Annotated in this window: 48 protein-coding genes (1 of these 48 cut by a window edge); 36 read left to right on the forward strand and 12 right to left on the reverse strand. The window is 67.1% G+C overall.

What is annotated here, in order from left to right; translation table 11 throughout:
* The 8 genes in view from fabG to pntB are tightly spaced (at most 28 nt apart) and all read left to right on the forward strand, a layout consistent with a single transcriptional unit that may run on beyond the window.
* Nucleotides 1-664, forward strand: the 3' portion of a protein-coding gene (gene fabG / locus ACWF9G_RS09490) for a 3-oxoacyl-ACP reductase FabG (RefSeq protein WP_452514716.1). 95 nt of this gene lie to the left of the window's left edge; the window shows 664 of its 759 coding nt (coding positions 96-759); its start codon lies off the left edge, out of view; it ends in the stop codon at nucleotides 662-664.
* The gene (locus ACWF9G_RS09495) at nucleotides 661-1113 is read left to right on the forward strand and encodes a MaoC family dehydratase (protein ID WP_452514717.1); all 453 of its coding nucleotides are present in this window, start codon (nucleotides 661-663) and stop codon (nucleotides 1111-1113) included. The genes fabG and ACWF9G_RS09495 overlap by 4 nt, the downstream gene beginning before the upstream one ends.
* A complete protein-coding gene (locus ACWF9G_RS09500) occupies nucleotides 1113-2141 on the forward strand; it encodes a phosphotransferase family protein (protein WP_452514718.1) in 1029 nt (342 codons plus the stop codon). Before ACWF9G_RS09495 ends, ACWF9G_RS09500 begins: the two co-directional genes overlap by 1 nt.
* Entirely contained in the window at nucleotides 2141-3367 is a 1227-nt protein-coding gene (locus tag ACWF9G_RS09505; protein WP_452514719.1) for an acyl-CoA dehydrogenase family protein, read from the forward strand. The genes ACWF9G_RS09500 and ACWF9G_RS09505 overlap by 1 nt, the downstream gene beginning before the upstream one ends.
* A complete protein-coding gene (locus tag ACWF9G_RS09510) occupies nucleotides 3364-4542 on the forward strand; it encodes an acyl-CoA dehydrogenase family protein (protein WP_452514720.1) in 1179 nt (392 codons plus the stop codon). The genes ACWF9G_RS09505 and ACWF9G_RS09510 overlap by 4 nt, the downstream gene beginning before the upstream one ends.
* Nucleotides 4539-5633, forward strand: coding sequence for an acyl-CoA dehydrogenase family protein (locus ACWF9G_RS09515; protein ID WP_452514721.1), 1095 nt, complete (start codon nucleotides 4539-4541; stop codon nucleotides 5631-5633). Before ACWF9G_RS09510 ends, ACWF9G_RS09515 begins: the two co-directional genes overlap by 4 nt.
* A complete protein-coding gene (locus ACWF9G_RS09520; RefSeq protein ID WP_452514722.1) occupies nucleotides 5630-7153 on the forward strand; it encodes a Re/Si-specific NAD(P)(+) transhydrogenase subunit alpha in 1524 nt (507 codons plus the stop codon). The genes ACWF9G_RS09515 and ACWF9G_RS09520 overlap by 4 nt, the downstream gene beginning before the upstream one ends.
* 28 nt (nucleotides 7154-7181) lie before the next feature.
* Nucleotides 7182-8603 carry a Re/Si-specific NAD(P)(+) transhydrogenase subunit beta gene (gene pntB, locus ACWF9G_RS09525; RefSeq protein ID WP_452514723.1) on the forward strand — a complete coding sequence of 474 codons (1422 nt, stop codon included), beginning with the start codon at nucleotides 7182-7184 and terminating at the stop codon, nucleotides 8601-8603.
* 18 nt (nucleotides 8604-8621) lie between these two features.
* Here pntB and ACWF9G_RS09530 read toward each other — a convergent pair whose 3' ends face one another.
* A complete protein-coding gene (locus tag ACWF9G_RS09530; RefSeq protein ID WP_452514724.1) occupies nucleotides 8622-9782 on the reverse strand; it encodes a zinc-binding dehydrogenase in 1161 nt (386 codons plus the stop codon).
* Nucleotides 9783-9824: 42 nt separating this feature from the next.
* On the opposite strand from ACWF9G_RS09530, the gene ACWF9G_RS09535 reads away from it, so the two are divergent.
* Nucleotides 9825-9989, forward strand: a complete 165-nt coding sequence (locus ACWF9G_RS09535; RefSeq protein WP_452514725.1) for a hypothetical protein — start codon at nucleotides 9825-9827, stop codon at nucleotides 9987-9989.
* A gap of 344 nt (nucleotides 9990-10333) precedes the next feature.
* On the opposite strand, the gene ACWF9G_RS09540 is transcribed toward ACWF9G_RS09535, so the two are convergent.
* Nucleotides 10334-11401 (reverse strand): AraC family transcriptional regulator, encoded by a 1068-nt coding sequence (locus ACWF9G_RS09540; protein WP_452514726.1) that lies wholly within the window; start codon nucleotides 11399-11401, stop codon nucleotides 10334-10336.
* Between the two features lie 108 nt (nucleotides 11402-11509).
* On the opposite strand from ACWF9G_RS09540, the gene ACWF9G_RS09545 reads away from it, so the two are divergent.
* The 3 genes from ACWF9G_RS09545 to ACWF9G_RS09555 all read left to right on the forward strand — a co-directional run bounded on the left by ACWF9G_RS09545 (nucleotide 11510) and on the right by ACWF9G_RS09555 (nucleotide 16408).
* The gene (locus ACWF9G_RS09545; RefSeq protein WP_452514727.1) at nucleotides 11510-12994 is read left to right on the forward strand and encodes a flavin-containing monooxygenase; all 1485 of its coding nucleotides are present in this window, start codon (nucleotides 11510-11512) and stop codon (nucleotides 12992-12994) included.
* Between the two features lie 56 nt (nucleotides 12995-13050).
* On the forward strand, nucleotides 13051-14832 hold the full coding sequence (locus ACWF9G_RS09550) for an AMP-dependent synthetase/ligase (RefSeq protein ID WP_452514752.1): 1782 nt from the start codon (nucleotides 13051-13053) through the stop codon (nucleotides 14830-14832).
* 70 nt (nucleotides 14833-14902) lie between these two features.
* Complete coding sequence (locus ACWF9G_RS09555) at nucleotides 14903-16408, forward strand: aldehyde dehydrogenase family protein (protein ID WP_452514728.1); 1506 nt, start codon at nucleotides 14903-14905, stop codon at nucleotides 16406-16408.
* A 3-nt stretch (nucleotides 16409-16411) separates the two neighbouring features.
* On the opposite strand, the gene ACWF9G_RS09560 is transcribed toward ACWF9G_RS09555, so the two are convergent.
* Nucleotides 16412-17188: a hypothetical protein gene (locus ACWF9G_RS09560; RefSeq protein ID WP_452514729.1), complete on the reverse strand. Its 777-nt coding sequence runs from the start codon at nucleotides 17186-17188 to the stop codon at nucleotides 16412-16414.
* A 130-nt stretch (nucleotides 17189-17318) separates the two neighbouring features.
* Between ACWF9G_RS09560 and ACWF9G_RS09565 the strand changes: the two genes are divergently transcribed.
* Together ACWF9G_RS09565 and ACWF9G_RS09570 are read left to right on the forward strand one after the other, a co-directional pair.
* Complete coding sequence (locus ACWF9G_RS09565; RefSeq protein ID WP_452514730.1) at nucleotides 17319-17774, forward strand: Zn-ribbon domain-containing OB-fold protein; 456 nt, start codon at nucleotides 17319-17321, stop codon at nucleotides 17772-17774.
* On the forward strand, nucleotides 17758-18960 hold the full coding sequence (locus ACWF9G_RS09570) for a lipid-transfer protein (protein WP_379311184.1): 1203 nt from the start codon (nucleotides 17758-17760) through the stop codon (nucleotides 18958-18960). Before ACWF9G_RS09565 ends, ACWF9G_RS09570 begins: the two co-directional genes overlap by 17 nt.
* A gap of 43 nt (nucleotides 18961-19003) precedes the next feature.
* Here ACWF9G_RS09570 and ACWF9G_RS09575 read toward each other — a convergent pair whose 3' ends face one another.
* Nucleotides 19004-20512, reverse strand: a complete 1509-nt coding sequence (locus tag ACWF9G_RS09575) for an aldehyde dehydrogenase family protein (RefSeq protein ID WP_452514731.1) — start codon at nucleotides 20510-20512, stop codon at nucleotides 19004-19006.
* A 16-nt stretch (nucleotides 20513-20528) separates the two neighbouring features.
* Nucleotides 20529-21644 (reverse strand): NDMA-dependent alcohol dehydrogenase, encoded by a 1116-nt coding sequence (locus ACWF9G_RS09580; RefSeq protein WP_379311182.1) that lies wholly within the window; start codon nucleotides 21642-21644, stop codon nucleotides 20529-20531.
* A gap of 131 nt (nucleotides 21645-21775) precedes the next feature.
* Between ACWF9G_RS09580 and ACWF9G_RS09585 the strand changes: the two genes are divergently transcribed.
* From ACWF9G_RS09585 to ACWF9G_RS09595, 3 genes are all read left to right on the forward strand, one after another.
* Nucleotides 21776-23392 (forward strand): sigma-54-dependent Fis family transcriptional regulator, encoded by a 1617-nt coding sequence (locus ACWF9G_RS09585; RefSeq protein ID WP_452514732.1) that lies wholly within the window; start codon nucleotides 21776-21778, stop codon nucleotides 23390-23392.
* 215 nt (nucleotides 23393-23607) lie between these two features.
* A complete protein-coding gene (locus ACWF9G_RS09590) occupies nucleotides 23608-24954 on the forward strand; it encodes an MFS transporter (RefSeq protein ID WP_452514753.1) in 1347 nt (448 codons plus the stop codon).
* Between the two features lie 142 nt (nucleotides 24955-25096).
* On the forward strand, nucleotides 25097-26038 hold the full coding sequence (locus ACWF9G_RS09595; protein ID WP_379311180.1) for an acyl-ACP desaturase: 942 nt from the start codon (nucleotides 25097-25099) through the stop codon (nucleotides 26036-26038).
* 79 nt (nucleotides 26039-26117) lie between these two features.
* Here the strand turns inward: ACWF9G_RS09595 and ACWF9G_RS09600 are convergent, their stop codons facing one another.
* Entirely contained in the window at nucleotides 26118-27023 is a 906-nt protein-coding gene (locus ACWF9G_RS09600; RefSeq protein WP_452514754.1) for a hypothetical protein, read from the reverse strand.
* Nucleotides 27024-27331: 308 nt separating this feature from the next.
* Complete coding sequence (locus tag ACWF9G_RS09605) at nucleotides 27332-28111, reverse strand: tyrosine-protein phosphatase (protein WP_379311468.1); 780 nt, start codon at nucleotides 28109-28111, stop codon at nucleotides 27332-27334.
* A 255-nt stretch (nucleotides 28112-28366) separates the two neighbouring features.
* On the opposite strand from ACWF9G_RS09605, the gene ACWF9G_RS09610 reads away from it, so the two are divergent.
* A complete protein-coding gene (locus ACWF9G_RS09610; protein ID WP_379311467.1) occupies nucleotides 28367-29164 on the forward strand; it encodes an MBL fold metallo-hydrolase in 798 nt (265 codons plus the stop codon).
* Here the strand turns inward: ACWF9G_RS09610 and ACWF9G_RS09615 are convergent, their stop codons facing one another.
* Complete coding sequence (locus tag ACWF9G_RS09615; protein ID WP_379311466.1) at nucleotides 29165-30094, reverse strand: LysR family transcriptional regulator; 930 nt, start codon at nucleotides 30092-30094, stop codon at nucleotides 29165-29167.
* A 320-nt stretch (nucleotides 30095-30414) separates the two neighbouring features.
* Here ACWF9G_RS09615 and ACWF9G_RS09620 point away from each other — a divergent pair, with 320 nt between their 5' ends.
* From ACWF9G_RS09620 to ACWF9G_RS09655, 8 genes are all read left to right on the forward strand, one after another.
* Nucleotides 30415-31710 carry an ABC transporter substrate-binding protein gene (locus tag ACWF9G_RS09620; protein WP_379308991.1) on the forward strand — a complete coding sequence of 432 codons (1296 nt, stop codon included), beginning with the start codon at nucleotides 30415-30417 and terminating at the stop codon, nucleotides 31708-31710.
* Between the two features lie 44 nt (nucleotides 31711-31754).
* Entirely contained in the window at nucleotides 31755-32738 is a 984-nt protein-coding gene (locus ACWF9G_RS09625) for a sugar phosphate isomerase/epimerase family protein (protein WP_379308992.1), read from the forward strand.
* Nucleotides 32735-33646, forward strand: a complete 912-nt coding sequence (locus ACWF9G_RS09630; RefSeq protein ID WP_379308993.1) for a carbohydrate ABC transporter permease — start codon at nucleotides 32735-32737, stop codon at nucleotides 33644-33646. Before ACWF9G_RS09625 ends, ACWF9G_RS09630 begins: the two co-directional genes overlap by 4 nt.
* A complete protein-coding gene (locus ACWF9G_RS09635; protein WP_452514733.1) occupies nucleotides 33633-34448 on the forward strand; it encodes a carbohydrate ABC transporter permease in 816 nt (271 codons plus the stop codon). The genes ACWF9G_RS09630 and ACWF9G_RS09635 overlap by 14 nt, the downstream gene beginning before the upstream one ends.
* A 5-nt stretch (nucleotides 34449-34453) precedes the next feature.
* A complete protein-coding gene (locus ACWF9G_RS09640; protein ID WP_452514734.1) occupies nucleotides 34454-35644 on the forward strand; it encodes an ABC transporter ATP-binding protein in 1191 nt (396 codons plus the stop codon).
* Nucleotides 35619-36413: a 5'/3'-nucleotidase SurE gene (locus ACWF9G_RS09645; protein WP_379308996.1), complete on the forward strand. Its 795-nt coding sequence runs from the start codon at nucleotides 35619-35621 to the stop codon at nucleotides 36411-36413. The genes ACWF9G_RS09640 and ACWF9G_RS09645 overlap by 26 nt, the downstream gene beginning before the upstream one ends.
* A gap of 209 nt (nucleotides 36414-36622) precedes the next feature.
* Nucleotides 36623-36790, forward strand: a complete 168-nt coding sequence (locus ACWF9G_RS09650) for a hypothetical protein (protein ID WP_379308997.1) — start codon at nucleotides 36623-36625, stop codon at nucleotides 36788-36790.
* Nucleotides 36791-36792: 2 nt separating this feature from the next.
* On the forward strand, nucleotides 36793-37416 hold the full coding sequence (locus ACWF9G_RS09655; RefSeq protein ID WP_452514755.1) for a DUF6630 family protein: 624 nt from the start codon (nucleotides 36793-36795) through the stop codon (nucleotides 37414-37416).
* A gap of 435 nt (nucleotides 37417-37851) precedes the next feature.
* Here ACWF9G_RS09655 and ACWF9G_RS09660 read toward each other — a convergent pair whose 3' ends face one another.
* Nucleotides 37852-38715: an SDR family NAD(P)-dependent oxidoreductase gene (locus ACWF9G_RS09660; RefSeq protein WP_452514735.1), complete on the reverse strand. Its 864-nt coding sequence runs from the start codon at nucleotides 38713-38715 to the stop codon at nucleotides 37852-37854.
* 101 nt (nucleotides 38716-38816) lie between these two features.
* Here ACWF9G_RS09660 and ACWF9G_RS09665 point away from each other — a divergent pair, with 101 nt between their 5' ends.
* Entirely contained in the window at nucleotides 38817-39398 is a 582-nt protein-coding gene (locus ACWF9G_RS09665; RefSeq protein ID WP_452514736.1) for a CGNR zinc finger domain-containing protein, read from the forward strand.
* A gap of 43 nt (nucleotides 39399-39441) precedes the next feature.
* On the opposite strand, the gene ACWF9G_RS09670 is transcribed toward ACWF9G_RS09665, so the two are convergent.
* Entirely contained in the window at nucleotides 39442-40683 is a 1242-nt protein-coding gene (locus ACWF9G_RS09670) for a GGDEF domain-containing protein (RefSeq protein WP_452514737.1), read from the reverse strand.
* A 481-nt stretch (nucleotides 40684-41164) separates the two neighbouring features.
* Between ACWF9G_RS09670 and ACWF9G_RS09675 the strand changes: the two genes are divergently transcribed.
* The 3 genes from ACWF9G_RS09675 (at nucleotide 41165) to ACWF9G_RS09685 (ending at nucleotide 44084) form a co-directional block, all read left to right on the forward strand.
* Nucleotides 41165-41977, forward strand: a complete 813-nt coding sequence (locus ACWF9G_RS09675) for an SDR family oxidoreductase (protein WP_452514738.1) — start codon at nucleotides 41165-41167, stop codon at nucleotides 41975-41977.
* Nucleotides 41978-42066: 89 nt separating this feature from the next.
* Nucleotides 42067-43209 carry an acyl-CoA dehydrogenase family protein gene (locus tag ACWF9G_RS09680; RefSeq protein ID WP_452514739.1) on the forward strand — a complete coding sequence of 381 codons (1143 nt, stop codon included), beginning with the start codon at nucleotides 42067-42069 and terminating at the stop codon, nucleotides 43207-43209.
* A 203-nt stretch (nucleotides 43210-43412) separates the two neighbouring features.
* Nucleotides 43413-44084 carry a TetR/AcrR family transcriptional regulator gene (locus ACWF9G_RS09685; protein ID WP_452514740.1) on the forward strand — a complete coding sequence of 224 codons (672 nt, stop codon included), beginning with the start codon at nucleotides 43413-43415 and terminating at the stop codon, nucleotides 44082-44084.
* Here ACWF9G_RS09685 and ACWF9G_RS09690 read toward each other — a convergent pair.
* The gene (locus ACWF9G_RS09690) at nucleotides 44041-44604 is read right to left on the reverse strand and encodes a PadR family transcriptional regulator (protein ID WP_379309005.1); all 564 of its coding nucleotides are present in this window, start codon (nucleotides 44602-44604) and stop codon (nucleotides 44041-44043) included. The genes ACWF9G_RS09685 and ACWF9G_RS09690 overlap by 44 nt on opposite strands.
* Nucleotides 44605-45142: 538 nt before the next feature.
* Here ACWF9G_RS09690 and ACWF9G_RS09695 point away from each other — a divergent pair.
* From ACWF9G_RS09695 to ACWF9G_RS09720, 6 genes are all read left to right on the forward strand, one after another.
* Nucleotides 45143-45934: an enoyl-CoA hydratase/isomerase family protein gene (locus tag ACWF9G_RS09695; RefSeq protein ID WP_452514741.1), complete on the forward strand. Its 792-nt coding sequence runs from the start codon at nucleotides 45143-45145 to the stop codon at nucleotides 45932-45934.
* A gap of 610 nt (nucleotides 45935-46544) precedes the next feature.
* Nucleotides 46545-47039 (forward strand): hypothetical protein, encoded by a 495-nt coding sequence (locus ACWF9G_RS09700; protein ID WP_452514742.1) that lies wholly within the window; start codon nucleotides 46545-46547, stop codon nucleotides 47037-47039.
* 10 nt (nucleotides 47040-47049) lie between these two features.
* Entirely contained in the window at nucleotides 47050-50082 is a 3033-nt protein-coding gene (locus ACWF9G_RS09705) for a CHAT domain-containing protein (protein WP_452514743.1), read from the forward strand.
* Nucleotides 50079-50987, forward strand: a complete 909-nt coding sequence (locus tag ACWF9G_RS09710; RefSeq protein WP_379309009.1) for an aminoglycoside phosphotransferase family protein — start codon at nucleotides 50079-50081, stop codon at nucleotides 50985-50987. The genes ACWF9G_RS09705 and ACWF9G_RS09710 overlap by 4 nt, the downstream gene beginning before the upstream one ends.
* Nucleotides 50988-51338: 351 nt before the next feature.
* Entirely contained in the window at nucleotides 51339-55469 is a 4131-nt protein-coding gene (locus tag ACWF9G_RS09715; RefSeq protein WP_452514744.1) for an SMI1/KNR4 family protein, read from the forward strand.
* 185 nt (nucleotides 55470-55654) lie between these two features.
* Complete coding sequence (locus ACWF9G_RS09720; protein ID WP_452514745.1) at nucleotides 55655-56488, forward strand: LLM class F420-dependent oxidoreductase; 834 nt, start codon at nucleotides 55655-55657, stop codon at nucleotides 56486-56488.
* A gap of 258 nt (nucleotides 56489-56746) precedes the next feature.
* Here ACWF9G_RS09720 and ACWF9G_RS09725 read toward each other — a convergent pair whose 3' ends face one another.
* Complete coding sequence (locus ACWF9G_RS09725; protein ID WP_452514746.1) at nucleotides 56747-57181, reverse strand: hypothetical protein; 435 nt, start codon at nucleotides 57179-57181, stop codon at nucleotides 56747-56749.
* Nucleotides 57182-57188 lie beyond the last annotated feature (7 nt).

The following is a 57188-nucleotide window of genomic DNA, read 5'->3' on the forward strand; positions in this document are numbered from 1 at the left end:
GGCCGTGGTCGACCTCGACGAGGTCGCCTGTAAGCCGGTCGTCGAGCAGATCCAGGCCGCGGGTGGCCGGGCGATCGCCGTCGGCGCCGACGTGGCCGACGTGGCCGCCGTCACCGCGGCCGTCGAGCGGGTCGTCGCCGAGCTCGGCGCCCCGACCGTACTGGTCAACAACGCCGGCGTCCTCCGCGACAACCTGCTGTTCAAGATGTCGGTCGACGACTGGGACACCGTCATGAACGTGCACCTGCGTGGTGCCTTCCTCATGACCCGCGCGGTGCAGAAGTACATGACCGAGGCCAAGTTCGGCCGCATCGTCAACCTGTCGAGCACCTCGGCGCTCGGCAACCGCGGTCAGGCCAACTACGCCGCGGCCAAGGCGGGCGTGCAGGGCTTCACCAAGACCTTGGCCTTCGAGCTCGGCAAGTTCGGCGTCACCGCGAATGCGATCGCACCCGGCTTCATCGAGACCGAGATGACCGCGGCCACCGCGGCGCGTGTCGGCATTCCGTTCGAGGATTTCAAAGCCGGTGCGGCCAAGGAGATCCCGGTCGCGCGCACCGGTGTGCCCGACGACATCGCGCACGCCGTGTCGTTCTTCGCCAGCGAAGGCGCCGGTTTCGTGTCCGGTCAGGTGCTCTACGTCGCGGGAGGGCCGAGGGCATGAGGACTTTCCAGGGCGTCGCCGAGCTCGAGGCCGCGGTCGGGTCCCATCTCGGCTACTCCGAGTGGCACACCATCACCCAGTCGCAGATCAACGCCTTCGCCGACGCGACCGGTGATCACCAGTGGATCCACATCGATACCGAGAAGGCGGCAGGCGGCCCGTTCGGTATGACCATCGCGCACGGCTACCTGACCCTGTCGCTGGTCCCGCTGCTGGTCGCGCAGGTGTACCGGGTCGAGGGCGTGCAGATGGCGGTCAACTACGGCTCCAACAAGCTGCGTTTCCCGGCGCCGGTGCCGGTGGACTCGACGGTGCGCGCCGGTGTCGAGCTGGTCTCCGTCGCGGCGGGTTCCGCGGGCCACCTGGTGACCGCCAAGGTCGTGATCGAGTGCCAGGGCGGCGACAAGCCGGTCTGCGTGGTCGAATCGCTCAGCCTCGTGGTGGCCTGATGGAAACCCGGACCGACCTTCCGGGCCTGGATCTCGACCGGTTGTCTACCTGGCTGCGTGGCCAGGTCGATGTGGCGGGCGCGCTGAGCGGCAAGCTGATCGCCGGCGGCAAGTCGAATTTGACCTACGAGGTCAGCGACGGCACCACCCGCTGGATCGTGCGGCGGCCGCCGCTGGGGCATGTGCTGGCCACCGCCCACGACATGGCCCGCGAATACCGGGTGACGGCGGCCTTGCGGGACACCGATGTCCCGGTGCCTGCGATGTACGCGCTGTGCCAGGACGACACCGTGCTCGGTGCGCCCTTCTACGTGATGGAACACGTCGAGGGGACGCCGTATCGGACCGCCGCGGAGCTGGGTGCGTTGGGACCCGAACGCACACGGGCGATTTCGACCGACCTGATCGACACCCTCGCTGTGCTGCACGCGGTCGATCCGGCGGCGATCGGGCTGGCCGACTTCGGTCGTCCCGAGGGTTTCCTGGAGCGTCAGGTGCGCCGCTGGAAGAAGCAGCTGGACGCGTCGCACTCGCGCGACCTGCCGCTGGCGGACGAGCTGCACGCGCGGCTCGCCGCCGACGTGCCCACCGAGTCGGCGGTGGGCATCGTGCACGGTGACTACCGGCTCGACAACGTGCTGACCGACAGCAGCGACCGGCTCGCTGCGGTCATCGACTGGGAGATGGCCACTCTCGGTGACCCGCTCACCGATCTGGCGTTGATGATCGTCTACGGCCGCCTCGCCGCGGACCGGTCGAGCGGCGCGACGGTGGCCGACGCGTCGGTCGCCCCTGGCTTCCTGTCCGAAAGCGAGATCATCGCCCGCTACACCGCACGCAGCGATCGCGACATGTCCCGGTTCGGTTTCTACCTCGGGCTCGCCGCGTTCAAACTGGCCGCGATCCTCGAGGGCATCCACTACCGATTTCTGCACGGGCAGACGGTCGGCGAAGGTTTCGACACCGTCGGCGCGGTGATCGACCCCCTCCTCGAAACCGGCCTCACCGCAGTGAAGGAGTACCGCTGATGGATTTCGCCTACGACGCCCGCACCGAGGAATTGCGGGCCTCGCTGCTGGACTTCATGGACAACCATGTCTACCCGGCCGAACCGGTGTTCCGCGAGCAGCTGTCCCAGCTCGACAACCGCTGGACATGGGATTCGGTGCCGGTCATGGCCGAGCTGCGGGCCGAGGCCCGCCGCCGCGGCCTGTGGAATCTGTTCCTGCCCGGCGCCGAGGGCGCCGGACTGACCAACCTGCAGTACGCGCCGCTGGCCGAAATCACCGGCCGCAGCGGACATCTGGCCCCGGCCACACTCAACTGCGCCGCACCCGACACCGGCAACATGGAGGTGCTGGCGCAGTTCGGCACCGAGGCCCAGCGCAAGGAATGGCTGGAGCCGTTGCTGGAGGGGCGGATCCGGTCCGCCTTCGCGATGACCGAGCCCGACGTGGCCTCCTCCGACGCCACCAACATCGCGACCCGCATCGAGCGCGACGGCGACGACTACGTGCTCAACGGCCGTAAGTGGTGGATCACCGGCGCGATGAACCCGAACGCCCAGATCTTCATCGTGATGGGCAAGACGGATCCGTCCGCGAGCAGGCACCGTCAGCAGTCGATGATCATGGTCCCGCGCGACACCCCCGGCGTGGAGATCATCCGCGGCATGGAGGTCTTCGGCTACGACGACCACGAGCACGGTGGTCACGCCGAGCTGTCGTTCACCGACGCGCGCGTGCCCGCCGCCAACCTGATCGGTGGCGAGGGCGAGGGCTTCGCCATCGCGCAGGCCCGGCTCGGCCCCGGCCGCATCCACCACTGCATGCGGGCCATCGGCGTGGCCGAGCGCGCGATCGAGGCGATGTGCGCCCGCGCCGACGAGCGCGTCGCCTTCGGCAAGCCGCTCAGCGAGCAGGGCGTGATCCGGGACTGGATTGCCGAGTCGCGGGTCAAGCTCGAACAGCTGCGGCTGCTGGTGCTCAAGACCGCCTGGCTGATGGACACCGTCGGAAACAAGGGCGCCCACACCGAGATCCAGGCGATCAAGATCGCCACCCCGGCCACGGTGCAGTGGATTCTCGACAAGGCCATCCAGGTGCACGGCGCCGCGGGTCTGTCCCAGGACTTTTCGCTGGCCGCGTCCTACGCGGGCAACCGCACGCTGCGCTTCGCCGACGGCCCGGACGAAGTCCACAAGAACGCGCTGGCCAAGAACGAGCTGCGCAGACAACGGGAGGCCCGAGGATGACCATCGACGAACTCCATACCAGGATCGGGGAATTCCTCGCCGCCAACGCTCCCGCCACCACCGAGCGCCTCGACTTCCTGCGCGCTCGCTACGACGCGGGCCTGGCGTGGGTGTACTTCCCCGAGGGCCACGGTGGTCTCGGTCTGCCACACGCCTGGCAAGCCGAGGTGGATCAGGCCTTCGAGCAGGCCGGCGCCCCGGACAACAATCCGATGGCCAACGTCATCGGTCTCGGCATGGCGGGCCCGACGATCCTGGCCTGCGGCACCGAGGAGCAGAAGAAGCGGTTCCTGCGTCCGCTGTGGACCGGCGAGGAGATCTGGTGCCAGCTCTTCAGTGAACCCGGCGCCGGCTCCGACCTGGCCAATGTCAGCACCCGCGCGGTGCGTGACGGCGGCGAGTGGGTCGTCAACGGGCAGAAGGTGTGGACCTCGAGCGCGCATCTCGCGCAGTTCGCGATCCTGCTGGCCCGCACCGACGCGGGTATCCCCAAGCACCGCGGCATGACCTATTTCCTGATCGACATGACCCAGCCGGGAGTCGAGGTGCGGCCGCTGCGCCAGATCACCGGTGAGGCCGAGTTCAACGAGGTCTTCATCACCGACGCCCGCGTCCCCGACGCCCAGCGCCTCGGCGCCGAGGGCGACGGGTGGCGCATCGCCAACACGACGCTCAATACCGAGCGGGTCGCGATCGGCGGCAAGGCCAGTGCCCGCGAGTCCGGGATCATCGGCGTGGTCGCCCAGACGTGGCGCGACAATCCGCAGCTGCGTACCCCGGAGCTGCACGACCGGCTGCTGCGGCTGTGGGTCGACGCCGAGGTCGCCCGGCTCACCGGCCTGCGGCTGCGGCAGAAGCTGGCCCAGGGCCAGCCCGGCCCTGAGGGTTCGGCGATGAAGCTGTCCTTCGCCCGGATCGCCCAGCAGCTGTCCGGGCTGGAGCTGGAGCTGCTCGGCGAGGACGGCCTGCGCTACGACGATTGGACCCTGGTCCGTCCGGAGCGTGTCGATATGAACGCACGCGACGCGGGCTACCGCTACCTGCGGGCCAAGGGCAATTCGATCGAGGGCGGCACCTCCGAAATCCTGCGAAACATCGTGTCCGAGCGCATTCTCGGCCTGCCCGCCGAGCCGCGCACCGACAAGGACCGTCCCTGGAAAGAAGTCGCGCGATGACCGACGTTGATCTGCTCTACACCGAAGTCGAGGACGACCTGCGCAACGTAGTGCGCTCGGTGCTGACCTCCCAGTGCGAACCCGGCGCGGTCACCGCGCTCTACGACGGCGACCGCGCGCTGGTCGACGGCTTGTGGAAGAACATCGCGGTCGACCTCGGGCTGGCCGGGCTGCTCGTCCCCGAGGAGGACGGCGGCGCGGGCGCGTCGGCCCGCGAGGCGGCGGTCGTGCTCGAAGAACTCGGGCGCTTCGTCGCCCCGGTGCCCTTCCTGACCAGTGCCGTAGTCGCCACCACCGCACTGCTCGGCTCCGGTTCGGCGCTGCTGGGTCAGCTCGCGGCGGGGGCGCGGACCGCCGCGCTGGTGGTCCCGTTGACCACCGCTGCCCACACCGCGCTGCCCGCCATCTCGGCTGGTGCCGACGGCCGGCTGACCGGCTCTGTCACCAGCGTCGCCGGTGCGCTCGAGGCCGATGTGCTGCTGGTCCCGGCCGCCGGGCCCGATGGCGTCGCGCTGTATGAGGTGTCGTCCACCGAGGCCCAGCTCACCCCGGTCGTCTCCTTCGACATGACCCGTCAGCTCGCCGACATCGAGTTCGATGGTGTCACAGGTGAACTGGTCGTGGCCGACGGCGAAGCCGCGGTGCGCCGCGCCCTCGCCGCGGGCACGGCCCTGCTCGCCTCGGAGCAGTACGGGGTGGCGCGGTGGTGCCTCGACGAGACCGTGTCGTATCTGAAGGAGCGGCGCCAATTCGGTCGCGTGGTCGGCGGATTCCAGGCCGTCAAGCACCGGCTGGCCGATCTGTACACCGCCGTCGAGTCCGGCAATGCCGCCGCCCGCTACGCCGCCGCCACCCTCGCCGCCGATGACGCCGACGCGCCCGTCGCGGCGTCGGTAGCCCAGGCGTTCTGCAGCGACCTCGCGGTCTACGCGGGCGAAGAGGCGGTGCAGCTACACGGTGGCATGGGCATGACGTGGGAGCATCCGGCCCACCTGTATCTCAAGCGCGCCAAGGCCGACCAGCTCGCCTTCGGCACCGCCGGTGCGCACCGGGCGCGACTGGCCGACCTGGTGGAGGTTGCGGGACCATGATCATCGGTGTCCTGCGGGAAGCACGCCCGCGCGAGACCAGGGTGGCCGCCACCCCGGCGACAGTCACCCGGCTCGTCCGGCTCGGCTACGACGTGGTGGTCGACACCGGCGCGGGAAGCCTCGCGTCGTTCTCCGACGACGCCTACGTCGAGGCGGGTGCCACGATCGGCAACGCTCGCGTCGCCGATATCGTGCTCGGTGTCAACGCGCCAGCGACCTACCAGCTCGACGACCTGCACCCCGGTGCCACCGTGATCAGCCTGCTGGGGGTGGTGAACGATCCGGATCTGGTCACCGACCTCGGCAAGCGGCCGATCACCGCCCTGGCCATGGACGCGGTGCCGCGCATCTCAAGGGCCCAGTCGCTGGATGTGCTGTCCTCGATGGCCAATATCGCGGGCTACCGCGCGGTCGTGGAGGCCGCGCACGCGTTCGGCCGGTTCTTCACCGGGCAGGTCACCGCCGCGGGCAAGGTTCCGCCCGCCAAGGTCCTGGTGGTCGGTGCCGGGGTGGCCGGGCTGGCCGCCATCGGTGCCGCAGGCAGCCTCGGTGCTGTGGTGCGCGCGACCGATCCGCGGCCGGAAGTCGCCGACCAGGTGAAATCGCTTGGTGGAGAATATCTCTCGATCGACTCGGCCGAGGCGGAGGTGTCGGCGACCGGCTACGCCAAGGAGATGAGCGGGGACTACAAGGCCCGTGAGGCGCGGCTCTACGCCGAGCAGTGCGCCGAGGTGGACATCGTCATCACGACCGCCCTGATCCCCGGGCGCCCCGCGCCGCGCATCATCACCGCCGAGATGGTGGCCTCGATGAAGCCCGGCAGTGTCATCGTCGATATGGCCGCGCAGAACGGCGGCAACGTCGAGGGCACTGTCGCCGACCGCGCGATCGTCACCGACAACGGCGTCACCATCATCGGCTACACCGATCTGGCCGGTCGGCTGCCCGCCCAGGCCTCGCAGCTGTACGGCACGAACGTGGCGAACCTGCTCGAGCTGATGACCCCGGGCAAGGACGGCAGGCTGGTCCTGGACTTCGACGATGTGGTCCAGCGTTCCATCACTGTCGTGCGCGTCGGCGAGGTCACCTGGCCGCCGCCCCCGGTCGCCGTCTCGGCGAAGCCCGCGGCCGAGCCCACCGCGCCACCCGAACCGGCACCGGTGAAGGAGCCGATGTCTGCTCGGCGCCGCATCGGGCTGGTGTTGATCGCGGCGGCCACGGTATTCGGGCTGATAGCGATCTCACCGCCCGCGTTGCAAGGACATCTGACGGTGTTCGCGCTGGCGATCGTGATCGGTTACTACGTGATCGGCCACGTGCATCACGCGCTGCACACCCCGCTGATGTCGGTGACCAATGCGATCTCCGGGATCATCGTGGTCGGCGCGCTGCTGCAGATCGGACACGGCGATCCGTGGATCACGGGGCTGTCCTTCGCGGCGATCCTGCTGGCGAGCATCAACATCTTCGGTGGCTTCGCGGTGACCCGCCGCATGCTCGCCATGTTCTCCCGCAGCTGAGCTGCGCCCGACCCCGGAGTGAGTTCTCATGATTTCCGTTGAGACCGTGGCCAATTCGGCCTACATCGTCGCGGCGCTGTTGTTCATCCTCGCGCTGGGCGGCCTGGCGAAGCACGACACCGCCAAGAGGGGCAACACCTTCGGCATCACCGGGATGGCGGTGGCCCTCGGCGCCACCGTCGCGCTGGCGATCGGTCGTGACATCGAACCGCTCGGACTATTGCTGTTGGCAGGCGCGACCGCGCTGGGTGCGGCGATCGGCCTCTGGCGGGCTCGCATCGTCGAGATGACCGGGATGCCCGAGCTGATCGCGCTGTTGCATTCGTTCGTGGGTGCGGCGGCGGTGCTGGTCGGCTGGAACGGCTACCTGCACGTCGAACGCTATCCCGGTGGTGCCGATGCCGAGCTGCTGCGCGCCGAGGGTCTGCTCGGTATTCACGGGGCCGAGGTCGCGATCGGCGTGTTCATCGGTGCGGTGACCTTCACCGGCTCGGTCGTGGCCAACCTCAAGCTCTCAGCGCGGATCAAATCGGCCCCGTTGATGTTGCCCGGCAAGAACATCCTCAATGTCGGTGCGCTACTGCTGTTCGCCGCGCTGACCGCGTGGTGCGTCGTCGACCCGCAGCTGTGGATCTTGGTGGCGATCACCGTGGTCGCGCTGCTGCTCGGCTGGCACCTGGTTGCCTCGATCGGCGGCGGTGACATGCCGGTCGTGGTGTCGATGCTCAACAGCTACTCCGGCTGGGCCGCGGCGGCCTCGGGCTTCCTGCTCGGCAACGATCTGCTGATCATCACCGGTGCGCTGGTCGGCTCGTCGGGTGCGTACCTGTCCTACGTGATGTGCAAGGCGATGAACCGGTCGTTCCTGTCGGTCATCGCGGGCGGCTTCGGCATCACCGCGGGCCCGGCCGGTGACACCGACCTGGGCGAGCATCGCGAGATCACCGCCGACGGAGTCGCCGAGTTGCTCACAGCAGCGAACTCGGTGATCATCACCCCCGGTTACGGCATGGCCGTTGCCCAAGCCCAGCACGGCGTCGCCGAACTCACCCGCACACTGCGTGAGCGGGGCGTGAGCGTGCGTTTCGGCGTGCACCCTGTCGCGGGCAGGCTGCCCGGCCACATGAACGTGCTGCTTGCCGAGGCGAAGGTGCCCTACGACATCGTGCTGGAGATGGACGAGATCAACGACGATTTCACCGGAACCGATGTGGTGCTGGTGATCGGCGCCAACGACACGGTCAACCCGGCCGCATCGGAGGACCCGGCCAGCCCCATCGCGGGCATGCCCGTGCTCACGGTGTGGGAGGCCGACAACGTCGTCGTGTTCAAACGATCCATGGCCTCCGGGTACGCCGGTGTGCAGAACCCCCTGTTCTTCCGGGAGAACTCCGCGATGCTGTTCGGCGACGCGAAGGACCGGGTGGAAGACATCGTGAAAGCGCTCTGACCAGTCTCGGTCCCGGTCTCAGGGCGCCACTTTGTCGCTGCGCGGATCGATCAGGATCTTGGCGTGGTGGTCCGGGGATCCCAGGGCGGCGAAGGCTGCTTCGACGCCGTCGAGCCCGACCGTGCCGGTGATCAGCGGGCTGGGATCGACGGTGCCGTCGGCGATCATATGGAGGGTGTCGCGGAATTCGCCGGGGTCGTAGCCGAGGACGAACCGCAGCTCGATCTCCTTGTTGATGGCGTTGGCGGGGTGGAATGCGTCCTGCTGCATGCACACCCCCACGACCACGACGCGGGTCGACGGCGGTGCGGCGGTGAGGATCTGGTCGATGATGCCGGGTACGCCGACACATTCGAAGACGACGGGACCGGCCGGGCCGCGGTCGAGGGTGTGCGCCGCGCGGAACAGATACCACCACGGGACTTTCGGGATGCGGCGCACGCGTTCCATGACGTCGAAGGCCAGGTTCAGCATGTCCGCGGCGCCGGTGATGCGTGGCGGCTTGGGCGTCGCTTCCCAGGCGGATTCGGTGGTCGGGTCGACCACGACATCGGCGCCGCAGGTGCGGGCCAGTTCCCGGCGGCGCGGCGAGAAGTCGCTGGCGACCACGGTGCGCACGCCCGCGGCTTTCAGCATGGTGATGACGGCCAGCCCGATGGGCCCGCACCCGATGACGAACGCCGTCTGTCCCTTGGTGATCCGGCTCTTGCGGACGGCGTGCCAGCCCACCGCCATCGGCTCGGTGAGTGCGGCGTGATCGGGTGAGAGTCCGTTGGGGACCGCGAAAGTCACCGACTCCTGCGTCAGCACCTGTTCGGCGTACCCGCCGGGGGCGTGGGCGGACAGCCCGGTGAGCTCCGGCTCGCGATCTCTGCGCAGGATGGGCATCGCGACCACCGGTGTACCCGGCTTCCAGCGGCGGTGGGTGCGCGGGCCGTACTCGGCGATCTCGCCGGTGAATTCGTGCCCGAGGACGATCCGCTGGTCCGAACGCATGAAGCCGCTGTAGCCGGTGGCTGCGGCCAGGTCGGCGAGTTCGTCGCAGTGCACCCGCGCGTGCAGGTCCGAACCACAGATGCCGCAGCGGGTCACCGAGATGAGCACCTGGCCCGGCCCGGGTTCCGGGGCGGGCAGGTCCTCGACCCGGAATTCGCCCTTGCTGACCACCGTCGCACGCATGAGTGCCTCCTAGGCGAGTGCTGGGTCATCACCGGGGCCGCCGTGCGCATTCCCTCGGCATGTGTCGAGTCGCCGGTCTCGATCATCATCGTAGCGCTGCGAGGTCAGCCAGGGCACGTGATCGCCGCGGCCGTCACCGTCACCGAGCGCGCTGTCGAAAAACACATCGGCAGCGGCGATATCCTGGGGTTGATCGTCGAGAGGTGAGCAATGGTGCCCGTGTCATCGTCGGGGTCGGACGTATCGGTGTAGTTGATGACCGGTAGCGATCCCCACGCGACGCGACACATCCGGTTCGGTCGTGGCAGAGCTGGCAGCGGCCGGGTTCGACGATGCGGTGGAGATCGGTCGAGGCGGATTCGGCACCGTCTTTCGATGCGCACAACCGTCACTTGACCGGGTGCGCTTGGCCTGGTCGTAGGGTGTTCGCATAGACCAGGGAGCCGCCACCGGCGCCGCTCATGATGAAGGTATGTCGTAGTCGAACGCCATCCCTGCCTCTTCCGTCGTCAGCCGGGGACGGGAAACAGCTTCGGCCAGGAAATCGACAGTTACGGCCAAGCTCTACCGGCGCGCTTGCTTCGGTAGGCCGAGGGCGTGGTGCCGGTCCAGCGTTTGAAGGCGTGGATGAACGGTGTCGCTTCGGCATAGCCCAACCGGATAGCGATGTCGTCGACCGGCAACGGGGTACCGGAGAGCATCTCCTCGGCCAGCGTGCAGCGCACCTCGTCCACCAGCGCTCGATAGCCGGTGCCCGCCTCGGCGAGGCGCCGCCGGAGAGTACGCGGGCTCGTCCCCAGTTCGCGCGCGACGACCTCGATGGTCGGCAGGGCTGAGATGCCCGCGGTCTCACCGCCTGGCAGGATCAGCTCGCGTACCTCGGCCGTGATGCCGGTACGGGCGGTGCGCCGTTGCAGGAGATCGGCGCACTGCGCCACACAGAGGCTCCACGTCTGGGCGTTGGCCTGGGGCAGGGTCTCGGTCAGGATCGCCGGGTCGAGGGTGAAGACCGTGTGCGCGCGGCCGAACTCCGGTCGAGAGCCGAAAATCTCGTGCAGGCGGTCGGCGCTGTCGGCGGCGTCGAAGTCGAACTCGATCCGCGAGACGGTGAGTTCGTGACCGAGCAGGTCGCCCATCACCCGATGCATCGCGACGATGTCGCGTTCGACGAGAAAGCGCGCCACGTCCGCGGGAACAAGGTCGTGATGGATCCAGGCCAGCACGCTGCCTTCACCGGATTCGACGACCGGGGTGCAGAATCCGTAGCCCAGCTGGTAGTAGCGCAGCGCCAGCGAAATCGCTTCGCGCAGTGTCGGACTGGTGACACAGGCAAAGCCGAAGATGCCGAAGGTGCTGATCCGGTAGCGGCGCCCCACCTCTGCCCCCAGCGCGGGAACACCGGCGAGTTCGCGAACGAGGTTGCGCACGACGACGAGTTCGGTCGCGGCCGATACCTGCAGGGCGGGATCGGTCAGGGTAGCCGAGGTGAGGCCGGTGCCGGCCAGGACGCGGTCGGCGGCGACGCCATGGTCGGCGGCGAAGCCGGTCATCACCGCGATGCTGGCGATGCCGCGCGGAAAGTCCCAGGTCCGGATCCCCGGCTCTTCGACGGTGCGCATTCCCTCATTATGGCCGAAAGTATGGATTCGCTGGCCGCCGTTGTTTGTGATCGGCGTTTGCACAGGTCGTAGCGTCGTCGATGACATCAGTGACAGAGGAGTCCTGGCATGAGCGCGCGCACCACCCCGTCGATCGTCATTATCGGCTCCGGCTTCGGCGGTCTCGGCATGGCGATGGAACTGCAGAAGGCCGGGTTCGGCGACGTGACCCTCCTCGAGCGCGCCGCCGATGTCGGTGGTGTGTGGCGGGAGAACACCTACCCCGGCGCGGGCTGCGACATCCCCTCGCCGCTGTACTCGTACTCCTACGAACCCAGAACCGATTGGCCTAAACGGTTCTCCGAGCAGCCCGACATCCAGGCCTATCTCCGCGAGGTCGCCGAGAAGCGTGGCCTGATCTCGAAGATCCGGTTCGGCGCCGAGGTCACCGCGGCGGAGTTCGACGATGCCGCGGGCACCTGGACGGTGAGCACGGCCGACGGTGCGACGCTCACCGCCGACATTCTCATCCCGGCCGTGGGCCAGCTGTCGCGTCCGGCCTTGCCGAACATCCCCGGAATCGGCGATTTCCAGGGCGAGTCGTTCCATTCGGCCGAGTGGAACCACGACGTGGATCTCACGGGCAAGCGGGTAGCGGTGATCGGGACCGGCGCCAGCGCGATCCAGTTCGTGCCCGCCATCCAGCCGAAGGTGCAGCAGCTGACGCTGTTCCAGCGTTCGGCCGCGTGGATCCTGCCCAAGCCGGACATCGAGTACCGGTCCTGGCATCACGCTGTGTTCGCGTACGCGCCGCCGGTCCGGCTGGCGGAGCGATTCGCGTTCTGGGCACTGTGCGAGTTCCTGTCGCTGGGCATCGTCGATGTCCCCGCGATCCGGCCGCTGGTGTCGCGGCTCGCCACCTGGCACCTCGAGAACCAGGTGCAGGACCCGCAGTTGCGGGCCGCGCTGCTGCCCGACTATCCAGCCGGATGCAAGCGGGCGCTGTTCTCCAACAACTACTTTCCTGCGCTCACCCAGCCCAACGCACACGTCGAGACGAGCGCGATCAGTGAAATCCTGCCCGAGGGCGTCCGCACGGCCGACGGCGTGGTGCACGGCGCGGACGTGATCATCTACGGCACGGGGTTCAAAGGCACCGAATTCCTGTGGCCCATGCGGATTGCCGGACGTGGTGGCCGCAAGCTGGAGGACGAATGGGACGGCGGCGCCCGCGCCTACCAGGGGATGTCTGTGCCCGGCTTTCCGAACATGTTCCTGATCTACGGCCCGAACACCAATCTCGGCGTCGGTTCGATCGTGTACATGATCGAATCCCAAGCCCGCTACATCCGTCAGGCCGTCCAGCAGATCGCGCAGCAGCCAGGACGCGTGCTCGACGTGCGGGCCGACGTGGCCGAGCAGTACGACGCCCGGGTCCAGCAGCGGCTGGAACGGTCGCCCTGGACCCGGTGTTCCAGTTGGTACCGCACCGCCGCCGGGCGCATCACCAACAACTGGCCGGGCACCGTGACCAGCTATCGCCGGCAAACCCGCACCTTCGCGTTGCCGGACTACCAGGTGGTCCCCGCTGCCGGCGACCGCCCTGGGCTGTGAACAACAGCCGATCGACGCCATTCACCGACGAGACCTGCCGGAGCCGACCGATGACCATGCCGCTGCCACCCACCCTGTGCGAAGCATTCCAGCGCACCGCCGCCCGCATGCCCGACGCCGTCGCCCTGCGCACTCCCGGCGATACGACCCGGATCACCTGGGGCGAGTACGCGCGCCGGGTCGAGAAGATCGCCGCAGGCCTGGCGAATCTGGGAGTCGCTCCCGGTGACGCGGTGGCGCTGATGCTGACCAACCGGCCCGAGTTCCATCTCGTCGACACCGCCGCGATGCACCTGGGCGCGATTCCCTTCTCGATCTACAACACCAACCCGGTCGAGACGATCGCCTATCAGCTGGCGAAGACCGAGAGCCGGGTGATCATCTGTGAGAAGCAGTTCCTGCCGCAGATCGCCGCGGTCCGTGCCGTCGACGGGACCGTCGACACGGTCGTGGTCGTCGACGCCGGACCCGCCGACACCGTGTCGCTGGCCGAGCTCGAGTCGAACCCGCTGCCCGGCTTCGACTTCCGGGCGGCATGGCAGCGGGTGCGGGCCGACGACGTGCTGACGATCATCTTCACCTCCGGCACCACCGGAACGCCCAAAGGGGTCGAGCTCACCCACGCCAACATCCTGAGCAATATCGACGGCGTCCGCGAGATGCTCGATCCGTGGTTCGAGCATCGGACCGTGTCCTACCTGCCGGACGCGCACATCGTGAATCGCTGGACATGCCACTACTTCCCGATGATCGGTGGTGGACCGGTCACCGATCTGGCCGACCCCAAGCAGATCGTGACAGCGTTGACCGACACCCGGCCGACGGCATTCGTCGGCGTGCCCCAGGTCTGGTACAAGATCAAGGGTGCGCTGGAGGCGCAGCTCGCCGCCGAAACCAGCTCGGTCAAGCGGAATCTCGCGCACTGGGCCATCGACATCGGACGGCAGAAGGTGCGCGCCGAGCTGAGCGTGCCCGGCGGCCGGGTTTCGCCGTGGCTGGCCGCCCGCCATCGCGTGGCGGATCGGCTGGTACTGGCCAAGATTCGTCACCGGCTCGGGCTCGATGCCATGCTCGTCGGCGCAACGGGCGCGGCGCCCATCGCACCGGAAGCGCTCGAGTTCGTCCTTGGTCTCGGTCTGGCGGTCGGCGAGGTGTACGGCATGTCGGAACTGTCGGCCATCGCCACCCTGAACCGGCCCGGACGGATGCGGCTCGGCACGGTCGGTGTCGCCGCGCGCGGCGTCGAGGTGTCGGTCGCCGAGGACGGCGAGATCCTGGTCCGCGGTCCGATCGTGATGAGGGGCTACCTCGGCGACCCGGCACAGACCGCCGAGGCGGTCGACGCCGACGGCTGGGTGCACACTGGTGACATCGGCACCATCGATGCCGACGGGTTCGTCTCGATCGTCGACCGCAAGAAGGAACTGATCGTCAACTCCGGCGGAAAGAACATGTCGCCCAGCAAGATCGAGGGCTACGTCAAGGTGGCGTGTCCGCTCGCCGGGTCCGTCGTGGCCATTGGCGACGCGAGGCCCTACGTCACCGCGCTGATCGCCTTGGACGCCGATGCCGCCGCCGCGTACGTGGCCGCGCACGGGGTGACACCGAACCCGGCGGTGCTGGCGGAGGATCCGGGGATCCGGGAAGTCCTCGACGCCGGGATCCGCGATGCCAACTCGAAGCTGGCGCGGGTGGAACAGATCAAGAAGTTCGTTGTCGCGCCGGTCTTCTGGCAGCCGGGCGGCGACGAACTGACGCCGACCGGAAAGCTGAAGCGCAAGCCGATCACGGCCAAGTACGCCGCCGAGATCGACGCGATGTACGCATCCGCGCGCTGACCCCCGAATCGACAGCGATGAATCAGCAGACCGCACGGATCGTTCCGTGCGCAGGCGAGTGGAGTGGACTATGAGTACAACCGAGCAGGTGCCGGTCGCGGCGGAGGTTCTGGTGTCGTTCGATCCGGCGACCGGATCGCCGATCGGCGAGTACCCGATCGACACCCCGGAGCAGGTCCAGCGGGTGGTCGGGAAGGCGCGCGTCGCCGCGGAATTCTGGGCGGGGCAACCGTTCTCGGTGCGGCGCAAGGCGCTGCTGCGCTGGGCGTCGTATCTGACCGGCCATGCCGACGAGTTCACGGCGCTGATCCAGCAGGAGAACGGCAAGCCGGTCGATGACGCCTTCCTCGAACTCACCCTGGCGCTGGGCCACATCGACTGGGCCGCACGGCACGGCGAGCGGGTTCTCGCGCCCCGACGGGAACTTCCTGGCCTGCTGATGGCGAACTTCGCGGCCACGGTCGAATGGCGGCCGCTGGGCGTCGTCGGGGTGATCGGGCCGTGGAACTATCCGGTGTACACCCCGACCGGGTCGATCGCCTACGCCCTCATCGCCGGAAACACCGTGGTGTTCAAGCCGAGTGAATACACGACCGGCGTCGGCAACTACTTCGCCGCCGCGTTCGCCCGGGCGAATCCGGATCTGCCGCAAGGGATTCTGCAAACCGTCAACGGGTACGGCGCCACCGGAGCGGCCCTGGTGACCGCCGGGGTCGACAAGGTGGCCTTCACCGGGTCGACCGCCACGGGGAAGAAGATCATGGCCGCGGCCGCCGATACGCTGACGCCGGTGCTGCTGGAATGCGGCGGCAAAGACGCCGCGATCGTCGCCGGCGACGCCGACGTCAAGACCGCCGCCCGCGACATCGCCTGGGGCGCGTTCGCCAACAGCGGCCAGACCTGTGTCGGCGTCGAACGGGTGTATGTCGTGAAATCCGTTCGCGACCTGTTTGTTTCGGAGTTGCGGAAGAACCTCGACGGCGTGCGTGCAGGCAGTGATCCCGCGGCTGATTACGGCCCGATGACCATGCCGGGCCAGATCGAGGTGGTGCGCAGCCATATCGACGACGCGTTGCGCGACGGCGGTACCGCGGTGGTCGGGGGACCGGATTCGGTGCGGGCGCCCTTCATCGATCCGGTCGTGCTCCTCGATGTCGACGAACAGTCGCCCGCGGTGCAGGAGGAGACCTTCGGGCCCACCCTCACCGTGCGATCGGTCGACGACGTGGACGAGGCGGTGGCGCTGGCCAACGGCACCCGCTTCGGACTGGCCTCCACGGTCTACTCGAAGCGGCACGGGGTGGAGATCGCGCGTCGCCTGCGCGCCGGGGCCACGTCGATCAACGCGGTCCTCGCGTTCGGCGCCATCTCGTCGCTGCCATTCGGTGGGGTGGGTGAATCGGGCATCGGGCGCATCCACGGCCAGGAAGGCCTGCGCGAGTTCGCCCGTCCGCATTCGCTGGCGCGGCAACGGTTCGCGATTCCGGGGATGGCACTGCTGACCTTCGATCGCACAGCGACGGCCATGGCCATCGTGAAGCGCGCGGTTCGAACCCTGTACGGCACGAGGCACTGAGCGTCAATAGTCGAGGGCGTGTTCCGGTTGGCAGACGTGCAGGGGAGACGGCAGATATCGGGTGATGGCGTCCAGGAACGGGGCGATATCACTCCACGGGGCCGCATCGCACAGGACGGGCGCGGCGTCGCCGATGTGGGTGAGGCAGCGGACGCGGTCATACAACTGCTCGGGTGGGATCTCTCGCGGGCCGAGGTCGCCGTCCTGTTGTTCCATCACCGTGTGCACGAGGCTGCGATACCACTGTTCGGCGACTTGCCAATGGCTGCCATAGAATTCGGCACCCATCGGTTCGAGCGCCCCCATCGGGACCAGATCGACGACGCCTTCGAACCCGGTACCGATGCCGTGCGGGATCTGCACCGTCAACGGCACCGCCCCGTGCGTGTCGGCGATCGTGCGGACGCAGCGGTCGAAGTCCGCGGCGGGATGATCGAGTCCGGTCACCAGGCACAGACGTGCGACCTGATGGTCGTCGGCAACCCGCAGTATCGTCTCGAGTCGGGGGGCGCGCCGCACCGCGGCGTTCATGACCGCGACCATTCCGTCGGCTAGCCGGATGGAGCGCTCCAATGTCGCGATGGGCGCGTGGCTCGATAGCTCGGTGAGACGAATCGTGTGATCGATGTGGTCTGTCGTCCACTGGACGGTGGCCGCCGTGCCGGACCCGGTCCCGGCAAAACGGCCGGTCAGCCGGTGGACAACCCGTCTCGTCTCATCAGGGTCCCCGACGATCGTGACGTTGCGGATCGACTGCGGTTCAATGAATTCGGTGCCCATCGTCGTGGTACTCCAGCTCGACTCGAGAATGTCATCGCATCCTCAATCCGGTCTCACCGTACCTGCGCCTCCGTGCCCGTGAAGCGGATTCCCGCCCCAAAGTAGAACGTGTTCCTATACCGTCGGGCTCGTGCAGAAAGAACAACGCCCTGCCGTGGCCGACTGGTTCACCGCGGACGATGGCACGGTGCGTCTGCAGGGAAGTCGCTGTACTGCCTGCGGCACACCGTATTTCCCGCGCAACGCGCTGGCCTGCCGGAACCCGCAGTGCACAGGTCCCAAGGACGGCTCCGAGCTCGTCGAGTACCTGTTTTCCACCCGTGGCCGGATCTGGTCGTACGCGGACGCCCGCTACAAGCCACCCCCGCCCTATGTCTCGCCGGATCCGTTCGAGCCGTATGTCGTCGCGGCCGTGGAGCTCGAGGTCGAGCAAATGGTGATTCTCGGGCAGGTGGTCCGTGGCCTGACGGTGGATGACCTGGCCGTCGGCATGCCGGTCGAACTGACCCTCGGCGTGCTGTACGAGGACGAGGAAGCGGAACACACGGTGTGGATGTGGAGGCCGGTCGATGACCGAGACCAGTGATCGCGATATCGCAGTCCTCGGTGCGGGCATGCACCAATGGGGCAAGTGGGGGCGCAATTTCGTCGAATACGGGCTGGTCGCGGCGCGCGCGGCACTGGCCGATGCCGGGGTGGACCACCGCGACGTCGGCTATATCGCCGGCGCGGACACGATCCGCAACGGATACCCCGGATTCGTCTCGGGCGCGACATTCGCCCAGGCGCTCGGCTGGACCGGTGCGCGGATCTCGAGCAGCTACGCCGCCTGCGCCTCCGGTGCCCAGGCCATCGCCAACGCACGTGCCCAGATTCTGGCCGGGTTGTGCGACGTGGCGCTGGTGGTCGGCGCCGACACCACCCCGAAGGGCTTCTTCCAGCCCGTCGGCGGCGAACGCCGCGACGATCCGGACTGGTTGCGTTTCCACCTGCTCGGCGCGACGAACCCCATCTATTTCGCGCTGTATGCCCGCCGGCGCATGGCGTTGCACGGCGCCACGCTCGACGATTTCGCCGCGGTCAAGGTGAAGAACGCCCGCCACGGCCTGAACAACCCGTATGCCCGCTATCGCAAGGAGGTCTCGGCCGAGGAGGTCGCCGCCTCGGCGGTCGTCTCCGACCCGCTGCGCCTGCTCGATATCTGCGCCACCAGCGACGGCGGTGCCGCACTGGTGCTGACATCGATGGAGTACGCGAGGCGTCACGGCGTCACCGATCCGGTCCGCATCCGGGCGCTGTCGACGGTCACGCCGACGTTCCCGAAAACGGTGCTCGATCTGCCGGATTTCGCGACCGACTCCGCCGTGGCCGTCGAGGTTCCGCCGCGCGAGTTCCGTTCCGCCGTCGCCTACGCCGCCTACGAAGAGGCCGGGCTCGGGCCAACCGACCTGTCCTTCGCCGAGGTCTATGACCTGTCCACCGCGCTGGAGCTGGACTGGTACGAGGACATCGGGCTCTGCGAGAAGGGCGGCGCGGAGAAGCTGTTGCGCAGTGGCGCAACGACATTGGGCGGACAGGTCCCGGTGAACCCCAGCGGCGGGCTGGCCTGTTTCGGTGAGGCGATCCCCGCGCAGGCGATCGCCCAGGTCTGCGAGCTGACGTGGCAGTTGCGCGGTCAGGCCGAGGGTCGCCAAGTCGACGACGCGCGCGCGGGTATCGCGGTGAACCAGGGCCTCTTCGGCCACGGCTCGGCAATCATCGCCACCCGCTGACGGCTCCGGCACCGATCGAGACGATCGGTGCCGGAGCGCGGGGTCAGCCGAGGAAGGTGTTGATCGTCTTCTGCTCGGTGTAGGCCTCGATCGCCGCGGCGCCCAGCTCGCGGCCCCAGCCGGACTGCTTGTAACCGCCGAAGGGCAGTGCGGCATCGAAGGCGTTGTGCGCGTTGATCCATACCGTGCCCGCCTTGATCTGGCGGGCGGTGCGATGGGCCTTGGACACATCGGTGGTCCACACCGAGGCGGCCAGGCCGTAGGGCGTGTCGTTGGCCGCGGCGGCCACGCCCTCCTCGGCGTTGAACGAGGTCGCCACCACGACCGGGCCGAAGATCTCCTCGCGGTACACGCTGAAGGAGGAGTCGACATCGACGAACACCGTCGGCTCGACGAAATAGCCACTGTCGCCGTGGCGGCGCCCGCCGGTCAGCGCCCGTGCGCCGGAACGCAATCCGGCGTCGAGGTAGCCGAGGACCCGGTCGAGCTGGGTCTGCGACACCAGCGGGCCGACGTCGGTGGCCGGGTCAAGCCCCGAGCCGATCTTGGCGGCCGCGGCGGCTTCGGCGACGCCCTGGGTGAATTCGTCGAAGATCTTGTCCTCCACCAGGAGCCGGGTGCCGCTGGTGCAGGTCTGGCCCTGGTTGAAAAGGAACCCTGACGCGGTGCCGGGGATCGCCAGGTCCAGGTCGGCGTCGGCGAAGACGACCTGCGGGCTCTTGCCGCCGAGCTCGAGGCTGACCTTCTTCAGATTGCCCTTGGCGGCGTCGACGATGAGCTTGCCCACCTCGGTCGAGCCGGTGAAGGCAATCTTGTCGACATCGTCGTGCGCGGCCAGCGCGGCACCGGCGTCGCCGTAGCCGGTGACGACATTGAACACGCCGTCGGGCAGCCCGACCTCGGCCAGGATCTCGGCCAGGCGCAGGGCGGTGAGCGGGGTGTCCTCGGCGGGCTTGAGGACGACGGTATTGCCGGTCGCCAAGGCGACGGGAATCTTGAACGCGGCCATGAGCAGCGGGAAGTTCCAGGGCACGATCGCCCCGCATACACCGATCGGCTCGCGCAGCGTGTATGCGTGCCATTGGGTCCCGGGTGCCCAGGGCACCGAGATCGGGATGGTGCGGCCTTCGATCTTGGTGGCCCAGCCCGCGTAGTACTCGAAAAGCTCGGCGACCCAAGTGATGTCGACGGCCTGGGCGACGGCGGCGGATTTGCCGTTGTCGAGCGATTCCAGCTGGGCCAGTTCCTCGGCATGGGCGTAGATCGCCTCACCGGCGCGGAACAGCAGCCGCTGGCGCTGGGCCGGTGTCCACAGTGACCATTCGCCCTCGAACGCGGCACGGGCCGCGCGCACGGCGCGGTCGACATCGACGGCTTCGGCGTGGGCGACCTCGGTCAGCACCTGCCCGGTGGCCGGATCGCGGGTCTGGAACGTGCGGCCCGAGGCCGCGTCGACCCAGCGGCCACCGATGAACAGCTGCTTCGGGGTGGACAGCCAGTCACGCACCTGGGGCAGCACCGGGGCGGTGGTGGGCTCGAGTACTTCGGTCATCGTTGTGCCTTTCGGATCAGGAGTGGTCGTGCACGAGCACGCCGCGGATGTTCTGGCCGTTGAGCAGGTCGTCGTAGCCCTGATTGACCTGGTCGAGGGTGTAGGTACGGGTGATGAGCTCGTCGAGTTTCAGGTCGCCGCTCTGGTAGAGACCGAGGATCTTGGGGATGTCGACGGTCGGGTTGCAGTCGCCGAAGAGGCTGCCGCGCAGTTCCTTCCGGAACAGCGTCAGGATCGATCCGGGGAGCTGGATATTGATCTCGTCGAGCTTGTTGAGTCCGGTCAGCACGACCTTGCCGCCCTTGCCGACGGCATCGAAGCCCGCGCGCACGATCTCCGCGGTCAGCAGGTCGGGGATCAGGATCGCGGCGTCGGCGCCCTGCCCGCGCGTCAGGTCGTTGATCGTGGCCAGCGCGTCACCGGCGTCGGCGAAAGCGTGCGTGGCGCCGAGTTCGATGGCTCGTTCGCGCTTGTTGTGCAGCGGGTCGACCGCGACGACATAGCGCGCGCCGGCGAAGCGCGCGCCCTGCACCGCGTTGATACCGAGCCCGCCGATACCGAAGACGACCACGACATCGCCGGGCTTGACCTCGGCGGTGTTGACCGCCGATCCCCACCCGCTCGGCACGCCGCAGCCCACCAGCACCGCCTTGTCCAGCGGCAGGTCGTCGTCGACCTTGACGCAGGAGTTCTGGTGGATCACCCCGTATTGGCTGAACGTGCCGAGCATGCACATCGCGCCGTACTCACCGGCCGGTCCCCGCAGCGGGAAACGGCCACCGGGCAGATAGCCCTCGAGGATCGTGGCACCCATATCGCAGATGGATTGCTGACCATTGGAGCAGTAGCGACAGGTGCCGCAGTTCGGAATGAACGAGCACACCACGTGATCGCCGGGCTTCACCCGGGTCACGCCGGGACCGACCTCTTCGATGATGCCCGCGCCCTCGTGACCCAGCACCATCGGCAGCCGCGCTTCCAGGTCACCGTGGGCGATATGAACATCGGAATGGCACAGCCCGCCGTAGAGGTACCGGATGAGTACCTCTCCCGCACGAGGCTTGTCGAGTTCGAGCTCTTCGATCTCGATCGGCTTGCCGGGCTGGTAGACGACCGCGGCCTTGGTCTTCATGGCGGGTTCTCCTGATCCTCAGTGATGCGCCCCATCTGGAGTGACGGGAACCACATTCGCAACGCCGGGCTCCCGCGACTGTTCAGAAATTGGACAATCGTGACCCCGGTCACCATTGCTACGGTTGGGGCATGCAATCCGAGGCGAGTGGAGTGGTGGCCAAGCGGGAACCGATCGCCGCGTCCTGGCATCGGGCGACGATGGCCGGACTGGAGCCGGGCTCGGCGCTGGACACGATCAGCTACGTCGATATCGACGAAGCCAGTCCGCTCATGGCCGCGGCCGCCGTCGTGCTCGACGACCTCAACCATCGGCTGGAGGGCACCAACTTCACCACCATCGTCGTCGACCGGGAAGGCCGCGTCGCGCATCAATGGTGCGGAAACCGCAGCGCCCGCAAGGTTTTCGACGATCTCGGCGTCGACGTGGGCGCCTCCCTGCTCGAAGAGGCGGTCGGCACCACCGCGCCGGGCGTTGCTCTGGAAACCCGCACCAGCATCGCTGTCAACGGCGACGAGCACTTCGCCGTTCCGCTGCGGCGCATGAGCTGCTACGGACACCCCATCTTTCACCCCACCACCCGGCGCATCGAGGGTGTGCTCGACCTGTCGGCGGTTGTCCAGGAAGCCAGCCCGCTGCTGCCGCCGCTGGTCGCCCGCGCGGTCGCCGACATCGAGCAGCGTCTGCTCGACGGTTCCCGCATCTCGGACAAGGAACTGCTCGCCGCGTTCCAGGCCGCGGGCACACGTCGCCGCGCGGTACTGGCCATCGGGCGTGACCTGCTCATGTCCAACCAGGCTGCCGCCGATCTGCTCGGCGCCACCGACTTCGCGTTGCTGCGGATGATGGCACCGGATGTGCGCCGCAGCTCGGTCTTCGATCTGACGCTGGAGTCCGGGCTGGCCGTGCGTGTCGAAGCGACCCGCGTCGGCGGCCCGGCCGGGGGAACCTTGCTCAACGTCGAACCGCTGGAGCGGGCGAGCATCGCCTACTCCCGTCGAGCACTAGAGCCCGGCGATCCGCTGCTGGTCGCCGGTCCACCGGGTTCCGGGCGTTCGCGCGCCGCGCGCGAACACGCCACCGAGCAACCGGTCACCGTCCTGACCGCCGCCAACGCCCTGCTCGACGGCAGCGACGTGTTCGCCCGCGACTTCGCCGCACTGATCCGCGCCAGGCAGGGAACCGTCTGCATCGACGGACTGGACCTGTTGCCCGACGATCTGATCGATCTCGTCGCCACCCATGTCGCAGACCGGCAGGTGCCACGCGTCGTGCTGGTCACCGGAGCCGTGGAAACCCTCACCGGCCGCGCCGCCGCGCTCGCCGCGGAATGCGCCGACCGCATCGAACTCGGCCCGCTGAGCAACCGCCGCGGCGAGATTCCGGCCCTGGTCGCGGCGATGGTGCGCGAAGCGGGCGCGGACAGCTCGCTGTACTTCACGCCGGGCGCGCTCTCGGCGCTGTCCGCGCACAACTGGCCCGGAAACCTCCGCGAACTGCGCGCGGTCGTCACCGAGGTCATCCGGCACCGGCGCACCGGCGCGGTCGTCCTCACCGACCTCCCCGAGGCCTACCGCACGCAGCAGCCGATCCGGCAACTGATGCCCATCGACCGCGCAGAACGAGATGTCATCGTCGATGCACTCCGCAGATTCGAGGGCAACAAGGTCAAAACAGCGCAGGCACTCGGTATTTCGCGAACCACGCTCTACGCGAAGATGCGCGCGTTGCGCATCACCGTCTACTGACCGCACGGAACCAGTCGAATTCATGGTCATGTGGCGATCAGCCGTGCGCCGATCAAGACGACGGCGCTGAGCGCGAAGATCTCACACCGGCAAGGTTCCTTCGCCACTGCGGTCGACGGAAATGATCTGGCGGTACCGACGGGTTGCGGCGATGATCACGTGATGTCTTACGCCCGTCGTATGCCATTCCGTGAGGCCGCCCGACAGGTCTGTCGATTTTATCGAGATCGCCTGCGCGACAGCGCCGTCCAAGCTGGCGCAGGGATCGAAGCCGGGTGCGTGGCGAACGCGAGAAGATCGTGATGGCGGCTCGGGGTCCGTTGCGGAGCAAGGCGTTTCGGTGGGTGTGGGGCGGGGAGACCGTCTCGATGGTCGGTGACGCCAGTTACGAGGTCGTGCTCGCGTTGCTGGTGCTCTCGGTGACCGGGTCTCCCGCGGCGCTGGGTGTGGTGATGCTCGCCGTCACCGTCCCGCACGGGGCACTGCTGCTGATCGGCGGCGCGATCACCGACCGGTTCTCGCCACGCACCATCATGCTGATCAGCCACCTCGTGCGTGGCGCAGTGCTGGCCGTGCTGGCAGTCCTGGCAGCCGCCGACGCCGTGACCCTGTGGCACCTGCTCGTGATCGGCATCGTGATCGGGACCGCCGAGGCGTTCTTCCATCCGGCCGGCGCCAGCATCCTGCCCAGCCTGGTGAGCAGGCAGGACCTGCCGAGAGCGAACGCGCTACTCGGAGCCGGTGAACAGGCTGCCAGACTGGCGGGTCCGATGCTCGGTGGTCTGCTCATGGCGCTGGCCGGCGCGCCGATCGCGATCGCGTTCAACGCGTTGACCTTCCTGGTCGGCGCGTTGACCGTCCTGGCCGCGCCGCGCCGCCAGGCCGAATCGGTCGAGCAGCTCTCCGCGAAGGCGGTGCTGCGGGAGATAACCTCCGGGTTCGCCTACGCCCGCCGCAGCGTGGAGGTCCGCATCATCCTGCTGCTGGTCGGCGCCGCGACGCTGAGTTACAGCGGATTGTTCGGCGTCGGTCTGCCCACGCTGTCGCAGGACTTCGCCAACAGCTCCGTCGTGCTCGGCGCCATGCTGTCCGCGTGGGGGCTTGGCCAGCTGGCCGGCGCCTTGTCCGCCGCGGCGTTCGGCCTCCCGCGGCGGTGGGGCGTGCTCATCGTCGCCATGACGATCGCCGAGGGCTGTTCGTTCGCGGTGCTCGGGTTCGTCCCGCACTACCTGATCGCGGTCGTGCTGCTCGCCCTGCTGGGTTTCGGTGTCGCCTACTCGACCGACGTCGCACTGCCGACCTTCGTGCAGACCACCGCCCCGGAGACGATGCTCGGCCGAGTGAACAGCCTGATCGACCTACCCAGGGCGGTCCTCTCGCCACTGTCGCTGGCAGCCTTCGGTTTCCTCGCCGCAGCCGGTGTCCGCTGGGCCTTCCTCGCCGCCGCCGTCCCTGTGCTGCTGGTCGGGATCGGCTTGGTAGTGAGCGGGCACGCCACGACACTGACAAGTGGTTCGGGTGCGGACGCGGATCTGGACGGCACCGTTATCGGCTTGTCGTAGATGGCGATTCCGGTAAGAGTCCCCATCAGGCCCACCGGTTTCACCACCGCCTAAGGTGTGGGTGCGGCGTGGCCGCACAGTCAGATATGCGTGAACAGCACCATTTTTCCGTGGCAATTACCACCGATTCGAAAGGCGCTGCATGGCAAAGGATTTGACACAACTCGAACTACTGACCGAGCTGGAGCCGGTGGTGGCGGTCAATATCGACCGGCACGTGGCCACGGCCAAGGACTGGTGTCCGCACGACTACGTTCCCTGGGACGAGGGCCGCAACTTCGCCGCGATGGGTGGCGAAGATTGGGATCCTGAGCAGTCACAACTCTCCGAGGTCGCCAAAGTCGCGATGATCACGAACCTGCTGACCGAGGACAACTTGCCTTCCTACCACCGCGTGATCGCTGAGAACTTCTCTTGCGACGGTGCGTGGGGTACCTGGGTCGGCCGCTGGACCGCCGAGGAGAACCGCCACGCTATCGCCATGCGTGACTACCTCGTCTGTACCCGCGCCGTCGATCCCGTCGCCTTGGAGAACGACCGTATGGTGCATTTGACCCGCGGTGTCCACACGCCGGAGGGCTTCGGTGGGGTGCTCGATCAGGTCGCGTACGTGACATTCCAGGAGTTGGCTACCAGGGTCAGCCATCGCAGCACAGCGCGAGTCTGCGACGATCCGGTCGCCGGACGGATGCTGCAGCGCATCGCGGCCGACGAGAATCTCCATATGATGTTCTATCGCAACGTCACCGGCGCCGCCTTCGACGTGGCTCCCGACCAGACGATGGAGTCGGTGACCAAGATCGTGAAGACGTTCGCCATGCCGGGTACCGGCATGCCGAACTGGCGCCGCAACGGCGTGTTGATGGTCAAGCACGGAATCTACGACCTGCGTCAGCACCTGGACGACGTCGTGTTGCCGGTCCTGCGGATCTGGAACGTCTTCCAGCGCACCGATCTCACCGCACGCGGCGAGCGCAGCCGCGAAGAACTCACCGAGTACCTCGAGAAACTCACTCGCGACGTCGTCCGCTTCGAAGAACAACGCGCGCGCATCCTCGCCCGCGACGCGGCACGGGCCGGATAGGGCACCTGGATGTCGCAGTCGCGCGAGCACCGCGCGACTGCGACATCCGGCGTCTATGTGGGCACCGAGGCCGCGCCTGTCACCCGAAGTAGGCAGCGTAGTCGCTGAAGGGCACCTGGCCGTTGGGGCTCGCTTTGATGGCGTCGGCGATCGGCGGGGGTATCGGAGCCCAGTAAGCAGGCATCTCGGCCGCCAGGGCCGGGTTGAGGATGTAGATCAGGGCGAAGTTCACGATCCACAGCGGCGGAGCCATCGACATGCCGACCTCGGAGCTCACGCCCGCCTTGGTGTTGGTGACCAGCTGGGCGGTACCCGAAATCTGTTGTGCGGCAAAGCCATACGCGGCTTGCACCGTGTAGGCCGACCGATAGAGTGCGATCAGGCTTCGAACCGCATCGTTGTCCCGCAACCAGTTACCGACATAACCGCCGGGCGCGATCAAGGTGTTCACCTGTCTGGTCGGCGCATCCGCGTTGGCCGGGCTCTGCAGTAGCCCACCGGGGTTCACGTACAGCCCGTAGCTGGCCAGCACTGAAGGCGTGCTCTGCCCGTCGACCTCGGAATAGAGGGGGCGGCCGACCGTATTGGTGAGGATCTCGACGCAGGCGACGATCACCTCCGCCGCCTCGCGGCTTCCGCCGACGCCGCCACCGGTGCTGAGATCGTGATACTGCTGCTCGGTCAGGGCGTCAGCTCGGCTCAGGCCCACCTGACCGGCGATCGCGTCGGCCAGTTCCTGACCGAGCGGCTGGTTGAGCTGATCCGGACTCGTCATCTGCGTCGGTGCCAGGTGTTCGTAGGCGGGCGCACCGGCGAAGGGGATCGTGAACCCGGTGTCCGCGGTGTCGGCCACGGGTTGCGCAGAAGTCGTCTGGGTGGCTGCCAAGGACAACAGACACGCACCGATCAGTGCCAGTACCGAGACGGTCCCGTGGCGGGCTGATCCGCGCCGACGCCCCGGGCCCGCTAACCACATGTTGCGCATAGTCGACCTCTCAGAGCACTGTCGGACGAGGTGAACATCAGCTTCCACGTCAGTCAAAATCGTGACCGGCGCTGTGTCAAGTCCCGCGCCGATTCGCTCCCAGGTGTCCCGGTTGGGTCGACGAGCCGCGCCATCAGGAGCAGTCGAGCTCACCCACAACATCAGCCACCAGCAATGGCGCGCGTAGGTCTCCCCGAACATCAACTACACAGCAGCCTGTCCGGGACTCCCGATTCTGCCGGACGCGCCCCCTCGCTGATGTTGCCAAGCGTTCTGGCGCTGTGAGTTCGAGGGTCGAACGGTTCGTTCTACGACTGGGCGGGTACCGGTTCGAGGAGATTCGCTGCGAGTTGTTGCTGAGCCGACCTGCCGAGACCTGCGTCGGTAGCCCACGCCAGGGCACCGCCGCGCTCGGTAGCGAGGTGGGCAAGGAACCGGCGCATGGTGTCGGCGTCGGCGCTGTAGACCCAGGTGGGCAAGCGATCGGTGTCGGTCGAGTGGGCCGTAGGGGCCCGGCGGCTACGAGCCCGGATTGCCGGGATGTTGGCCGTAGTGGCGGCATAGTCGGCGATGATGTCCTCATCACGCACCCCGACGATCGCCAACAACAGCGCGATCACCACACCGGTCCGGTCTTTGCCCGCGGCGCAATGGATCAGCGCGGGCAGGTGCCCATCATCGGCCAGTAGATCGAGCGCGGCGGCGATGCTCTGCGGGCTGTGCTCGAGGTATTCGCGATACCGGTCGAACATGCTGCCGTCAGGTGACACTTCGGTGAGGTCGAGCCGCGCTCGGCTCGCTCCGTAGACGTGGGTGTTGCGGTAGAGCGAGACGGCGTCAGGAAGGGCGCCCTTGCCGTCGGTCTCGATCTCGGTCGAGCCGCGCAGGTCGATGACGGTGTGCAGACCGTAGTCGTCGAGCAGGTATGTCACATCGGCGGGTTCCAGGGCGGTCAGCCGGTCCGAGCGCAGCACTCGGCGGTGCCGCACCTGCCGTCCATCATCAGTGCGCAGCCCACCCAGATCCCGAGCGTTCACCAGGCCGCGCAGCGGCAATTCACGACCGACTGCCGCCTCACCCATTGTCATCGAAACCCCTCCGCACACTTCATCATCGAGTAGTTCAGCCGTTGACCGACCGTACGTGATCTCGAACTCGGCCTCTTTCGACCGCTCCTTGCCCGACACCCTGAGAATCTTGTTTTCGCAGGTGAGGGGACTGGTCGGCGCGGATTCGATCAGCGATTGCAATGGATACATCGGAATCTTCGACGCGTATCGACTAGCTCCAGGACGCGTCGATAGCGTTGCGCTCGAAGATTTCCGTGCAGAAAGGGACGCCGAATGCAGCTGACAATCGTCGGGAACAGAGCCGGTATGCCCGCCGACGGCGCCGCCAGTTCGGGGTATCTGGTCGAAACCGGACAGTCCAAGATTCTGCTCGACTGCGGGCCCGGGATCGCCGTGGCGCTCGGCAACTATCTGCACCCGAGTTTTCTCGAGGCGGTGGTGATCAGTCATCTGCACCTGGATCACGTCTATGACGTGCTCCCGGTCGGCAAGCAGGCGATGCGCAAGGCGGATGGCGCACCGGATCGCCGGATCAAGCTGTTCGTTCCGGCGGGGGCGCGGGAACGGTTGGATCGGCTCGCGGCGCTGTTCCCGGTGCGGTCGACGCCGGACCTGGACCGGGCTTTCGACCTGGCCTACGAGGTCGTCGAATACGAGGCGGGCTCGCGATACACACTGGCCGATTGCACGCTCGAGTTCGTGCCGATGGCGCATTCCGAACCCTGCTGCGGTGTCCGGATCGAAAGCCCGACGGGCAGTCTCGCGTTCACCGGTGACACCGGGTGGACCGACAACCTGGTCACCCTTGCCGCCGGTGTCGACCTCTTCCTGTCCGAGTCCACACTCTCCGAACCCGACACCACCGAGCACGGCCATCTGTGCGCGATTGAGGTGGGCCGGGCGGCGGCGGCCGCGGGTGCGCGGTCGGTGGTGCTGACGCATTTCGGGTCGCCGCTGGAGGACTGGCAGCAGGCTCGGCGTGACGAGGCCGCCGCCGAATTCGATGGCAGGGTCGAGATCAGCCGACCGAGCATGCTGTTCGCGGTGCCCGTGGAGAGCGTGCGCAAGTAGTCAGTCGATGCCGGCGATCTTCCTGGTGCCCGTCGACCGCAGACTCAACGGGGCGGCGTCGAGGCTGTCCAGGAACACTTGGACAGCCCTGTTGGTGCTGTCGGCCCGCCATGCGACCTGGAGCTCGACCACCGGCTCCGGATCGACCAACGGGATCACCTTGAGTCCCATCGGACGTACCTCGTCGAGGCTGAGGAACGAGGCGAACCCCACGTACCGGCGCGCCGCGACGACGATCTCGGTGGCCACCGAGTCATTTCGGCGCTCGACCACCTTCGGGAAGGCGCCGGAGCGTTCGGACGCGGCCATGATGGCGTCGTACATTGCCGGGCTCGCTTCACGATCGAACATCACGCACGGCATCTCGGCCAGTTCGCGCACCGCGATCGAGGACCGGTCGACCCAAGCGTGTCCGTGCCCGACCAGCGCACCGATCCGAACTTTGCGCAGGCACTTCGTCCCGAGTGTTCCGCCGTTGGACGCGTTGCCGAAGAGCAGGCCGACATCGAGCTCGCCCCTGGCGAGGGCGGCCAGCTGGGGCCCGGACCGGCCGGAACTGAGCTTGGTGGTGACGTTGGGGTAGTTGGTGTGCAGTCGGGCCAGTGAACCCGGCATCACCAGCTGGCCCGCCCGGCCGTTGAATCCGATGCTGATCTTGCCGATGCGGCCCGCCGCGATATCCCGGACGGTACTCGTCGCGAGGTCTACCTCGCCGAGGATCCGTCGGGCGTCGGCGCGGAACGCCTCTCCGGCCGGGGTCAGCTGGACGACTCGCGACGTCCGCGAGACCAGCTCGACGCCCAGCTGTCGTTCCAGGCGCTTGAGCTGCTGGCTCAGCGACGGTTGCGTGAGATGGAGCCGCGCGGCCGCCTTCCCGAAATGCAGCTCGTCAGCGATAGCGAGAAATGCCTCGATATGCCGTATCTCCATATTGCGCGCCTCGCGTGCTAGGTACGTGACTCGTCCGAAATAGCCATTCAAACCCAACCCGCACATCGGGACGGAACCGGGTTGTGGCCGGCAGGTGATCGTAGATGGAATTCTTGGCGCCGGTATCGGGACCGCGGTCGATTGCCGATGTCAGCATTCGAAGTTTCGATCGAAGAGCCTTCGGCAAACTCCTCGGATCCATCTCTTTCCGAAATGGATCAATAACTGTTTTCGCATTGCCGCACACAACCGGCTGATGAAGACTTTGTTCGGAACTGCTGCCCGATTCATCTGCCCCATCCTCACGAAGAAAGCTTGCTATGAATTCGCACCGCCCCGACCGAAAGGCCGGATGGGGGATCGTGCTCGTCGCGGTCACCACGTTGCTTGCCGCCTGCGGCCAGAACAACTCGACTCCGGCGCCGGAGTCCGACGACCCGGTGACCATCACCTTCTTGTCCTACACCTACGGTCAGGCCAACCCGCTGGGCGACGGCATCGCGAAGCTGATCGACAACTTCCAGGCGGCCAACCCGAAGATCACGGTGAAGCCGCAGTCGGTCCCGACGTCCGACGCGCTGACCAAGCTGCAGGCAGGCGTCGTAGCGGGCGATCCGCCGGACGTCGCACAGATCGGCTGGAGCAAGGTCGCGCAGGCCTCGCAGACTTTGCCGCTGCGGTCCCTCGAGGACATCGCCGGTGCCGACGAGTGGAACAAGCACATGGCCGGGTACGTGCCGTCGGTGCTCGAAGCCACCCCGACCGCAGGCTCCAAGAAGCCTGTCGCGATGCCGTTCATGATGGCCACCCCGGTCATCTTCTACAACGCCGACCTGTTCAAGGCCGCGGGCCTTGACCCGGCGCAGCCACCCAAGACGATGGCCCAACTCGCGCAGGCCGCGCGGGCGATCAAGGACAAGACCGAGGCCCAGGGCGTGTACGTCTCGGCCGTCGACCCCGGCAAGTCCGACTACCTGACCCAGTCGCTGGTCAACAGCGCCGGTGGCGCCCTGGTCTCGGGCAGTGGTGAGGTCACCGTGGACTCCGCACCGGTGATCACCGCGCTGTCCGCCCTCCAGGACTTGACCAAGTCCGGCGTCCAGCCCGCGGTCGACTTTGCCTCGGCGCAGAGCGCTTTCAGCGCAGGCAAGCTCGGCATGCTGGTCACCACCGGTGGGGGCCTGCTCACCCTCGACCAGGCCGCCAAGGGCAAGTTCACCCTGCAGGTGGCACCGCTGCCCGGCTTCGACAACCTGCCGGCCCGACCCACCTTCTCCGGCTCCGGCCTGACGATCGTGGCCAAGGACGCCGCCAAGGCGAAGGCTTCGTGGAAGTTCGTGCAGTACCTGACCAATGACGACAGCTTCAAGCTGATCGCCTCGCAGATGGGCTACCTGCCGCTGCGCACCGCGGCCGCCTCCTCGGCCGACCCGCGCCTCGGCTCCGCCGTCGAGCAGATGGCCGACCTGGTTCCCTACACCGCCTTCCCCGGCAAGCAGTCCAACCAGGGCGTCGTAATCCTCCAGGACGAGGCAGTCGAGCCGATCGTCCTGCGCGGCGCCGACCCGGCGGCGACCCTGAAGGCCGCGGCGTCGAAGATCCGCGGACTCAACTAGTTCCGTAAGTCCACCGTTCGCCCATATCGAAGAGAGATAGACGGTTGTCACACCAGGTTTTCCTCGAAACGCCGCCGGCAGGCTCCGAAGGCGGTGATGTCGCGAACAAGATCGGACTGACGATCAACCCGTGGGCGGGCAAACAACTCCTGCGATCCGATTTCGACGAGATGCGCGCATTCCTCGACGAGGCTGTGGTCGCCGGGTTCGGCTATGCCGAACTCGGCGGCTGCGGCTTGGGCGTCGTCATCGGCGGGCAGGTCCAGCCCGCCCGCATCGCCGCTCTGCGCGACGCGCTCGACGGCTGTCCGCTGCGGCTGACCCTGCACAGCTCCTGGCACGCCTCCGGGCGCACCGGCAACCTTCTCGACGCCACCTCGGCCTCGGCCCAGCAGCTGGGACTGCTGGCCGATCTCGAGATCGCCCAGGCGATCGGCGCCGAAGTGCTCGTCTATCACGCGGGCGTGCTGCCCAGCCTCTACAGCGACGGCGACGCCCTGCACGCCGGGATGGCGGCCGAACGCACGATGTTGCGCATCCTGGCCGACGACGCCGGCGCCAAGGGCGTCACGATCGCGATCGAGAACCGGGCGCCGTCCTCGGCCATCCTCACCCGCCGCTCCTACGGCATGCGGCTGGACATGGTTGCCGAGCAGGTCACCGAGATCGACCACCCCGCCGTGACGATGTGCCTGGACACCGGTCACGCCTTCCTGGCCGCGCGCTACCTGCGTTTCGACTTCCTCGACGCGGTCCGCGAGGTCGCCCCGGTCGTCGGTCACATCCACCTGCACGACAACTTCGGCCGGATGGCCCAGCAGCCCGACGCCAACCCCTACGAGCTCGAACTACTGGGCGAGGGCGATCTGCACCTGCCGCCGGGCTGGGGCACGATCCCGCTGGGCGAGGTCCTTGTCAACACCTTCCCGCTCGACCCGGCTGTCATCATCGAGATGCGACACACCCGGCACTACGCCGAGGCGCTCACAAAGACCCAGGACATGCTCGACAGGCGAGCCCGATCATGACGCTGTCGACCACGTTGCCCGCGCGCCGCGCGCCACGCACGGATTCGGCCATGGCGTGGCTGTACTTCTCGCCGACCATGATCTCGCTGATCGCCTGGGTCTACGGCCCGCTCGTGTTCACCGTGGTCCTGAGCTTCCTGAGCTGGGACCTGGTCGCGCCGGACATCGAGTGGAACGGCCTGTCGAACTACGAAACCCTGTTCACCGAGCCGGAATTCGGCAACGCGGCATGGAACACACTGAAGTACGCGCTGTTCGTGCTCCCGTTCGCGACCGTCGTCCCCTGCGCGCTGGCCATCGCCCTGTGGAAGCGTCCGGGCCGGATGAGCGAGTTCTATCGCATGCTGCTGTTCCTGCCGGTCGTCCTCGCGCCGGTGGCCAACGCGCTGTCCTGGCAGTTCATCCTCGACCCGTTGCACGGAATCCTGAACCGGCTCGTCGAGGCGGCTGGTGGGGAGCCGATCAACTGGCTCGGTGATACCGCGACCGCGCTGCCGACCGTCGTGGTCGTCACCGCGCCGAAGGTGATCGCGCTCAACACGCTGCTCTTCGGTGCCGCACTGGCCAGCCTCGACCGCCGCACCGTCGACGCCGCGCGCCTGGACGACGCCACCGAGGGCGAGATCACCCGATCGATCATCCTGCCCCAGCTGTGGCGGCCGCTGTTCCTGCTCGGCCTGCTGTCGATGGTGGTGGTCTGGCCGTGGCTGTTCACCAACATCGGGGTGCTGACCCGCGGCGGCCCGAGCGGCGCCACCGACAACGTGTACTACCGGCTCTACACCTACGGTTTCACGTTCTTCGATGCAGGCACCGCCTCCGCGGCGGCCATCGTCATCACCCTCGCCTTCGGGCTGCTGCTGACCGTCTACACCCTGATCTCGAGGAGACTCCGTGCGACGCGGTGATGCGCTGGGACGGCACCTGCTGCTGATCACCGCGATTGTCCTGATGTTGTTCCCCGTGGCGCTGGCGCTGGCCACGTCGTTCAAACCGGTGAACACGATCTTCGATCTCAATCCCCTCCCGATGCCGGCCAGCCTGGAGAACTACGACCTGGCGCTGGGCCGGTTCCCGATCGGCCGGTTGCTGGCCAACACCTTCGTGATGGCAGCGGGCGTCACCGTGGCGACAATGCTGGTCGCGCTGCCCGCGGCCTACGCGCTGGTGCGGTTCGGCAACGCCCGCGGCCGGGGCATCGTGCTGGCCGTCATCGGCATCTCGCTGCTGGTTCCGCCGCAGGCGCTGATCATTCCGCAGTTCCTGATGACCGCCCGGCTCGGCTGGCAGGGCCACACCGTCGGTGTGATCATCCCGCAGCTCGGTGTCAGCGCCCTGGCGGTGCTGCTGCTGCGCGACCACATCCGCTCGATTCCACAGTCGCTGATCGGCGCTGCGGTACTCGAGGGCGCGTCGACGTGGGAGATCCTGCGGCACGTGGTGCTCGGCGTCCTGCGTCCGGCGCTGGGCGCGGTCGCGATCTTGTTGTTCATCAGCACGTGGAACGAATACCTGTGGCCACTGCTGGTGATGCCCGATCCGGAGGACACCACGATCCAGCCGGGTCTGGCGCTGTTCGTCGGGCCCGAGAGCGCCCAGTACGGCCCGATGCTCGCGGCCGCGATGCTGGCCTCGTTGCCGGTCGTCGTCATCTATGTCCTGGCGTCGCGGCGGATCGCGGATGCCTTCCTTCACTCAGGGGTGCGGTAATCCTCATGACCAGTCTCGCCACGACCGAAGCCCCCGCACCGAGGGGCGAGCACGACCTTTCCTCCGGCGTGCTGCTCGATGGGATCATCAAGCGTTACGACGACGACCGCCCCGCGCTCGACGTGGAGCAACTCCACATTCCCGGCCGGTCGCTGACCGTGCTGGTCGGCCCGTCCGGGTGCGGTAAGTCGACCGCGCTCGGCATCGTCTCCGGCCTACTCACCCCCGACGAGGGCCGCGTGCTGATCGAGGGCGCCGACGTCACCGGCACACCGCCCGGACGCCGTGGCGTCTCCATGGTGTTCCAGGACTTCGCGCTCTATCCCCACATGACCGTTGAACGCAACATCTCCTTCGGTCTGCGGCTCGAGGCCAAGCACCACCGCAAGGCCGGGCTCGACAAAGCCGAGATCGAACGTCGCGTCGCCCACGCCTGCGACAGCCTGGGCCTGAGCGAACTGCGCCACCGCCGCCCCGCCCAGCTCTCGGGCGGTCAGCGTCAGCGCGTAGGCCTGGCCCGCGCGATCGTGCGCCGGCCCCAGGTGCTGCTGCTCGACGAGCCGCTGTCCGCACTCGATGCTCAGCTGCGCCAGCAGGCCCGCGTCGAATTGGTGCGGCTGCACCGCGAACTCGGCAACACCGTTGTCCTGGTCACCCATGACCAGCTCGAGGCGCTGTCGATGGCCACCCACCTGGTTGTGATGAACAACGCCAAGATACTGCAGGTCGGCAGCCCCGCCGAGGTGTACCGACGTCCGCTGGACCTGTTCGTCGCGACGTTCCTGGGCAGCCCGCCGATGAACATCGCCGAGGTGACCCTCGACAAGGCCGGTGACGCCATCACCGCTCCGGGTCTGACCGCGCGGCCTGCCCGCCCGATTTCCGGGATCGCGGGCACGTTGAAGTTGGGCTGGCGGCCCGGCGACGGCCTGCTCGTGCACGACGCGCAGCCGGGCCGACCGGGTCTGCTCATCGACGGCGTCGTCGAGTTGGTCGAGTTCACCGGTGACTCGCTGGTCGTGCAGTGCGGTGGCGAGGCCGGCCGCTGGGCCGTGACGCTGCCGGCGACGGGCTCGGCGCCGGCGGTCGGAACCCCGCTCACCGTGCACGTCCCGGCCGATCGGCTGCACCTGTTCGTTCCGGAGACCGGTGCCCGAGTGGAGGCCGCCGATGCACCTGCTGATCACCAACGATGACGGCTACCGCGCGCCGGGTCTGCTGGCGTTGGCGGCCGCCGTCCGGATGCTCGGGCTGCCTGCGACGATCGTCGCCCCGAGCGTGCCGATGTCGGGTGCCGGGCAGTCCCGGCGCAGCGGAGTTCCGTTCGAGTGGGCGTGGGCCGAACCACTCGCCGGCATCCCGGCCATCCATCTCGGGTCCACCCCGTCGGCCTGCGTGGTCTTCGCATTGACCGCCGGGGTGGTGCCCCCGGTCGACCTGGCACTCAGTGGCGTCAACGCGGGCGAAAACCTCGGGGCCACACTGGGTGTCAGCGGCACGTTCGGCGCCGTGGCCGAAGCAGCGGCGCGCGGGATACCGGGTGTCGCGCTGTCACGGGAGTTCGGTGGCGCGTGGACCACGCCCGAGACGTGGGACTGGAGCTGGGTCGCCGACGCGTCGGCAAATATTCTCACCATTCTGCTGGCTGCCCGGTCGAGCTGGCTGACCGCCAACGTCAACCTCTCCGGCACCGACCGCGGTACCGACCCGGCCTACACCCGGCTCAGCCGCGAGCTCTACTACACCGACGGCTACGACGCCGGGACCGGCGCTATCGAGAGCCGGATCGGCTACCGCGCCGGGCACCTCGCGTCCGACGACGACATCACGGCCTTCGCCGAACAGCGGCGGACGAGCATCACCCTGACGGCTCCAGCCGGATTCCGCAACGCCGCGCTCCACCGGTATGGAACTCGGGACCCAACTGTCCCGGGCTCTGAATCTCGTTCCTGGCGGCGGCGCTGAGGTTCCGCGCGCCGAACGCGACCATCGCGATCGGGCTCGGCATCGGGCGGCTGGTGGTCCGGGCGCTCACAGCGTTGAGGGTTGAACCGGAACACGCCGTCATCGCGGGTCCGACCTTCGACGAGTGGCTCGAGCGACGTAAGCGCCAGCGCCGAAACGGGTATCAGCGCCACCTGGATACCCGGATCGGGTTCGGCGACGATGGACCGATGAGTGAAGTGGTCGACATGCGCTCGGTGCGCACCGAGCGCAGGGCGCATGTCGGTGCGTTCCTGAGGTCGCGCCGGGCCAAGATCGCGCCAGGGGATGTCGGGCTGCCGCCGGGACCGCGCAGGCGCACATCAGGGCTCGTGAACATGCCGGTGGTGGGGTCGTGAGCATGATCAGTACTGTTGTGCGACTTGAATTTACGGAAGGAGCCGGCATGCCCGCCTATATGCAGACGTCTGACGTCGTTCGTGCCGCGCTGACCGGTGCTGCCGCAATCCTTGCGCCAGACCGATCGGATATCGCCGAGCTGTTGAGCCTGGTCCTGGATGAGCCGCAGACGTATCTGGACACCTATCCGGCCTCGGACTATCTGTGCTCCGACCAAGGCGATCTGGCCCGCAGCGGCCTACTCGACATGTTGCACGGCGACGAATTCGGCATCGGCCCCGCGTTGCTGGCACACTTCGACTGGAAGGACGACGTCGAAACAATCCAGCCCGCGCTGGAAGCCCTCGAATCGTGTCCCGATGGTCTGACGTGGGACTGGTATCCAGACTTCGCCTATCGGACCGAAGAGAACTCGAGCCACACGGTCGAGATCGCAGAGGACTTCCGAGCTGAGGCGGGTGACCGTTGTCTGGCGCTCGACGTGGCGCTGATCGCGATCCATGTCGGCGATTCATACCATCTGGGCTTCTGCCCGGCATCCCATGCCGAAAGGGTTGTCTCCCTTCTTTGCCAAGCCGGATACGACGGCGCGAACATCGAGCAGTCGACCGAGCGCGCCTCCTGACGATCCAGAGCTGACGCGGCAGACCGCGCAGAAACCGGGTGTGGTTCGTGCGGTGGGACCTGCGCGCACTCCGGCACTCCATCCGCACCCACCTGAGGGAGGCGGCCGCCAGCCCGCTGAAGCTCGTGGCATCCGTTCGTCGGCTCGAAACGCGAAAGTGTGAGAAACGGGCAACCACGTCAAATCTGTGGGCACAAGAAACCCCTCCGACCGAGGTCGGAGGGGTTTCGCCTGTTGGTCTGACGCTGAGCCCACGTCCCTCAACCCGGCGGTGAACTTCACCGACACGAGCCTGCCCACCACCGACGGTGACTGCTGGCACGTGCCGACGCGCTGAGGGTTCAGGGCGACCAGGGCTCGCGGCCCGGTCATCCGTGATGTCGCCGACCAAATCGGCATCCTGCAATCAGCGGCCCGAGCCAGTGCGGAAGTTGCCTACCCGGTGTGGACGTGAGCGCTGGGCGCGGCGTCGACCAGGTTGGTGACGGTGGCCCATTTGTCGAGTTCGGCGAGGCGTGCGGTGAGCGCGGTGCGCATACTGTCGGCGCCGGCGATGCCCAGGGCGAGGCGGCGGGGTGGGTTGTCGTCGGCCACGGCTGTGCGGATGCCGGCGGCCACGCGATCGACGCCGGAGAACGCCGACGCCGGCAGTGCTTGGATCGCCTGCTGTAGGACGCGCACCGTCTGGTCGTAGTCGGCGTGGGTTGCTGTAGCCGCGTCGAGGTTGGCCAGGAAAGGTGTTGCGGTGAGGCCGGGCTCAACGAGAGTCACGTGGATCCCGAGTGGCGCCACTTCGGCTGCGAGCGCGTCGGAGAGTCCTTCGACGGCGTACTTGGTGGCTGCGAGCAGCCCGACGCCGGGATCTGCGGTCTGGCCGTAGTAGGACGAGCCCTGCAGGATGTGCCCGGACCGCTGGCCCCGCAGCACCGGCAGTGTCGCGCGCAGCACGTTGAGGACGCCGAAGACGTTGGTATCGAAGATTGCCCGTGCCTGCCCGTCGGCTGCTTCCTCGACCGCCCCGAAGAGTCCGTAGCCGGCAAGGTTGGCGACGATGTCGATGCGGCCGAAGCGAGCCACGCTCTGCTCGACCGCCTTCGCGACGGCTACCTCGTCGCGCACGTCTGCCTCGACCGCGAGCAGTCGGTCGTGTTCTCCCAAGTCACCAAGGGTTTCGGTGCGTCGCGCCACAGCAACCACAGCTTCTCCGGCTTCCAGCGCCTGAACTGCGAGCTCGCGTCCGATACCTGAGGAGGCGCCGGTGATGAACCAGATCGGCGGGGTGTTCCTTGCATTCGTCATGTTGTGAGCATAAGCGGTTAGCTAACAACATTGCAAGTGGTTTCAGCGCAGGTGTTGTGATCAACCGGGTTAGCCGCTTGTCGTGTTGGTATCGTGGGGGAGTGGAGGCTACACAGGAGGCACCGAAGTGGAGCGACGATGCCGCTGCTCTGGTGGTGCAGTTCGTCAACACCAGAGCCGACGGCGCGGGGCGCGTCGAGGTCTTCGGCACGGCTTCGGGATTCGCGGACTGGGCGATCGAGCAGGGCCTGCTCGATGCCGCCATCGTGGTGACCGACTCCGACGCGGCGGCCGCGCGTGAGCTTCGCGACGCGCTGGTCACGGTGCTGCTGACACACGCGGGTGATCCAGATATCGGTGACGCCCGGGTCGCCGAGGCGGAACGGTATCTGCGGCAGGCCGGCGTTCGCTATCCGCTCACAACGGTCATCACCGCGGAAACGGCGCAGCTCCTCGCCGGATCGACCGGTGTCCCCGGCGCTTTGGGTGCCGTTCTCGCCGCGGTGACCGAGACGGCGCAGCGCGGCGACTGGATGCGGATCAAGGCATGCTGCAATCCGCCGTGCCACTTCGGCTTCATCGATCGCACCCGCAACCGGGCGGCACGCTACTGCAGCCCGGGATGCGGATCGCAGGTGTCGATGCGCGCTCTTCGGCAGCGCCGCAAGCAAGCCAGCTCCTGAACAACCGCGCTTCTGCCGGCTCGTGGGTGCCGGAAATCGGTTGCTACCTGTGGTGGTTCGGAGTCGGGTGGTGATGATTCGGCGGCGACGTGAGGTCGTCGACCACCACCAGGTTCCCGCCGGATTGTTTGGCCCGGTACATCGCCGCGTCGGCGGATTGCAGCATCCGGTCCGGAGTCGGGCGTGGACACTGCGGGCAGATTCTTGTGTCGAAGACAGCCACACCGACGCTCGCGGTAACCATCACAGCGGTCTCCGGTGGTTCGGCGACCACTCGGCGCAGCCGTTCGGCCTCGATTCGAGCGGCCGCTGCGGCGATCGGGGCGGCCACGACGAATTCCTCTCCGCCGGTGCGTGCCACCACTGCCAGCTCCCCGGCGGCGTCGCGCAACCGGCGCGCGGTTCGTTCCAGGACGGTGTCGCCGATACCGTGGCCCCAGGTGTCGTTGACGTTCTTGAACCGGTCGAGGTCGAAACAGATGACACAGATCGCGGGACTGCGGTCCATCAGTTGCGGCAGCCGGTTCTCCAGACCTCGGCGGTTGAGCAGTTCGGTCAGTGGGTCCGACAGCGACTCGTTGCGTAGAAGCCAATAGAGGAGCTGGTACGCGGGCATCGCACCGGCCACCGACGCGAGGAGGAGCGCGACTGCGAGTGCCAGGTGGACATCGCCGCCGCCGGTGGCGATGCGCACCGACAACACCAGTACCGACAGCACCGACCAGGCCGAGTGCACGGCCAGTGCCCGCGCAGTGTGAAAGAAGCTCAGGTAGCTGCCGGTGACCAGGAGAAGCACTGTGCCCATCGCCCCGAACAGCCGATCCTGCAGCTGGAGGAATTCGACTGTGAACAGCACGTCGGCACAGGCGATCAGCACCAGCGACTCGGTTTTGCTCGGCCACGGCAGCAGCCACCAGCGCGCTGCCCAGAGTGCCCCCGACAGCACTCCGATCGTCGAAGCGATGCCGGGATCGCCGGGCGGACCTACCGGGGTTCCCGTGATCACCGCGCCCATTGCCGCGATCACCGCTCCCGCGCTGCCGATCAGCAACTTGAGCGGTCCCAGCGCTGATCGCGCCGACAGGGTGCTGACCAGCCACCGGTAGTCGACCGGGTCCTTCCACCAGGCGCGCAGCGTCTTGCCGTCCTTCGTTGCACGGCCCTTGGTCCCCGGCCGTGTTGCCGACTGCCGTCTGTGAGAAATCCAGAAATCCCACCAGCTCATCGGCAGTAGTCTAGGTCGGCCCCGTTCATGCCCGACGTGTGCGTCTGTGTCGCGGCCCACTGCGGGCTTGTCGCCCAGTCTTGGGGCAGGTCGCCGAATGCCTCACGGTTACAACGAGTTTGGGACGTCCGGATCGGTCGTCGACCGACACAGGCTTGATGCAAGAGATCGACGTGCCGGCTCCGCACAGCTTTTAGTCACTGGTCATCGGCATCGCCCAGGCGCGCGCAGCTGATCAACCGCTATCTCTCGGTCGCCGTTAGATCCTTGGCTCGCGGCGATTCGTACGGCGCGCGATGAAGCGGATGCTGGGCTCCACTCCCGTCCTGAGCTGATCACCCACCGGGGTAGGGGCATGGGCGATAGCTCACCTGAGCGACGACCCCTTTGAAGGGCTGCAGTGGCTCACGTCACATTAATTATGCAACTTGTTGCACAAAGACTTGTTGAGATCTACGCTCTGATCGCAGCCTTCAGCCGTCCCGCGTCCGGCGGTGACGCTCTCCGACCTGCTTCCGTTCGACACTTATAGAGAGACTTCATGGACATCCAGTTCGATTTCACCGGCAAGACGGCCGTCATCTTCGGCGGCACCACCGGTATCAATTTCGGAATAGCCGAGGCCTTCGCTTCCCGCGGTGCGGCGGTCGCCGTGGTCAGCCGCAAACCCACGAACGTCGAGGCCGCAGTCGAGAAGCTCAACGCCTACGGAGTACCGGTCAGCGGCTTTGTCGCCGATGTGCGCGACATGGAAGCCGTACAGGACGTTTTCGTTGCGATCCGCGAAGAGTGGGGCGCCATCGATGTGCTGGTTTCGGGTGCCGCCGGAAACTTTCTCGCCGAGGCCTCCGCGCTGTCGTCGAACGGGTTCAAGGTGGTCGTCGATATCGACCTCAACGGCACCTTCCACGTGATGCGCGCGGGCCTGGACTACCTCGCGTCCGGCGCCTCGGTCATCAACATCACCGCTCCCCAGGCGTGGATCCCGGTTCGCTACCAGGCCCATGTCTGCGCGGCCAAGGCCGGCGTCGACCAACTGACCCGGGTGCTGGCTTTGGAATGGGGGGCGAAAGGGATTCGGGTCAACGCTATTGCTCCGGGGCCGATCGCCGGCACGGAGGGGATCGCCCGGCTCACACCCCACGACGACGACGGCACCGCCGTGACGACGGTTCCACTCGGCAGACTGGGCACGAAGGACGATATTGCTGCTCTGGCGATGTTCTTGTCCTCCTCGGCCGCGCGCTTTATCTCGGGAGCGATCATCCCGTGCGATGGCGGCGGTTCGGGAGAGAGCGTTCTGCAGATTCAGGAAGCGGGCCGCTTTCTGGCTGCATCTGCCACGTCTCGCTGAATCGCTTCTGCGCAACCATCTTCCGCCTCGAGCCTGCTCGGTGCCGCAGTTTGCGGTACCCAGTTGTGCTCTTCGACTCCAGGATTGACATGAAACGGCTCATCTTCGACACCGAACACAATGACTTCCGCGAACTCGTGCGCACGTTCCTCGCCAAGGAAGTTCTGCCGCATTACCCGCAGTGGGAAAAGGACGGCGTGGTTTCCCGCGAGGTGTGGCTTGCCGCTGGACGGCATGGTTTGCTGGGCCTGTCGGCGCCGGAAGAATACGGCGGCGGCGGGACAACCGACTTTCGGTACAGCGCCATCATCGCGGAGGAACTGTCGTCGGCGGGCGTGCCAGGGCTTGCTCTGGGCCTGCACAATGACATGGTCGGCTCGTACCTCATCGGCCTGAGCACCGAAGAGCAGAAGCAGCGCTGGCTTCCCGGCTTCTGTAGTGGCGAGAAGATCGGCGCTATCGCCATGACCGAGCCCGGCGGTGGCTCCGACCTGCAGGGCATCAACACTCACGCCGAAGACCGCGGCGATCACTGGATCCTCAACGGTTCCAAAACGTTCATCTCCAACGGATACCTCGCCGATCTGATCGTCGTCGTCGCGAAGACCACCCCCGATGGCGGTTCGCGGGGACTGTCCCTGCTCGTCGTCGAACGGGGCATGGAAGGGTTCGAACGGGGACGCAACCTCGACAAACTCGGCCAGAAGGCGCAAGACACCGCCGAGCTGTTCTTCAACGATGTCGTGGTGCCCAAGGAGAATCTGCTGGGCGAACTCAATGGGGCGTTCCTGCATCTGGTGACCAACCTGGCCACCGAGCGCCTGCACATCGCTGCAGCAGGAATCGCGGTAGCCGAGCATCTGCTCGACATCACCAAGGGCTACGTGAAGGAGCGTGAAGCGTTCGGGCGCCCGCTGGCCAAACTTCAGCACGTGCGCTTCGAGATTGCCGAGATGGCCACCGAATGCGCGGTCACCCGTGCATTCATCGACCGCTGCATCGTCGAGCATTCCGCGGGTCAGCTCGACGCGGTCCACGCTTCGATGGCCAAGTGGTGGGCGACCGAACTGCAGAAGCGTGTCGCCGATCGCTGCCTGCAGCTGCACGGCGGCTATGGATACATGAACGAATACCCGGTGGCCAAGGCCTTCGTCGATGGCCGTGTCCAGACCATTTACGGCGGAGCCACCGAGATCATGAAGGAGATCATCGGCCGCTCCCTGCTGGCCTGAGCCCTCACCTGTCGCGTCCACACGCGTCACAAACCTGGCGGCAACCAGCCGCCGGGACGGTTCACCGGTCCGAGTAGTCCTTGCACAAGCCCGCCGGACCGGTGAACTGGTCGACCCACAATTGAGACAACCATGACTGCAGACGATCTTTGCACGCCCTACCTCGCGATACCCGTCCGACTCATATCCGGGAGCGTTCGGCGATGACGAGAACGTGGGATCCGCAGGTACGGAGATACACACGCGCGGCCCGGCGATCACAGCTTGTGGAGCAAGCCGGGGCGATCTTCGTGGCCAACGGCTATCGGGCGACGAGCATGAGCGATCTCGCGCGAGGAAGCAACATAGCCAAGCCGACGCTGTATACCGAGTTCTCCGGAAAACTCGAGCTGTACCTGACGGTGCTGCAAGGTGCGATGGATGTGCTGGCAGCGACAGTTGACACTGCACTGCACTCGGCAGAAGGCAGGCGTGAACGGATCGAGGCGCTGGTCACAGCCCTGTTCGAGTTGACCGATGCCGACAGCCGCGCGATTCTGGTAATCCGGCCAGACGACACGGGTGAGCCGTCCGTCGAACTCCGCATCCGTCGTATGTTGAGTACGTGTGCCGCCACAATCGGTCGGGCCCTCGGGCCTGAGAGTTCCTCGGCCGCGGCACAGATGCTGGCAATGACTCTTCTCACGCTGGTGCCCAGGTGTGCTCAGGATTGGGTGAATGCGGGGCGCCCGATCTCTCGTGAAGAGGCGATCGACACGATAAACATGTTGTGCTGGAACGGCATAGGTGATGCTCTGCGGGCATGCACGGACACCGCGGGAGTCACTTCGATCAGGCCCTCGCAGAGGCAGAGTGCTCCAGCATTCCGTCGATGACAGCGAGCGCTTCCTGGCACCACTGCACCCAGGTACGTTCCAAGCCGATTCCTCCCTTCAGCACTAGATGTCTGAGGGCGGCGGCATCGTTGTCGATGGTGGCGAAGTCGCGGCCTTCGATGGCCTCGTACTCGGAGTGGAGGCGTTCGTGCACCTCCAGGTGATGAGCGATCACGGCTCGCACACCGCTCAGGTCGCCGACGACCGCTGCGGCGCGTACACGCACAATCAGTGGCTCACGCAGGTGAACGGGCTCGTCGATCTCGCTCACCCAGTCACGCAGATTCGACCTGCCTGCGTCAGTGATAGCGAAACGCTTGGGCTGCCCGCGTTCGGCGCGCTCGGGCTGGGGAACTTCACAAATCAACTCGGCAGTGCTGAGGCGGTCCAACTCGCGGTAGATCTGCTGGTGCGAGGCTGCCCAGAAAGCCCCGTAAAGACGGTCGAAGCGCTTGGCCAGCTCGAAACCGCTCGCCTCCCGCTCAGCCAGCGCAGTCAAAATTGCGAACCGTAGTGCCATGCAACGATGCTAGTCGGCGTCGATGGCCCGCTCGGCGCCCCGCTTGCCGGGAGTGGTGTGAGTCGGAGTTGAAGCTCCAGATGCCCACGCGATCGCCCTGCGATACACCGTGTTCTCTCAAAGCACCGGCAAAGCGCGCGACTCGGACTTCTCGGAAGGTCCGCGTTTTGCGCACCGAAGACCGCCATCACTCCATCGGGCTGCTGCTGGACTGCGCGGTGCCGGCCCCTGAGTCAGATACATCGTCAAACCTCCAGATCATGCCTTCGAAAACTTGGGTTGTCGTGCTCTGCAATGGACTTCAGTAGTGCCCCGGCGGGGAGGGCTGGCAGGCATGTCGACTCAGTAATGTGACCACGGACACAAGGATTATGCAACTTATTGCATAAACTTGTATGTGTGGCTTAGCGTGGGGCCACCCACGGTCACAGCGTGTGTAGCGCAGCGCTATCGCCCAGTGGCGACACCGCCCCCAGAAGTTTGTGGCGATGGGTGGCCGAACCGACCGTGGCCATCATCCGAGAGGACCCGATTTCGAATGAACAGCAACTCGCTGGTCGACGTGCAGTCCCATGCGGCTGTGACGTCTATTCGCATCAACCGACCCGGGAACGCGAACAGTCTCGACACCGCCACCCGAACCGAGCTGGGTGCCGCACTGCAGGCCGCATCCACGGACCCTGGCGTGAGAGCGGTGGTGATCACCGGAACCGGGTCGGCATTCTGTGCCGGACAGGACCTGCGTGAACTGCAGCAGCCCGCAGAGGAAGAAAGGCAGCTGGGTGAGCTGGTGCGGGAAAACTACAATCCGCTCGTCCGCATGATCGCGACCATGCCCAAGCCTGTCATCGCCGCGGTCAACGGTACCGCCGCGGGCGCCGGACTGGCCCTGGCGCTGGCGGCAGATCTCCGCATCGCCACCGCTTCTGCGCGATTCACCAGTGCCTTCGCTGGAATCGGGCTGTCCTGTGATACGGGAATGTCGTGGACTCTGCCACGCGCAGTGGGTAACGCGACGGCCTTGGACCTGCTGCTGCGGCCCCGGGTGGTCGATGCGAAAGAAGCTCTTGCGCTGGGCCTGGTCCATCAAGTGATCGCCGACGAGGAGTTCGCTGCTTCGGTCTCCTCGATCGCGGCACTGATGTCGGCCGGCCCGACTCGAGCGTTCGCCTCCATCAAAGCCTCTGTCGCCTATGCCGCCACCGCGACATTCGAGGAAGCCCTGGACTTCGAAGCGGTGCAGATGACGCACACCGGTGCCACTCGTGACCACAAGAATGCCGTGAAGGCGTTCCTGTCCAAACAGATTCCCGACTTCCTCGGACACTGACGGACCGGCGGGGGCAGCGTCAGTTCAGAGTTGGTCGTCGCCCGCACTTGCCGCGGTCGTAGACGGGCACGGCGGCAGCAGCCACTTCGTGGTGGCGACCAGGTCGCTCGCCCGAGTGGTCGAACTCATCGTGGACGGCCTCACCAGGATCGCCATCGAATGACGTATCGCGCTGCTGCCGGTCGCTGACTGGCTCGACGCATGGCGCGGCATGGGAGACGAAGCGCCGGGTTCCGCCGGCCGGATCGGCGACAGCTGCCGACACGGGGGTCCACGCCGCGCCGGAGCCACGAACTGCGCATCAGCGACAGGTGCGCGAATCCATCGAAGGCTCCTATTCGTTCGACTGCCCAACACGAACGGGGTTGCGTCGCCGTCGGTTTGAAGATCTGGCTCCCCAATTTTAGGCCTTGCCTTGCGTGAAGCGGCACTAGACTAGTTCCATGGTGAGAAGGTCGGATGGAGGGAACACCATGCCGGATCCTGAGGAGAACACAACAGCCGAGGACAGCCCCAGGGAACCGACGACCGACAAATCCTGGCTCGAGCTAGAGAACGTGCGTGGCGATACAGAACCCGACGCGGCCCACGCTCCCCCCGGCCGATTCGGGTGAGCGATCAGGGCAAGACCTACGCCGCCTTCATCGAAGGTGAGCTCAAGACGGAACGAGAACGGCGATCGGCGTATGACGCTCGCGGACAGGTCATCGTCACCAGTTCGGGCGCACTGGTCACCCTGCTGGGTGGGCTCGCCGCTCTGGTGAAGTCCTCCACTGTGGCGACGTTCCCGGCGCCGGTCGTGATCGCTGTGGGCGTCGCGTTGGCGCTGTTCGTCGGCGCCGCAGCATGTGGCATCGTCGCGGGCTGGAACAAGTACTACGCTGCCGCGACCGCTTCGACTCTGGCCCGGATGATAGGGGAGCACTGGACCGACGACGAGGTCGATGCCCGTAACAATGTCGCCGCCGTGCAAGTGCGGACAGTGGACACCTTGCGCCGCGCCAACGCCTTCAAGGCCAGGTGGGTCGGTATCGGCCTGATCGTGCAGGTATCGGCGCTGGTGGCGTCGGGCGTCGCGGCCGGGTTCGTGATCGCCAACCTGTGAACAAGGCAATATGATGCGCCGACGACATAGCGGGGGAGAAACGTTCGAAAAGTTGCTGGCGCGAGTAGATCAACGGCTGTTGCGACATCAGCACACCGAGGATCCGGAGCTGGTACTCGGCGCCGATGCGGTCGCCGACGCGGACGCGCTGTTCCAGGCGGTCCAGCCCGCCCTCGAGGATCGCGGTCTCCCGGATGGGAACGCGCGAATCCTGTCGGCCTTCCACTCCCTTGGCTGGCTACACTTCGCTCGGTTCCGTGCGCTGCCCGATCACCCGGTCACGGAGATGGCCAGGTCGCTGATCTTTCTTCTACCGCTGGGCAAATACCCAGACCTGATCCCGGAGGTGTGGCGCGACGTGGCCGCAGCCCGAAGCCCGGCCGACGCTCGGGCTCAGGCGCGGCTCGGGGCCGAACTGCTGGCGAAGGCGGACGGCTCGCTCGATGAGCCGCTCCTGACGGCGAGCCTGATGCTGCTGATGGCGTCCGCGGACGCACTTGCTGCCGGAACCGCCGAACACACCTCCTGCCTGTCCGACCTCGGTCTGGCCTTCCGGATACGATTCGAGAGGTTCGGTGAGACGGCTGATTTGGCGAAAGCCATCACCCTCGGCGAACAGGTGGTGGCGCTGTCCGCCAGCGATCCGGAACTGGCCGAGGGACTTTCTCGCCTCGGCAACGCCTACGGCCGCCGCTATATTCACGCTACCGACACCGACGACCTCGACCGCGCGATTGCCTTGCACGAACGGGCGCGTGCGCTGGGTGACGAGGCTAAACCGAGTCCCTCGGTGCTGTTCAACCTCAGCAACGGGTACCTGAACCGCTACGAACTCAACGGTGTGACCGCCGATCTCGAGCAGGCTCTCGAACTGGTTGAACAGGGATTGGAAATCGTTTCGGCCGACGATTCCCGGTTCCCGGCGTTTCAGTACAGCCTGGGCCGCATGTGTCAGAGGCGCTATGAGCGCACCGGTGTGCTGGGCGATATCGACCGGGCCATAGCGGCTGGGGAACAGGCGGTGACAGCTACTCCAGCCGGTCACAGCAACCTGGCCGGGCGGTTGTCCACGCTCAGCGGCGCGTATCGCCGCCGGTATGAGCGCACCAGGAGCGCCACAGACCTGGGGCGCGCGGTCGAACTCAGCGAGCAGGCAGTGCTCATCACCCCGGAATGGAGTGCCGATCTGCCCGTATTCCTGTCCAATCTGGGGGTCGCCTACCGCCGCCAGTACGAGCGGGACCGGGATCCGGACACGATCGAGCGCGCGGTCCGGGCCGGTGAGCGAGCTGTGGCTTCCTTGCCCGAAAGCCATACCGACCAGGCCATTCTGCTGACCAATCTCAGCCTGGCCCATCGGCTACGGGCCGAACACCACGGCACGGGCGCACTGTTCCAGCAGGCCGTCGCGGCCGGGGAAAAGGCCCTGGCCGCGACTCCGGACGGTCATCCCGACGTGGCTATGCACCTGTCCAACCTGGCCCGGGCCTATCTCTCACGCGGACGCTGGGCTGGGCGGGTTCCTATTCGCAGGCTGGCCCGGCGGCTTCGTAAGGCGAATATGGCAAAGGTCGCCCCGCCCCTGGCATTGGTGCGGGCGGGGTGGACGGTCGGTGTGCTGGCTTACAGCAGACGGAAGCGGGCGGCGGCAACGGAGCTATTGGATGTCGCGGTTGCCATGCTGCACTCTCTCGTGCCGAAGGAAGCCGCGTGGCAGGACCAGGAGTTCGGTGCCGGGCAACATCTCGGCTTGGTCGGGGACGCGATCGCCGCACATTGCGCAATCGGTGATCCGGTGGGTGCGCTGGAGACGGCCGAGCTGGGGCGAGGTGTAGTACTGGCCGCGCGGATGGACTCGCGCACTGACCTGACCGACCTGGCGGTCGCGCATCCGGATCTCGCCGAACAGTTCCGCCAGGTCCGCAACCGGCTGAACGCTCCGAGTGCCTCGGCTGAGCCGCTGCGGGAGCCCTGGGCCGAGTACGACCGGTTGCTCGCACAGATCCGCGGGATCGACCGCTTCGCAGGGTTTCTCGGTCCGCCTCGGTTCGCCGATCTGCGCGCTGCTGCTGCTGGTGGCCCGGTCATTCTGCTGAACGCGGGCAACGATCGCAGTGACGCGATCATCCTCACCGCCGACGGTTCACCTCGGCTGCTGCCGCTGCCGTACCTGTCGCTCGAGGACGTTCTGGCCTACAGTGCGATCCTGGCCGGGCCCGCTGCGGACCGGCGGGACACGCTCCCGCTCATTTTGGGCTGGCTGTGGTGGGCGGCGGTCGAACCGGTTCTGGATGCTCTCGCGCCAGCGCCCGGAACTCGGGTGTGGTGGCTGCCCACCGGTCTGCTCGGCCTGTTCCCGCTGCATGCCGCAGGGATCGCTGGCAGGCCCGGTGCCCTGGATCGGGTGGTGTCGTCCTACACGCCGACTTTGCGTGCGCTCATCCACGCTCGGGCGCGCGCACGAGCGCAGGTCCGCCGCCAGCTCACAGTCGCCCTCGCCAGTACACCGGGCCTGCCCGATTTACGTACCGCCATCAGCGAAGCCGAGACCGTGCACCGATCCGGGACGAAGCTCGTCAACGAGCAAGCCACGGTCGCCGAGGTGCTGGCGAGCTTGTCCAAGTCGACCTGGGCACACTTCGCCTGCCACGCCACCGCGGACCTCTCTGCACCGTCCAACAGCGGCCTGCACCTGTACGACGGCGCCTTGTCGATCCCCCAGATCAGCCAACTCCAGCTGGAGCAAGCCGAACTGGCCTACCTATCCGCCTGCTCGACCGCTAACCGCGGATGGCTGGCTGACGAGGCCGTCAATCTGGCCGCGGCCTGCCAGCTGGCAGGGTACCGACACGTGGTGGCCAGCCTGTGGCCGCTGAACGACGCCATAGCCGCCATCGCGGCCCGTGGCTTCTATGCCACCGTATCCACCGACGACGGCGCCGTGAACGCCGCAGCCGCGCTGCACAAAGTGATCTGCGACCTGCGCGCTGTCCATCCGGACCGCCCGGACCTGTGGGCGCCGCTCATCCACACCGGTCCGTGACGACATTCGAACGAACACCAGCCATCGACCTGGACGTCGCCACGGTCGCCGGGCTCGTCGCCGAACAATTCCCCCGATGGAAAGACCTGCCGCTGAACGCCGTCGAGTCGGCGGGCACCGACAACGCGATCTATCGCCTCGGAGCGGACAAGGCCGTTCGTCTGCCGCGCCTGCCCTCGGCGGTTGGCCAGGTGGACAAGGAACAGAAATGGTTGCCCCGGCTGGCTCCGCGCCTTCCGCTGGCCGTTCCGGTTCCGCTCGGCCGCGGCGAGCCGGGGACGGACTACCCGTGGGAATGGTCGATCTATCGATGGCTGGACGGGCAGAGCCTCGGATCGGGGAGACTCGGCGACCCACGCGGTGTGGCGACCGACTTGGGTGCGTTCATCACCGCGCTGCGATCGATCGACAGCGCCGGCGGGCCCGAGCCCGGTGCGCACAATTTCTTCCGCGGCGTCGCGCTCGCCGCGCGCGACCGCTCCACCCGCGAGGCGATCGCCGCCGTGACCGACGAACTCGACGCCCACGCGGTCACCGCGGCCTGGCAAAGCGCACTGGACGCGGCCCCGTGGTCGAGCCCCGGCGTCTGGATCCACGGCGACCTGTCGTCGGGAAATTTGCTCTTCGATGGCGACCGGCTCACCGGCGTCATCGATTTCGGCGGTCTCGCGGTCGGTGATCCCGCCTGTGATCTGAGCGTGGCGTGGGAGCTGTTCGATGCCGACACCCGTTGGATCTTCCGCTCGGCGGCGCGGATCGATGACGCCTCCTGGGACCGCGGTCGGGGATGGGCGCTGTCGATCGCGCTGATCCAGTTGCCGTACTACCGGTCGTCCAACCCGGTGGTCGCGGCACGGGCCCGGCATGTGATCGGTGTGGTCCTCGCCGATCACGACAACCCGTAGCTCGGCGCGGGTAAACCGTTCCTCGATTCTCGCCATCAACGAATTCAGCTCGGCCACAGCCCGATCCGACAACGCCACATGACAGATCTACCAGCACCGGATCACCGGAGTGCAGTTGCGGTATCAGCGCAGTTCCCGGACGACGAGGTGGGCATCGGCCTCGGCCAGTGTGACGGCCCGTACCAGGGAAGCGGAAGCCGTTCTTGTCACAGCTGCGCAGTAGCCTGCCGAACCAAACGATCATTCGTCTGGACGGTTCGCCTCGCCGCCTGTCAGCGGCCGCCGAGCCACTCTCGGACACGACCCGTCTTTTCCACCGGTACAGCAACATTTCGATATCAGGAAGAATCTATGGACCTGCACCTGTCCGCCAGCCGCTACTTCGGCGTTCCCGTACCCGCTCGCGTGGCCGACGCCATGGACGATCAGCTGCTCGAGTATTGGGTGGGTGATCGCGGCTCGCTCGTGGACGCCCACCTGGCGATCAACTACCCGTACTTCGGCGCGATCGACAAATCGCTGAGCGGCTTCGTCGTTCTCGACGACGAGGGAGACGATTACACGCTGTTGGATCTGCGCGGCAGCGGACGGGTGTGGTGGCAGGATCACGAAACCCGGGAACTGGAGCTGTGGTTCGACTCTTTCGACGACTGGTCGGCCTACCTGGTCGAGCTCGAGCGCGCCGAGGCGAACGACGAGGACGAGCGTTCGAAGTTCGATATCCGAGACTCATTCCGTCCGTCGTCATCCGCCGCGGATACCGGGCCGACCCCGACCAGCGCGGAACTGGCGCAACGCTGTCAGTGGCTGGTATGGCTGCTGGCTCAGCCGCTGCTGCGCGACGGAAAGCCCATGCAGTCCGCCGAGGAGCTGGCCTCCAGCGCCGCCGGGCATTTCGCACATCGGTGGAGCGATATCGATGCCCGGAAGGTGCTCGAGGTGGAATTGCCGCTGCTGCATCGGGATCCGCATCTTGCCATCTACTGGCTGCTGCATACCAGTCTGCTCGCACAGGACGACGAACGCGCCCGCGTCCTCGACGAGATCGCCCGTTCCCAGGAGCGTCCCGAACTGCTGGACGCCTTCGTCGAGGTCTTCGGCACGCTGGGGATCGACGGCGATGTGCCGTCCGTGCCGGATTTCCGCATCCGCCGCTCGCTCCTACAGCAGTACGTCGCTTCCGATGACGAGGCGCTGGCGAGGGCCGCGCTGACGAGCCTGGAGATGGCCCCGGAGCACGAGCCGCTCGGCCGGGCGAGCTGGATCGTCCACGGGCTGAACAGCGGGACGCTCAGCACCGAGGGGGTGATGGCCGCCCTGAGCCGCATGCCCGTCACGACGGGTACGGCACTGCTGCGCGCCGACGCGGATCGGCGGGCTGGGCGCGACCACAGCCCGGCCGCCGACACCCTCGTGCGTCTGCTGCCCGCCTCCACCTGCGCGTGGTCGACCCGAGTGTGGGCGCTGTCCACCGCATTGCCGCTGGTACGCGACGGCGCTGCACTCGCCGAGGCGGCGCGGGAGCTGCTCGCCAAGGACCCGTACAGCAGGGCGTGCCTGACCGCCCTGCGGCGGTCACACGAACTGTGCGCGGCCGAACCTGTGCTGACCCGTGCGGAGCTCGACCACCGCTGGGAACACGCGGAGGCATCGTCGGCCTACCTGGAGCGGCTGCGCGATGCTGACGGTGACCCCGCCGCGATCCTGGCGGATATCGACAGCGAGCTGAGCGAGGTTGTCGCACAACGCGTTCTGCTGTGCGCGGACATCGCCGAATCGCCCGCCGAGGTGATCGAGTGGGCGCTGGGCATCATTCTGGACGGTGAGCGCCCCGATCGCGCCGCACTGGCCGCCACCGGTCTCCAACTGCTGCCCGCCGAGACTCGCACCCGCATTATCCAGGGGCTTCGGGTGGACTCCCCGGACAGCGTCCTCGTCCCTGTGCTCATCCGGCTGCTCGAGCACACCGTGGAGCCCGATGCCTCCGACATCCTCGGCGAGATGTACAACGACGACCTGAAGAAGGCCGTCTGCCTGGCGCTGGCCCCGGTGGCGCATCACCCGCCGATCTTCGACGAACTGCTGCGGCTGGCGGCACTGCCCGCACCGACCAGCACGGTCGAGGCGCTGTGGGAGCAGCTGTTCGATTCGAGCGAGGAGCGGTGTGTGCTGCGGCGGGTGTCGCCGGAGCAGGCCGTGCGGGCCGCTGTCGCCATGATCGACACCGTACTGACGCATCCCGGAATCGCCGCGCGCAATGCGGCGGGCCATCAGCTGTACCGCTTCCGGCACGCGGGTGCACAGGACTACCTCATCGAGGCGCTCGACGACTACGGACGTCGCTATGCCGACTCCAACCCGGCGAACAGTCCGGTACTCAGCCATGGGCAGACGGTGGACGGTCAGCTCGAGGATGTGGTCGCCAACCTGTATTCAGCTGTGCGAAAACTGGATTCCGACATCGCGCACGCGGCACTGATCGAACGGCTGTTCACCGAACGACGCAGCATCTGGCGCATGGGAAACGCCCTCGGTGAGATCTTCTCGGCCGAGGTGCACCGGGATGTCATGCGGCGGTTGCGCGATCGGCGTGACGCCCGCGCCGCGGCGCACTACGCCAATGCCCTCGCCGATCACGTCGCACAGCGGTGGCCCCAGGTGGAATTGCTGCGCGAAATCAGCGGCTGGCCCACACCCTCGGACGAGACCGAGCAGCGGGTATTCAAGTACGCGCTGTCCACCGGCATCCTGGCGGCGCTGGAGGCAGATGACTACGACCTGGTCCGAACCGCCTACGCGAGTAGAGAATCCATTGCCGCTGCGGCGGTCGGACCCGACAGCCTGTCCCGTGGGCGGGACTGGACCGATCCGCTCGACGCGGACGACCTGCGCACGCGGTTGGCCGAAGTGCAGTCGGGAGATGCCGATTCGGCGCGGCGCGCCCTGCTCGACAAGGGCGAGCGGGCGCGTGCGGCGGGGCGGCCGCTCACCCGAATCGGTGACGACGACCTCGGCGCCCTGGCCGGCACCAGCCTGCGGCGACGCCTGCTCGCCGACCGGGCCACGGGGGAGGTGTGGTTCCTCGATTCGGAGCGAGACGTCTACGCCTTCGACGGTTTCGGCATGGTCGACACCCCCTTTCGGGCGAGCCCGATCGGCCATGACGGTATGCGGGATTTCATCGGCGAGGTGGACGAGCAATCCGAGCGCTCGCTCCTGTGGACGGGTTCAGGCAACGAATTCGTCGAACTGGTGCGCTATCTCGATCGCATCGTGTACCGGTGGGGCGTGAACAACGGCCGCTTCGACACGGTCGGTCTCACCTTCCCCGACCATGCCGCCGCCGAAAATGCCTTCGCCCGAATGAAAGCCACCTGCGCGGCGGCGAAGTACACCGAATCCGACCCGTGGTATCTGCCAGGCCGGGCGGCGATCATGCGCACCTTCCGCGGGCCCGATGCCACCACCGAGCGCCTGATGGCCTTCGACCAGCTCCGGTTCGCCGTGGACCCGGCCGCCGAGGCTGCCCACGAACGCCGGGAGCTGGAGCTGTATCGCAACGGCGCCACACTGTCCTGCCTGGAGTGGGTGACCTGGGATGGTTATCGGGTACGTGAAGAACTGACCGTCGCCGAATGGGTCCGCGCCCGCATCCGCGAGGACAATCAGGACCCCGCCTGGCATGTCGCCGCCCTCGGCGAGATCGCGGAATATCTGGCGGCACAGGGTTTCACCGCGCATTCGACCGGTCTGGACAGGTTCGGGGTGGAGATCGGCCCGCCGGCTGCGCCGGAGGATATCGACGCCCTCGAAGCCGAACTCGGGGCGCCGCTGCCCGAGAGCCTGCGCACGCTGTGGCAGCGCATCGGCCACGCCGAATGGCACTTCGGAGAGACCGGTCTGCGCCTGCTCGGCCCCGCCGAGGTACGGCGGGAACAAGTCCGCATGCGCAAGCTCGGGGAGCAGTACACAGCCACGTTGCGCGGTGAGCGCCAGCAAAAGTGGAACCCCGTACTGTCTGCCATGAACGTGCTGGTGGTGGGCCTCGACGGCACGGTCGACACCGTGTTCTCCGATGTATCACCCGATTCCGACGGCCGGGTCTTCGCTCACCCGGCTCGGCATCCGGCCGATGCGTGCTGGGAGCGGTCGTTGTCGTGGATCTTGGCGACCTCGTTCCTGAGCCAATTCTCCTATCACCTCGAACAGGCCGCGCCCGAAACAATGATGCTCTTCGGCGGCCAGCGGCGCGGCCCCCATCTCACCCGCCGGTACTTCGAGGCGACCGGGCCGCACGGCACCAAGTTCTGGGAGATCGTCACCGATCCGGGCCTCGACATGGTCGCTACCCGGCACGGTAGGGAGGGCACCGTGGGGACCGTCGGCGCCAAGCGTTACGCCGACGCGGCCAAGGCCGCCGCGCAGGCGGCGAAAGCGATTGCCGCCAAACAGAAGAGCGGCTATCGGGAGACCACTGGCTGACGCGCGGTCACATCGCCAACGCGGCACGTGCTGGATGGGCGTCGGCGATGTGGGCGCAGCGTGCCGCGAGGTCGTCAGCGGCATCGTGGTCGGGAATCGCCGGCGTCCTCACCGCTGCCCGGATTGGGTCGAACTTTGTCGGAGGGATGGGAATAGGACGGGGCGGGTGGACGGTTGCGTCCGGCATGACAAAGCTTGTCGGAGAATACGGTGTGTGGCGCAGGTACACGGGGTTCACCCCGCAGGCCGCGCGGGAGATCGAAGAGCTGGGATTCGGGGCGCTGTGGCTGGGAGGCTCGCCGCCGGCGGATCTGTCGGTAGCCGAATCGCTGCTGGAATCGACGGAATCGCTGATCGTCGGAACCAGCATCGTCAACATCTGGACAGCGCAGGCCGATGAGGTGGCGGAGTCCTTCCACCGGATCGAACAGAGGTTTCCGGGTCGGTTCCTGCTCGGCATCGGAGCCGGTCATCGCGAGGCCAATGGTGCTGACGCGATCAAGCCGTATGACGCCCTGGTGAGCTATCTGGACGAACTCGACGCGGCGGGGGTGCCGAAGGATGGCAGGGCGCTGGCGGCACTCGGGCCGCGAGTGCTGGAACTGGCACGCGACCGGACCGCCGGTGCGCTGCCTTATCTCGCCCCGCCGGAGCACACCCGAATCGCCCACGAGATCGTCGGTGCGGACGCACTTCTTGTCGCAGAGCAGAAGGTGATCCTCGACGGTGACCCCGACCGGGCACGAGCTGTCGCGCGGCAGATGGTCCCGATGTATCTGGGGTTGGTGAACTATGTCAGCAATCTGCGCCGGCTCGGCTTCACCGAGGAGGACCTGGCGACGCCGGGCAGTGATCGGCTCATCGACGTGCTCGCGCTTCATGGCGAACCCGACAGGGTCGCTGCGGGGTTGGCCGAGCACTTGTCTGCGGGGGCAGGCCACGTCGCGATCCAGGTCTTGAACGAGGACTACCTCGCGGATCTGCGCACCCTGGCGACCGTGCTGCCCCTTGCACGGTGAGATGACGGCCGCCGCTCAGTCCGGCGACCCGGGTTGCGTACGACGTTGGCGCCCTACGTCGCCACCGCCACCGCTCGGGAATCCTCCACCCGCTGAACCCATTCGATAGCGGGTGTTCCCGCGCGGGCTGGGATGTGTAACCGCGTGCGTGCAGCTTGCACGCGGTTACACCGGTCGGCAGGTGCGCCTCGGTTTGGCCGCTGAGATGGCGGTGTCGATCGAGATGGAAAGTGAAGAGCATTGGGCTGCAGCATCGGCTCAGACGGAGAACTCGACCTGTCCGGACTCGCCGAGGTGGACGGCATCGACAGTGACGGTGGCGACGAACTGTCCGTGACCCGGCTGGAAGATGGACGACTTGGGGTCGCTCACCCAGGCGCCGGGACCGATGGCATGGACAACGCGGATGCCGGTTTCACTGGTGGTGAGATTCTTCCAGTGCAGGGTGACCTTCAGGCTGCAAGAGCCGACGCCAATCATGTTGGTACTGACGGTGAACGCGGCCGAGTCCGGGTATCCCGGGCCATGCACCGACGAATCGACCACGGCGATACACGCGCCGTTGGTCAGCGAGTAGATCGTCTCGAATTTGCCGCCCGACGCGGCGGACGCGGGCGCCGCTGTCAGGGCGAGAAGGGTGGCCGACGCAAGGGCGCCGCCAGCGGAGAAAGCCGAAGTTCTGGCCGAAATCATCGGAACC

The sequence above is a fragment of the Nocardia sp. NPDC055029 genome (genome assembly GCF_053608525.1).

Excerpts from the sequence above, each read along its gene's own strand:
- ACWF9G_RS09495 (WP_452514717.1), top strand. The coding sequence starts at position 661 with ATGAGGACTTTCCAGGGCGTCGCCGAGCTCGAGGCCGCGGTCGGGTCC.
- ACWF9G_RS09500 (WP_452514718.1), top strand. The coding sequence starts at position 1,113 with ATGGAAACCCGGACCGACCTTCCGGGCCTGGATCTCGACCGGTTGTCT.
- ACWF9G_RS09505 (WP_452514719.1), top strand. The coding sequence starts at position 2,141 with ATGGATTTCGCCTACGACGCCCGCACCGAGGAATTGCGGGCCTCGCTG.
- ACWF9G_RS09510 (WP_452514720.1), top strand. The coding sequence starts at position 3,364 with ATGACCATCGACGAACTCCATACCAGGATCGGGGAATTCCTCGCCGCC.
- ACWF9G_RS09515 (WP_452514721.1), top strand. The coding sequence starts at position 4,539 with ATGACCGACGTTGATCTGCTCTACACCGAAGTCGAGGACGACCTGCGC.
- ACWF9G_RS09520 (WP_452514722.1), top strand. The coding sequence starts at position 5,630 with ATGATCATCGGTGTCCTGCGGGAAGCACGCCCGCGCGAGACCAGGGTG.
- pntB (WP_452514723.1), top strand. The coding sequence starts at position 7,182 with ATGATTTCCGTTGAGACCGTGGCCAATTCGGCCTACATCGTCGCGGCG.
- ACWF9G_RS09530 (WP_452514724.1), bottom strand. The coding sequence starts at position 9,782 with ATGCGTGCGACGGTGGTCAGCAAGGGCGAATTCCGGGTCGAGGACCTG.
- ACWF9G_RS09540 (WP_452514726.1), bottom strand. The coding sequence starts at position 11,401 with ATGCGCACCGTCGAAGAGCCGGGGATCCGGACCTGGGACTTTCCGCGC.
- ACWF9G_RS09545 (WP_452514727.1), top strand. The coding sequence starts at position 11,510 with ATGAGCGCGCGCACCACCCCGTCGATCGTCATTATCGGCTCCGGCTTC.
- ACWF9G_RS09550 (WP_452514752.1), top strand. The coding sequence starts at position 13,051 with ATGCCGCTGCCACCCACCCTGTGCGAAGCATTCCAGCGCACCGCCGCC.
- ACWF9G_RS09555 (WP_452514728.1), top strand. The coding sequence starts at position 14,903 with ATGAGTACAACCGAGCAGGTGCCGGTCGCGGCGGAGGTTCTGGTGTCG.
- ACWF9G_RS09560 (WP_452514729.1), bottom strand. The coding sequence starts at position 17,188 with ATGGGCACCGAATTCATTGAACCGCAGTCGATCCGCAACGTCACGATC.
- ACWF9G_RS09570 (WP_379311184.1), top strand. The coding sequence starts at position 17,758 with ATGACCGAGACCAGTGATCGCGATATCGCAGTCCTCGGTGCGGGCATG.
- ACWF9G_RS09575 (WP_452514731.1), bottom strand. The coding sequence starts at position 20,512 with ATGACCGAAGTACTCGAGCCCACCACCGCCCCGGTGCTGCCCCAGGTG.
- ACWF9G_RS09580 (WP_379311182.1), bottom strand. The coding sequence starts at position 21,644 with ATGAAGACCAAGGCCGCGGTCGTCTACCAGCCCGGCAAGCCGATCGAG.
- ACWF9G_RS09585 (WP_452514732.1), top strand. The coding sequence starts at position 21,776 with ATGCAATCCGAGGCGAGTGGAGTGGTGGCCAAGCGGGAACCGATCGCC.
- ACWF9G_RS09595 (WP_379311180.1), top strand. The coding sequence starts at position 25,097 with ATGGCAAAGGATTTGACACAACTCGAACTACTGACCGAGCTGGAGCCG.
- ACWF9G_RS09600 (WP_452514754.1), bottom strand. The coding sequence starts at position 27,023 with ATGCGCAACATGTGGTTAGCGGGCCCGGGGCGTCGGCGCGGATCAGCC.
- ACWF9G_RS09605 (WP_379311468.1), bottom strand. The coding sequence starts at position 28,111 with ATGACAATGGGTGAGGCGGCAGTCGGTCGTGAATTGCCGCTGCGCGGC.
- ACWF9G_RS09610 (WP_379311467.1), top strand. The coding sequence starts at position 28,367 with ATGCAGCTGACAATCGTCGGGAACAGAGCCGGTATGCCCGCCGACGGC.
- ACWF9G_RS09615 (WP_379311466.1), bottom strand. The coding sequence starts at position 30,094 with ATGGAGATACGGCATATCGAGGCATTTCTCGCTATCGCTGACGAGCTG.
- ACWF9G_RS09620 (WP_379308991.1), top strand. The coding sequence starts at position 30,415 with ATGAATTCGCACCGCCCCGACCGAAAGGCCGGATGGGGGATCGTGCTC.
- ACWF9G_RS09630 (WP_379308993.1), top strand. The coding sequence starts at position 32,735 with ATGACGCTGTCGACCACGTTGCCCGCGCGCCGCGCGCCACGCACGGAT.
- ACWF9G_RS09640 (WP_452514734.1), top strand. The coding sequence starts at position 34,454 with ATGACCAGTCTCGCCACGACCGAAGCCCCCGCACCGAGGGGCGAGCAC.
- ACWF9G_RS09645 (WP_379308996.1), top strand. The coding sequence starts at position 35,619 with ATGCACCTGCTGATCACCAACGATGACGGCTACCGCGCGCCGGGTCTG.
- ACWF9G_RS09650 (WP_379308997.1), top strand. The coding sequence starts at position 36,623 with ATGAGTGAAGTGGTCGACATGCGCTCGGTGCGCACCGAGCGCAGGGCG.
- ACWF9G_RS09655 (WP_452514755.1), top strand. The coding sequence starts at position 36,793 with ATGATCAGTACTGTTGTGCGACTTGAATTTACGGAAGGAGCCGGCATG.
- ACWF9G_RS09660 (WP_452514735.1), bottom strand. The coding sequence starts at position 38,715 with ATGACGAATGCAAGGAACACCCCGCCGATCTGGTTCATCACCGGCGCC.
- ACWF9G_RS09675 (WP_452514738.1), top strand. The coding sequence starts at position 41,165 with ATGGACATCCAGTTCGATTTCACCGGCAAGACGGCCGTCATCTTCGGC.
- ACWF9G_RS09680 (WP_452514739.1), top strand. The coding sequence starts at position 42,067 with ATGAAACGGCTCATCTTCGACACCGAACACAATGACTTCCGCGAACTC.
- ACWF9G_RS09685 (WP_452514740.1), top strand. The coding sequence starts at position 43,413 with ATGACGAGAACGTGGGATCCGCAGGTACGGAGATACACACGCGCGGCC.
- ACWF9G_RS09690 (WP_379309005.1), bottom strand. The coding sequence starts at position 44,604 with ATGGCACTACGGTTCGCAATTTTGACTGCGCTGGCTGAGCGGGAGGCG.
- ACWF9G_RS09695 (WP_452514741.1), top strand. The coding sequence starts at position 45,143 with ATGAACAGCAACTCGCTGGTCGACGTGCAGTCCCATGCGGCTGTGACG.
- ACWF9G_RS09705 (WP_452514743.1), top strand. The coding sequence starts at position 47,050 with ATGATGCGCCGACGACATAGCGGGGGAGAAACGTTCGAAAAGTTGCTG.
- ACWF9G_RS09715 (WP_452514744.1), top strand. The coding sequence starts at position 51,339 with ATGGACCTGCACCTGTCCGCCAGCCGCTACTTCGGCGTTCCCGTACCC.
- ACWF9G_RS09720 (WP_452514745.1), top strand. The coding sequence starts at position 55,655 with ATGACAAAGCTTGTCGGAGAATACGGTGTGTGGCGCAGGTACACGGGG.
- ACWF9G_RS09725 (WP_452514746.1), bottom strand. The coding sequence starts at position 57,181 with ATGATTTCGGCCAGAACTTCGGCTTTCTCCGCTGGCGGCGCCCTTGCG.